Raw genomic sequence first — 57,671 nt, 5'->3', positions numbered from 1 at the left:
TTCTTTTTACTGCGGTAGCTCTTGATTCTGCTTCTTCTGAAGAAATCGCATCACGTTTACTTAATCGCACAGCACGAGCGGCTTCACTTTGTGCTTGTTTGTAATCAGCATAAGCGCTCATCACTTGAGCCTGCAAACGCTCAACTTCTGCTTCAAATGGGCGTGGATCAAGAGTAAACAATAAGTCACCTTGTTTGACCTGCTGTCCTTCAACAAACTCAATACTGTTAACCACACCAGAAACACGAGGTTTTAGTGCCACTTGTTGTGGAGATTCTAAACGTGTGGTGTAGGTAAACCAAGCTTGTACAGGCTTAGAAAGTACTTGCGCCACATCAATTGGGGTTAATGGTCTTTGTGAAGGTGTTTGAGCTTGCTCTGGTACTTCGCTACAAGCAATCAGAGTGGTGAATACTGCACCTATAATAAAAGTTGTTGTGTATTTGTTAAATGACATAGTTAATCCCTGCAAATTTAATTGCGTCCATAATAAAGGTTTAACCTATGACCAAATAGACCCCATTTATCATTTTATTAGTGCTATAATGGCACCAATGATGATTTATAGAGAGAAAATGTGGACACAACAAGCCGCTTATTGATGTTTTTAGATGTAGTTGAGTTTGGTAACTTTGCTAAAGTAGCGGATTCTCGGCATATAGATCGTTCAGTCATATCTAAACAAATGAATAAGTTGGAGGAAGATTTAGGAGTTAGGTTATTAAACCGCTCAACTCGAACGTTTTCGTTAACAGCTGCTGGGGCAGAAATGGTAAAAAAAGCCACAGAAATACGTTTTTTACTCAGCGAAACCTTACAAATTGCCGAAAACTACCATACCGAACCTAGAGGTTTATTAAAAATAACTAGCTCATCTATCATCGGTCGTCGTTACTTGCAGCCAGTGATTAATGATTTTCAACAACGTTTTCCGCAAGTAGAAATAGAATTACTGTTAGAAGATCGTATGGTAGATATAGTGGGTGAAGGCTTTGATTTAGCCTTTCGTGTGGGTGAGCCTAAAGTATCGAATTTAATTTCTCGTTCTATTGCCCGTAATCGACTAATTATTTTAGCTAGTCCTGCTTTTATTAATACTTATGGCGAGCCACAAACAATTGAAGAATTGGCTAAACTACCAGCGGCTAGTTATTCAAGCAGTAGTTTACATGTTGATGAGATCTCTTATATTGATCAGCAAGGTAAAGAAATCAGTGTTCCCTTTCATAGTATTTACCGAGCCAATGATGGAGATTTACTGATGTTGAAAATATTGACTGGTAACGCGTATTTTGTCTCGCCGGCATTTTTAGTGGCAGATGAAATTAAACAAGGTTTATTAAAACCCATTTTAACCCATATAAAACTACCTGAATTTCGGCACTTATACGCCATCTATCCACATAGGGACTTACCAGTACGCACACGATTATTTTTTGATGCCGTGCGCGAATATATTGGCAAAGACGTACCTATTTGGGAAAAAAATATTCCAGGTTTTGATCATATGTATCAGTAATCACCCGATAACTGTAGGCAATAATAAACCGCCAACTGGCGGTTTATTAATTCAAGATTCTTGTAGCTCGACGTTCGAGACTCGTATCTAAAGAGTCTACATTTTTTCCATCGTTTCTATGCCAAGTAAATCCAAGCCTGATTTTAAAGTTTTGGCAGTTAATTGGGCCAACATTAAACGACTGTTTTTGGTTTCTTCGGCTATCCCCTCTTTTAATATTGGGCAGGCTTCGTAAAAGGTCATGAACAAACTGGCTAACTCATAAATATAAGTACAAAGTACATGAGGTGTGGCTTCAATCGATACTTGTTTAATCGCTTCAACATATTGCATTAATTTGACAGCCAGTAATTCTTCTTGGCTTTCTTGCAATATAATTTCAGCTTGAAGGTTTGCATCACCGGCTTGGGCTTTTCTGAAAATACTTTGTACCCGAGTATAAGCATACTGCAAATACGGAGCGGTATTTCCTTCAAAGCTGAGCATAGTGTCCCAATTAAAAATATAATCAGTGGTACGATTTTTACTTAAATCAGCATATTTTACCGCACCAATACCGACTTTATTCGCAATCACTTTACGCTCTTCATCAGACAAATCTGACTCACGTTTATTAATTAATATTTCGGCACGTTCAATCGCTTCATCTAATAATGCCGCTAGTTTAACGGTGCCGCCAGTACGAGTTTTAAAAGGTTTGCCATCATTGCCTAACATCATGCCAAATGGGCAATGTTCGTAACTTTGGTTTTCTTTGATAAAACCAGCTTTACGGGCGACTATTTCGGTTTGTTTAAAGTGTAGCGCTTGACGTGCATCGGTAAAGATCAATGTACGATCAGCACCTAATACGCCATTACGATAACGTATAGCCGCTAAATCAGTGGTGGCATATAAGTAACCACCACCAGATTTTTGCACTATATATGCAGCTGGATTGCCATCTTTGTCAGCCATTTCAGGTATAAACGCTACTTGCGCACCTTGGCTCTCAACGACTATGCCACTGTTTTGTAGTTCTGCCACTGTAGGCGCTAAATCATCGTTATAAGCACTTTCACCTCTAATGTCTTCAGGCTTCAGTGTGACATTCAGTTTTTCATACACTTCTTCACTGTGTTTAATAGATACATCAATAAAGTTTTGCCAAAGCTGCATACATTCAGCGTCGCCACCTTGTAGCTTGACTACATAGTCACGAGCGCGGTCAGCAAACCCCTCTTCATTATCAAAACGTACTTTTGCTGCACGATAGAAATCCTCTAAATCAGATAAGGCTGTTTCAGCCACTTCATTTGCTGCCAATTTGTCATTCAGATGAGCCAACAACATACCAAACTGAGTGCCCCAATCGCCCATGTGATTTTGGCGGATAACCTTGTGTCCCAAAAACTCTAAGGTTTTAGTCACTGCGTCACCAATGATAGTGCTACGTAAGTGACCAACATGCATTTCTTTAGCAAGATTAGGTGCAGAATAATCTACGACTATGTTTTGGCTTACTTCTTTAGCAATAGATAAACGTGGATCAGCATTGGTTGCGGTTAACTGTTTAGCCAACCATTCAGGTTTTAAATGAATATTAATAAAACCAGGACCAGCTATTTCGAGTTTTTCTGTTTCTTCGGCTAAATCCACCGCATCAACAATTTTTTGGGCTATCTCTCTTGGGTTCTGCTTTAACACTTTCGACAATGCCATAGCGCCATTAAACTGATAATGACCAAATCCCACTCGGGTGCTACGACTTAAGGGTGCAGGACTATCTTCTGGCGCACCGACTGCAGTTAATGCTGCTTTAAATTTTGCTAATAAAAATGTTTGTAAGTTCATATTTAATTTTATCCAACAAGCCTAATCAGACTTAATGCTCTCTAGTAGTATGGAATGTAATGTCTGGGTAACGCTCTTGTGCCAAAGATAAGTTCACCCGAGTTGGCGCAATATAAGCTAAATTATCGCCACCATCTAAGGCTAAGTTAGCTTCAGCTTTACGTCTAAAGTCGTCTAATTTAGCAGGTGTTTCGGCCGTAACCCATTGTGCGGTATAAACATTAATATGTTCATACATAGCATCCACATTGTATTCACCTTTTAATCTGGCTACGACTACATCAAACTGCAGTACACCTACTGCACCGACAATTAAGTCGTTATTTTGTAAAGGTCTAAAAACTTGTACCGCACCTTCTTCAGAAAGTTGGATCAAACCTTTTTGTAATTGTTTTTGTTTCAACGGATCTTTCAAACGAATACGTTTGAATAATTCAGGGGCAAAGTTAGGAATACCGGCAAAGCGAAATTTTTCACCTGCGGTAAAAGTATCGCCGATTTGAATCGAACCATGATTATGCAAGCCAATAATATCGCCAGCATAAGCTTCTTCTAGTAGGGCCCTATCACCAGCCAAAAAGGTTAATGCATCAGAAATACGCACGTCTTTGCCAATTCGGCTATGGTGCATTTTCATGCCTTTTTCGTACTTACCAGAAACAATACGACAAAATGCAATACGATCTCTGTGCTTAGGATCCATATTGGCTTGAATTTTAAATACAAAACCACTGAATTTTTGTTCGTTTGACTCAACTTTTCTTTCGCTAGTTTCTCGCCCCTGCGGCAAAGGAGCCCACTCAATCAAGCCGTCCAACATATGGTCAACACCAAAGTTGCCCATTGCAGTACCAAAAAATACTGGGGTCAATTCGCCAGCTAAAAACTCTTCTCTATTAAATTCATGAGAGGCACCTTGAACGAGTTCAAGCATATCTCTTAACTCTTCAGCATAACTGCCGATTGCTTCATCTAGTTCAGGGTTATCTAACCCTTTCACTACACGTACCTCTTGGATAGTGTGACCTAAACCGGTTTTATACAGAACGGTTTCGTCTCTTAATAAATGATAGACACCTTTAAATTCTTTACCCATACCAATAGGCCAAGTGATAGGCGCACATTTAATATTTAGTACATTTTCAACTTCGTCTAATAAATCAATCGGGTCACGAGTGTCCCTGTCTAATTTATTCATGAAGGTAATAATAGGCGTATCACGCAGACGTGTGACATCCATCAATTTAATTGTTCGGGCTTCTACCCCTTTAGCTGCATCAATTACCATTAGACATGAATCGACCGCTGTTAAGGTCCGATAGGTATCCTCTGAGAAATCTTCGTGTCCTGGGGTATCTAATAAATTGACCAAGTGATCGCGGTAAGGAAACTGCATTACAGAAGTGGTTACTGATATGCCCCGCTCCTTCTCCATTTCCATCCAGTCAGACTTAGCATGCTGTCCTGACTTTTTACCTTTGACTGTACCCGCTTTTTGCAAGGCATTACCAAACAAAAGTACTTTTTCGGTAATAGTGGTTTTACCCGCATCAGGGTGAGAAATAATTGCGAAAGTGCGGCGTTTATCAACTTCTTGTTGAAAGGACATGGAATACTCTTACGTGAACGGGTTACAGGATAATTTGGCCGCGCATTGTATACGAATAAGCTAAAAAAGTCCCTTGTGCTTTGTATTTTTTTCAGAAGTCAAAACTATTTGAGCTTAGATAACTCAAACTTATAGACTAAAGTTTTTTATATAACCTATTTACTAAAAGAGTAGATTAATTTATATTCACCTAACAAGGTAATTATTTTACCTATTTCACTAATTTAAGGTATTGTTTATGTCGCGTAGAAAGATGTTTAGTGGCGCACAATTAAAGGCATTACGTAAAGAGTCTGGGTATACCCAAGAGGAACTCGCATTACGTGTTGGTATAAGTAGAGAAACTGTTTCAGCTATCGAAAATGAAAAACCAGAAACAATGAATAGTATTGGTGTCGAAGTGATCAGTAAATGGTGGTCAGTTTGTCGTCAAAAAGCTTCCGAACAAACCAGAGAATCTTTTTTCTCAACAGTAATGGATTATTTCGGCTTTAGTTCATAGTCTAGATACATTATCCTAAGGCAATGTTAATACGTGCCTATCTTCCAAAATTCATAACAGCCCTTTTCGGAGGGCTTTTTATCGCCTTAGGTATTTACTCTTTTGGTAATGCACAAATTTTCGATCGTGTATTTTTAGCCATTTTAATATTTACCGCAATTGTTTGCCGTGAAAATATTAATGTGGTTTCTGTCATAGTGATTATCACAATTCAATTAATGATTGATGAGCTAGCCTGGCCATTAATAAACCATCTTCCCTACTTTAAATTAATACTATATTTATTTTCCTTTTGGGCTATTTATTATTTATCTCACGATAAGCTCATCAATCTTATTTTACCAGTACTGGTATTAGCTAGTGCAGCTGAAGTTTATTGGCAAATTACAGATTACCCCGCACCACAAATAACTTGGTACATTTGGCTAATGTTATCTAATCTATTACTTAGGCATCTTATAATGATTAGAGTGGGCCTGATAGATGAATATTTTTCATCTAAAGGGCTGTCAATTAATTTAGATTGGCTGATGTACAAAATGGCTTTATTCACATCTATTGTTCATGCAGCTATGTTAATTGAATATTTGATAAGACATATCGCCAATATGCCAAATATATTGGTTGTATACACAGTGTTTCCCTATATTTTACAAGGTATCAGCACCCTTTATATTTGGGTTATTTTTCATGAAAGTTACAAGCTTTTGCTACCTAAATTAATGAAGGTGTAAATACTTCCCTCCACATCTGTATAAAAAACCGACATAATCCTTTAGTGGGAATTTTCTCCCCTAAACTAAGGAAAAATTATGAAAGGTTTAACATTCGCTTTATCAATATTCACAGTCGCATTGATGTCAACACAGCAAAATTCTTATGCTAGCTTTCAACATCAAAATAATAGAGCAACTGAAGTCATTACATACTCAGATCTTGCTGCTACTTCTCGACGTACTCCACCTGTTATCGAAACGGCCGCTACCTCTAGACGCACTCCGCCTGTAATCGAAACGACCGCTACCTCTAGACGCACTCCGCCTGTAATCGAAATTGCGGCAACTTCTAGACGCACACCACCAGTAATCGAAACTGCAGCCACATCTAGACGTACTCCACCTGTTATCGAAACGGCCGCTACCTCTAGACGCACTCCGCCTGTAATCGAAACGGCCGCTACCTCTAGACGCACTCCGCCTGTAATCGAAATTGCGGCAACTTCTAGACGCACACCACCAGTAATCGAAACTGCAGCAACATCTAGACGTACTCCACCAGTAATCGAAACTGCAGCCACATCTAGACGTACTCCGCCTGTAATCGAAATTGCGGCGACTTCTAGACGTACACCACCTGTTATCGAAACGGCCGCTACTTTTAGACGTACACCACCTATTATCGAAATTGCGGCAACTTCTAGACGTACACCACCAGTAATCGAAACTGCAGCCACATCTAGACGTACTCCACCTGTTATCGAAACTGCAGCCACATCTAGACGTACTCCGCCTGTAATCGAAATTGCGGCGACTTCTAGACGTACACCACCTGTTATCGAAACGGCCGCTACTTCTAGACGTACACCACCTATTATCGAAATTGCGGCAACTTCTAGACGTACTCCACCAGTAATCGAAACTGCAGCCACATCTAGACGTACTCCACCTGTTATCGAAACTGCAGCCACATCTAGACGTACTCCACCTGTTATCGAAACTGCAGCCACATCTAGACGTACTCCGCCTGTAATCGAAATTGCGGCGACTTCTAGACGTACACCACCTGTTATCGAAACGGCCGCTACTTCTAGACGTACACCACCTATTATCGAAATTGCGGCAACTTCTAGACGTACACCACCTGTAATCGAAATTGCGGCAACTTCTAGACGCACACCACCAGTAATCGAAACTGCAGCAACATCTAGACGTACTCCACCAGTAATCGAAACTGCAGCCACATCTAGACGTACTCCACCAGTAATCGAAACTGCAGCCACATCTAGACGTACTCCGCCTGTAATCGAAATTGCGGCGACTTCTAGACGTACTCCGCCTGTAATCGAAACTGCAGCCACATCTAGACGTACTCCACCAGTAATCGAAACTGCAGCCACATTTAGACGTACTCCACCTTTATCTACTTTTATCGCTTAATATTGCGATAATTCTTAATTTTCGCCCTTAATTTCAACCTCTAGTGTAGAGGTTGAAATTATTTATCATTAAGAATCATAAGCTTATCTAAAAATGACCATTAATTTTCCCATGTGGAACTGAATCCACATTTTGTTGCATACAATACTTCCCGTGATAGAAAGATTGGATAAGACTATAAAAATAAAACTTATCCCTGCTGTTATTTCAATAATCGAATGAGGAAATTTTTATGTATATTTGTGGAACTGATTTAAGAAAAATGCGTTTAGATGCCGGTTTAACTACAGTTAAAATGGCTAAACTAGCAAATGTAAAAACTCGTAAAACTTACGAAAATTGGGAAAAAAATATTGGCGCACCTAGCATGAATCAATTTATTGCTATGTGTGTAGGTTGTAACTATAACCCATCAAAATTTGTAAAATTAGCAACTGAACGTACAAATGACACTGAAGTATTAAACGTCACGACTGCACGTAAGTAAATCTACAGGGGAAGATTTACTTCCCCGTATATTTCTATTAATTAAAAAAACTGAGACACATAATTAATGCGTCTTCCTTACCTTTTTCTGACAAATAATAATCATGACGGGTTTCAATTACATTAAACCCCACAGATTCATATAAGGTTATTGCAGCTAAGTTTGACTGCCTCACTTCTAACCATATTTGTTGCACCTTAGCGACTTCGCTCAGTTGCATACAATATTCTAATAATACTCGCCCATACCCCTTACCGCGATATCCTGCTGCAACAACTAGATCCATTAATGTCACTTCATCAGCGACCTTCATAGCGATAAAATAACCGACAATGTCTGAACTAACAGTTAAATAATAAGCAAAATATGGTGGTGACAGACAATCGTCAAATATTTTTCTCGACCATGGACTAGGCTGTCCTTGCAGGTGCAGGGTAAACCCCAAATCGCTGTTGTTGGATGTGATTGCTATAAATTTTGGATTCATTTTTTATTTTTTATTTTTTATTTTTTATTTTTTATTTTTTATCAATACTTGCAGCACATGCCACAATTGTTTTTTACTGTTTGCATTATTTATTTTTGAAAGTGCAGGAGTTGATAATAAATTTTCTATTAGGCTAATACTCTCTGCTTGTTTCCAAGCCAAAGGGTAATCCACATAATCAGAGACCTGTTCTGTAGTAACGGGAATTTGTTCCCTTGCTTCTAGTTCAAGAGCCAACAATATATCTTTACTAAAGTTTGGTAATTCATTTGTTATCGCCAATATAACTTTATCAGTCGATTTAGCAGAAGTTAGCTCTTGAGTTACCTGTTTTAAAGCAGCTAATTTTGCTAAAGCTGAATCTTTAGATACGGGGGAAGAAGGCATAGATACTGATATGGGGTTATCACTAGCCACTGGCGGAGCCGTTTTTAATTCAACCTTACTGTCACTTTTTTGCTCATTTAAAAGCACCCAGCAAGACGTTTCCATTTCGTTCAAAATGGCTCGTTGATAATCTGATAATTGAAATGTAGGACTTGTTTGCATGGCTAAATATTAACATGAAAACCTTTTAACCATGAATTATTTTATAAATAATCATTGATAATGAAATGAGGGCAAACTATCGAAAATCTATAAATAAGTTAGCGGTTAAACGGCCTGTTTTAGGATCAGAACTCAAGTCACGTTCACAATTATCAATATAACCGCTATGTAATAAACTACCCGGATAGATGACTAAACGATTTTGTTTATATTCAAGTTTATCTATTAACTCATAGTGGGCGGTAGATTGAGTGAAATACTTAAACTCAACAGTTTCTTGTTTATCGATAACTTCTTGAGCTGATTTAATGTATCTGTCAGCTCTAGATCTCGTAATGTTTTCATAGCCGGTTGGATTATGTCGATAAAAGCCCGTGCCACCGAAAACACCAGGATTCAAATAATGCATCACCGCATAATAATGAGTTTCAGTACTATCAAAATGCGGTAGAGTTTGTAAAAAGTCCAACTCATTCTCAGCTTTATTGATCAAGGAATAATAACCTGCATGAGGAATTAAAGTATTGGGATGGGCTATTTTATATACAGTTCGAACCAAGTCGGCTATGGTCTGCAGTACAGAGTTACCATATTCGTCATCTACCAAAGCTCTTATGCCTGGGTAGTAGACTCCATTGGTTAATTCTTTTGAAAAAGTTTTTTGAATTGCTAAACCGATACATCTTTGTGGTTCTGGAGAGAAGTCATCTATTACAATAACGGGTGTGTTTTCCTTGCCAATACTAACAACATGTACCTTTCCCCGTATATCAATATGCCTCAAAACTAATTTCCCCTTATAAATACTTGAAAAAATTTACGTAAATTTATTTGTACAACACTGCATGATGCAAATATATAACATTTAGCATCATTATTGATAGTAACCAGCGCCATTTAGTAAACATTTAACAATTAGACACAACTAACACTTTAAACACTTATCTACCCATGGCCTGTACTTCGTTTTATATATAATAGAAATGAATAATGACTATCTGTAAATAAATTTTATCTATTTTTTGAGTAGTACATAAGGTTTGTGATTTCATCCAGCAGCTTTTTTATTTCAACTTACCAGAACACTTTCACTCACCAATGTCTAGAAACCTAATTAAGAAGGTGTAGGGAAACTAAGCATTTATTATATCCCGTATTTATCAAGCAAGGTGCAGAAACTACTGCATAACAATTATCAAACGATAGACGATTACCTAGTTAAATAGTGGATTGGACAATCATTTGCATTTCACTTTATCGTGAAGCCTCGGTAGAGCATTGTCAGTAAACTAGGCTTAGTATTATTCGAAGAGAGAGTTTACCCTAGATATGTAAAACACAAACTTAAGGAACGTTAACAAAAAACGAGGTAAGACTTTTTTCATTAGTCATCCAACCTCGTACATGATTACAATTAGAACCTATACTCGTCTTCTACGAGAATAATACAGCCCCATTAATAATGGTAAGATTAAAAACATAACACTAGGCTCTGACACACTCACATTAGGCGCTCTTACTACTTGTCCACGAATTTCACCAGTAGGAAAATCGAGTGTATGAATATTGATATACCACAAGCCAGCAAGTAAATCGGTAGCTTGTGCATCGCTGAGTGTGCTGCTGCCATTCGCAGAATCAACAACTACAGATAAAGGTACTTGTACACCCGCATTTTGGTCAAACAGTGCAGCTCCGTGAAAATGTGCAGCAGTGACATCTCCTATTAAGCCCGACCAACTTATATCCCAAGAAAACACTTTCGTTACATCATCAAATATCATTGACGCCAATCCAGTACCCGGACTCAACGTTCCAGCTCCTGCATTAGCTTGTGCTCCGTCAAGATTGGATGAGAGGGATATCATTGTAGCTTGAGTCGACAGTGACATGGTGAGGGATATAATAACAATAAAAACGCTTAGTAATTTAATTTTCATTTTCGGTTTCCTAACTAGCATTATAATCGTACCCAGAATTGGGTATAACGTTTCAGAGATTACTGCTTTTATTTTGGAGAATTCGACACAAAAAGTGCTTAGAATTTCTAAATTAGAAGACACTTCTGACTTTCAATTGTTCAGATGCAAGAATCCCTCCAGGCAATAATATTGCATAATTACAATGACTTACTTTTACAAAAAAAAATTTGAATTTAAATCTGTAAAAAAATACGACACAAAGCTGAACTCTGCTTAACAGCAATCTATATTAACCTAACCTCGGGTTATATTTAATAAGTGCCCCCTGAGAATAAATCCTGCGGTTTTTGAATAAGGTGTCAGTATGCTACTCGGCGATTGACGGATAAATTGTGTTTGGGCGGGCAAACAAAAAGGCCGCGTAAACATAGTTCAGCGGCCTTCTATTTAGCTATGTAATAACTTAGTTAGTTAAGTCATCAAAAAACTTTTTCACTCCATCGAAAAAACCACTTTCTTTAGGACGGTTTTTAGCGACATCTTTACCTGTACCCATAGAAGTTTCTAGTTCATCTAGTAACTCTTTTTGGCGTTTGCTTAAGTTGACCGGTGTTTCAATAACAACCTTACAAATTAAGTCACCGACACTGCCACTACGTACAGACTTTACGCCTTTATTACGTAAACGGAACATTTTACCCGTTTGGGTTTCAGGTGTGACTTTAAGCTTAACTTTACCTTCTAAGGTAGGGACTTCGATTTCCCCTCCTAATGCAGCCCGAGTGAAGCTTAGTGGTACTTCACAATATAGGTTATTGCCATCACGGGTAAAGATACTGTGATCTCGCACATGAATTTGTACATACAAATCACCTGATGGAGCGCCATTCTCCCCTGCTTCACCACCACCAGTTGAACGAATACGATCACCAGTATCGACTCCTGGAGGTACCTTCACTGATAAGGTTTTGGTTTTCTCAACACGGCCTTGACCATGACAAGACTTACAAGGGTCAGCAATAATTTTGCCTTTACCTGAACATGTAGGACAAGTTTGTTGAACAGCAAAGAAACCTTGGCGCATCTGTACTTGGCCTTGGCCATGACAGGTAGTACAGGTTTTAGCACTTGAACCTTTCTTAGCTCCAGAACCATCACACGTCTCACATCCGGCTAAGGTTGGCACCCGAATTTCGACAGTTTTACCTCTTACTGCTTCTTCTAGAGATAGCTCAAGGTTGTATTGTAAATCTGAGCCTGAACGAGCACGGGATTGACCACGGCCCCCTCTGCCACCACCAAAAATATCACCGAACACGTCACCAAAAATATCACCAAAATCACCACCGTGCCCATGACCGCCGCCACGATTAGGATCAACACCAGCATGACCATATTGGTCGTATGCAGCGCGTTTTTGTGAATCAGTTAAAATTTCATGTGCTTCTTGCGCTTCTTTAAACTTTTCTTCTAGGGCTTTATCACCTTGAGTTCTATCTGGGTGATACTTCATCGCCAGGCGTTTATAAGCCTTTTTTATTTCGCGTTCAGTGGCACTTTTATCCAGCCCCAACACTTCATAATAATCTCGCTTCGACATCTTGCTTGGTTATCCTGCGGTATTTTAAATCTATTTTTAATAACAACTAATTTGACTAGTGCTAAATACAAACAAGGCGCAGTCAGAGTGAACTGCTGCGCCAAGTTAGGTCAATTAAAAGATTATTGACCATTTACGTGAGTAAGATTACTTTTTATCGTCTTCTTTCACTTCTTCAAACTCAGCGTCTACTACATCATCATCTTGAGGAGCAGCGCCTGCATCAGTTGCTTCTGGACCAGCAGCACCTTCGGCAGCAGCTTTAGCTTGAGCCACTTCCATCAACTTAGCTGAGGCTTGGATTAACTCTTGAGTTTTAGTTTCAATCGCTTCTTTATCACCTGATTTAACCGCTTCTTCAAGGGCGACTACAGCAGTTTCAATTTCAGCTTTATCTTCTTCACTCAATGCATCGCCAGCTTCTTCAACTTGTTTGCGAGTACCGTGGATCATGCCGTCAGCTTGGTTACGAGCTTGAACAAGTTCTTCAAATTTTGCATCAGCATCTTTATTCGCTTCAGCATCTTGTACCATTTGTTCCACTTCTTCTTCACTCAAACCAGAAGAGGCTTTAATCGTAATTTTTTGCTCTTTACCTGTATCTTTATCTTTAGCAGATACATGTAAAATACCATCAGCATCAATATCGAAAGTCACTTCAATTTGCGGTGCGCCACGTTGTGCAGCACGAATTCCTTCTAGGTTAAATTGACCTAGAGATTTATTGCCAGTAGCTTGCTTACGTTCACCTTGTAAAACATGAATAGTTACCGCAGATTGATTGTCTTCAGCAGTAGAGAAAGTCTGAGATTTCTTGGTTGGTACTGTGGTATTTTTCTCAATAAGAGCAGTCATCACACCACCCATAGTTTCGATACCTAAAGAAAGAGGTGTTACGTCAAGTAACAATACATCTTTCACATCACCAGATAACACACCACCTTGAATCGCAGCACCTACAGCAACCGCTTCATCAGGATTCACATCTTTACGTGGCTCTTTACCAAAGAATTCAGTTACGTGTTTCTGCACTAATGGCATACGAGTCTGACCACCAACTAAAATGATATCGTTGATATCACTTACTGATAAATCAGCATCTGCTAGTGCTTGTTTAAGAGGCTCAAGGGTGGCTTTAACCATATCTTCAACAAGAGACTCAAGTTTGGCACGAGTCAATTTAATTGTAAGGTGTTTAGGACCTGAGGCATCAGCTGTAATATACGGTAAGTTCACTTCAGTCTGTTGAGCAGAAGAAAGTTCTATTTTCGCTTTTTCGCCAGCTTCTTTTAAACGTTGCATAGCTAATGGATCTTTACGTAAATCCATGCCTGAGTCTTTCTTAAACTCTTCAACTAGATAATTGATAACTTTGTTATCAAAATCTTCACCACCTAAGTGAGTATCACCGTTAGTCGCTAATACTTCAAAAGTATGTTCGCCATCAGCTTCGTCGATTTCGATGATAGAGATATCAAATGTACCACCACCTAAGTCATATACAGCAACAACACTGTCGCCTTTTTTCTTGTCCATGCCGTAAGCAAGAGCAGCAGCAGTTGGCTCGTTGATAATACGTTTAACTTCTAGACCAGCAATACGACCAGCATCTTTAGTAGCTTGACGTTGTGAATCGTTAAAGTATGCAGGTACAGTAATAACTGCAGCTGTTACTTCTTCGCCTAAGTAGTCTTCGGCTGTTTTTTTCATTTTTTTCAATACTTCAGCAGAAATTTGCGGTGGCGCCATTTTTTCGCCTTTCGCTTCTACCCAAGCATCGCCATTATCCGCTTTAACAATTTTAAACGGCATAATGTCGATATCACGTTGTACTTCTTTATCTTCAAAACGACGACCAATTAAACGCTTGATAGCGAATAATGTATTTTGAGGATTAGTCACAGCCTGACGTTTAGCTGGTTGGCCAACTAAAATTTCGCCGTCTTGGCTATAAGCAATAATGGAAGGAGTAGTACGATCCCCTTCTGCATTTTCAATAACTTTGGCTTTGTCGCCGTCTAGTACTGCCACACAAGAGTTGGTAGTACCCAAATCGATTCCAATGATTCTACCCATTAGTTTTTCTCCAAAAAAAATTTCTTAAAAGCTTGTACACTTTGTGGGGTTATTATTTTGTTTTTCAACATTTAATCTAAAAAAAACCACACAAAATTGTAATTATTTGTGCTTATCATTCCTTATCGGAATAATTAAGCTTCAACGTCTACACCACCTTCTGGCGCGCGTGTCACCATCACCATAGCTGGGCGTAATAATCGACCATTGATCTCGTAACCTTTCTGCATAACAGCTAAAACCGTATTCGGTGGTAACTCTGCATTTTCTTGCATAGACATAGCTTGGTGCTGATCTGGATTAAAAGGTTGTCCTTGTGGATCAATCACCTTCATACCAAATTTTTCAATAGTATTGATAAAAGACTTAAGCGTTAAATCAACTCCATCAAGAATAGGTTTAATCGTCTCATCTTCTGGATTTGCCACTTGTAATGCACGTTCCAAATTATCTGCTACGGGTAATAATTCACCGGCAAATTTTTCTAATGCATATTTGCGCGCTTTATCAATTTCACCTTCCGCACGTTTGCGGGAGTTGTCGGCATCAGCAATGGCACGCATCACAGAATCTTTTTGCTCAGCAAGTTTTGTTTCAGCGGCAATAACAGCTACTTCTAACTCAACTATTCGTTGTTGATCTTCAGATAACTCTTCTGCTACTTCTTCAACATTCTGTTCTACATCTTGTTGTTCAACTATCTCTTCAGGAGATTGTTTTTCATCACTCATGAATTCCTCCGCCTTATCCGGCTAATAACAATATAAATTACTGATTGCTGGGTAGAATGGGGATGGAAAAATGCAATTCAAGCACTAATTGTGTGGATTTATCAGTTTATTGAAAATAATACTGATTAGAGTCTGTTTGAAGGGAAAAATGATTAAAATAATAGTTAAGAATCTATTGAAAACAGCAAAAATCGAGAATCAACGCTCAATTTGTCAACAGACTAAATTGAGCGTTGAGTGGATGATAGTGTTAAGAGAATAGTAGTGCTAATTGTTTATCATTTTTGAGAATTCAATAATACGACTAATTCACTGAGATCTTCCACTATATAATCAGGCTTAGCAGCAAGAGGGTACAAAGCTTTCCTGGGCCTTGCTACAAATGCAGTTTGCATCCCTGCGGCTTTGGCTCCAGCAACATCCCAACCATGTGCTGCTACCATTAAGGCCTCTTCTGGTTTTACCCCTAATTTAGCCAGTGCCCACTCATATGACCGTAAGTCAGGTTTATATACTTTTATATCTTCAATACTTAACCTCTGATCAAAATAATCAGTCAATCCGGCATGAGAGAATTGCATTTTCACTCCCTGATTGGACGAGTTAGTTAAGCTTACAATTTTATATCCTTTAGCTTTTAATGCCTTCAAAGCGGCTTTTACATTGGGGTGAGGAGGTAATGATAATAAAGGGGTTTTAATTGCTTTGATGGCCTGTTCTTCACTAATGACTATGCCTTCATTTTGCGCGACCATCATTAGTGCTGCTACACCAATTTTGCCAAAATCTTGATAATCACCTGTGACAGTTGTGACTAAAGAATGATGTAACATTGTAGAAAACCATAATGTGGTCAGTTCTTTTTTGTCGCCAAGAAGCTCTCCGATAGAGGTGCGCATGGTATCTAGGTCAAGTAAAGTTTCGTTCACATCAAAAATAATAACTTTAGGCTTGTTTGCCCCTTGAGCCATAAAATTCACTCCACTTAAAAGTATGATAAAACAACATAATTTTATAAATTGAACAGGTTTAGTTAACAACATATTTTCCTTGGTAATGTTTAAATTTAGCACTTAGTAAAGTATAAAATTAGCATCAATAAATGTTCACTTGAATGAATTTAAATTGATTAAAAGGCTAAACATAGTATAGATATCTCAACAGACCGGAATAATTCAAAATGATTACAACTTTTTATTAAATCAGTCTATGAATAATAATGAATGTTGGGATATAGAGAACAATGGTTAAAAATGGCACAAGATTATGCAACAGATTAGAAGGACAGTGAGTGGCTAATTGAGCTCGATAATCCATGCTTAATTAGACATGGACGATTAGAGATATTCATCTAATGAACATCACTTTCTTCGTTCTCAACTTTAATCCATTGCTGATTACGTTTTATTACTTCAAATCTAGCCCATAGATGAAATTCACTACGTAAACATATATTGGTTTCATAACCTCCGTCACCAGCCAATACTTTATAGATAACTTTATCGCGGTGAGGTTTACTGCCAACTGGCGCAGCATCAACAATTTGTCGAATGCTCCATAAGCTGCCAATTTTACCATTACTATAAATATGCCCTGCAAGGATTTCTGTAGGGTGAGTGATGTTTTTCTCGGCATGTTGTTTGGCCAGCTCTAGCAAATCAGCTAAGCCTTCTGGGGTAATATCCACATAGGAATCTAGTTCTTGCATTGCTGCAGCAAAATCTTCGTGAGTTAATTCAAACTGCCTATCTTTGGGTTTGGTCACTAGCGTTTTTTTTAGCCTGTGAGCTAAGTGTGCTGGATAACGACGCCAATTAAACAGGCTATTATAAGCTATGGCGAACAATAGAATCACCACCACATTAATAGCGACTGGCACCAATAAATATTGATACCCCATATCAGTAATGGACGAACCGCCCATGACAACTGTCAACGCAGTCGCCCCTCCTGGCGGGTGAATACAATGTAAATAATACATGGCACCAATTGCCAGTCCCACAGCTAAACCAGCAACAATAAAAGTATTTCCAAATAATTTAAAACAGCTGATCCCAATCAAACCAGAAATAATATGGCCACCCACTACAGCCCATGGTTGAGATAATGCACCATGCGGTACAGCAAAAAGTAATACAGCACTTGCCCCCATAGAGGCAATCACCAACACACCACCAGTAGGGTCTAATAATCCTAGTTCTATTAAAACATGAGTCGACCAAAGAATAGCGCTAATACTAAATAAACCGCCAATTGCTGAAATGACTTTTTCTAGATGACTAGTTGAGTTAGACGTATAGCCGATTAATAATCGTAATTCGTTTAGGTAATATTTCAATGTGATTTTCTTGAGGATGAGCGCACCAAATAAGTGCTTAACTCTAAAGGATCAGCGACTAACTTGGCAAACAATTTCTGTGAAATGCGCACAAGATCGGTGCAACGATTGGCTATGTAAAAGATGACAAAAATATAAAGGCCGTGGATTAAACGGCCTTTAATTTTGGTCATAACTGATACGCCATTAAGTTAACGGTATTTATTCAGAAAAGTGGGCGGCATCAAACCATGGATGAAAACCCACTTGTGGTGTGGCTATATCTTTGGCGCAGTTTTCTCTATTTTCCCGATAAGCGACAACTCTGTCTAATTTGAAGTTATCAGACAAAGGTGCTATTTGAACTCGATTGGCACCTGCTACAAACTGAGTACTAATAATAGTGGACTGATCTTGACTGATAGCAAATTCCCACCCCGTGGACTTTGTATTGTTAGCCGAGCTGTAGATTTCCCATGGACCAGAACCTATCTTCATCCAAAAACTATTCTGTTTATTCAAATCAGCATTATCATGACGATGACGCACATCAACAAACCATTGGCCTGCCGATGAAATATTCATATTAAAAGAGATAATACCTTTTTCAGGTTTATCAGTTTGCTCACGTAACGAACGCAAATACCCTGCCCCTGTAAATCCTGGAATTAAATTTTGTATAATCCAAGATTCATCCAAATCAAAACCAACACTTTCTGCTTCCATCACCACACAGCCAGTAAAATCTTCGAACATATAATGTTTCAGAAACTCAAATCGTTTAGCTTCTCTGGGCATGGTTTTAGGATCGTAAATCTCATAAGTTTTCATTGAATCCAGCACAAATTGTAATGCTTTGCGTACTTTTTTAGTTTTACGAGTATCGTCTTCAGGCATGATTACACGTTCTTCATACAAGTCTTTGGCGGGTTGATACATGCGACCGTCTTGATACAATTTATAATCTTTATCGCGGGCAAAACGTTGTAAATAGAATCGGTCTTTGGCTTTACCAGGGCGTGGATCGTGATGTACATATACCCAATCACGGGGCACTCCTTTTTCACCCTTTATCTGCGGTAAAAAACTCATACCATCCATTTTTTGCTGTTTAGCGACTTCGGGCTCACCTGCGATATCAAGTAATGTCGGTAAAAAATCAGTGGATTCGATTAAGTCGTTATTGATTTGGCCTTCGGGGGTTTTGCCTTTCCAACTGACATACATAGGTACCCTAGTGCCTAAATCTGTCATTAATGCTTTACCACCTTGAACTATTTGGCCATTTAAGTCAGACAAAATATTCCACTGAGTACCATTATCACTATAAAAAATAATAATAGTTTCTTCACGAATACCTAATTGATTAACCTTATCAATTAACTTACCTAACACTTTATCGGCATATTCCACCATATCAGCAAAGTACTTGTCACTCTCATCAAAGTGTTTGCTTCTCTCAGACCATTCTTCACTATCTGGGGTAGGGTTAAAAGGTGAATGAGGCAATGACATGGCGTAATAAGCAAAAAATGGTTTTTCATCATCTTTTTTTCGAGTCATAAAATCAGATAAAAACTCTAGCCAAATGTCAGGACCGTATTTACCTGCAGTTTGTTTAAGAAATTGACCATTTTGATTAATTAAAGGATCGGGGTAACGTGAACCTTTATCTTCTGTGTGAGCTGTATGCCATAAGCTGTATTCATCAAATCCAGCATTTTCGACTTTCATGCCCTTACCTCGACGAGATCCGGCACCAGGAAAACCAACAGGATCATAACTTTGTAATTGCCACTTACCGGCTATAGCTGTGTTATAGCCAGCTTCTTGCATATAGTGGCCAAAGGTTTTTTCTGTAGGATCGAATAAGCCAAAACCTAACCAAGTACGAAAATTATATTTACCTGTCATCAACTGCACGCGAGTTGGTGAACATAAAGGAGTGGCATAGGCTTGATTAAACTGCACACCTTCTTTAGCTAAACGTGTCATATTAGGGGTTTTGTAACTACGCCCACCATAACTTTGTACAGTTTCAAAACCAAGATCGTCAGCCATGATCAATAATACATTTGGCTTTTTCCCATAAGACAGCGCACTAAAAAGGCACAACAGCAGAGAAACAGAGATATAAAATATTCTTTTCATAATTAATTGTCACTTCAGGTAAAGATTGAACAAATAAAAACAAAAATAACACACAATATCATTAAAACCATACGCAACAACAAAAAATTTACATTCACAAAATTAACCATGAACTATTGAATAAATATTGTAGACTGAGGTCAGAGCCCTCAACAATATTAAAAAAATTGATTATCACTATGACAAAAAAGGGTTAAATACGCAGCGGGAGTTTTCGACACTTTTTAGTCAAACACCTTGAAATGACTGGATCTTATAACAATTCAAAACAACCCAAAGGCATGACATGGCCATTTATCACAACTTCTACTTTGTGAGTTCCACACTATAGAGTACGAGTGGTCATGGGTTTCAAAGACACTTTTTTACTGAAAACATTGTGTTTGGTTCGCGGCTAGTTCAATTGCTTTGAGCTTAAATACTTTAGGATTTGCACTACCATTCGCTTTAACAAAATGCACCTTAAAAACCACCATTAAAGCCGCGACTCCAGCCGCCTTTTTTTCTATTTCAAAGGAAATATTAATACTTTCTCCTACTTTTGCTTTTCTGGCGTTATGCAAATCCCCTTAAGATTAACCTTAGGTTTTTGACCCTAACCAAGAGCAGTTAGCGCTCCTTTATCACCACGTTTAATTGCACTACGTAAAGCATGTTTAACCACCCACTGCCTATTGGTATCTGCACCTTTTAGCCAGTTAGTCGCAAGTTCGGCAATTAACTGCGGATGATCTTTACCTAGATCATTTAGATTATTAACCACTGAGCGCCTGACATACAATTCAGGATCATCTTTAAGTAACTCTAATAATGTAATCACAGGAGAAGGATCTCTAATAAACACAGGTAAACGAGATGCCTACGGCAAACGAGTACAAGTGCCTTCTGACACAAGCCTACGAACATGATAATTAGCATCCTTTGCCCATTCTGTGAATTGTACTAATGATTGTTCTAGATACTTCTGAATAAATGCGCGTATTCCATATACAGTTTGGATCATATAGGCAATTTTTATAGGGACTTCCATGCCATAATAAGTTTTAAGTGATTCGGCCATTATTTTGAATTGTCCTTAATAATGTTTTATAGAAATAGAGCAAGAAGAAGGAGATTCTTGACTACATACTGCATCCAGTGTCCGCTATCATTTGACCGATATTTAAAGTCATAAAATATATCCATTCAAGTTAACATGTATTTTCATACTGCTACCTTAGGGATACAATGTTTTTTCAACCTTAACTATGGGTTTTAAAATTACACCTAAATTATATTTTCACGGGAAGTTATGAAAATACCATTACTCGCTTTCAGTTTACTACTCTGTCTGAGTCATTGTGCTTCTGAAAAATATTTCACCCCATCCGATTCAGTCAACAAAATAGCTAATAAAAATATGAAAATACAGTATCCAAAAAGTCAACAACAGCAAGTGATTAATAACTATTTTGGCACAGAAATTAGTGATCCATATCGTTGGTTAGAAAATGATTTAAGCCCAGAAACGGCAGAATGGGTGTCAGCACAAAATAAGGTGACATTTGATTATCTTGACAAAATTCCTTTTCGAGAAAAAATAAAAAACCGACTCGCACAATTGTTAGATTACGAAAGAATTTCAGCCCCCTTTCAAGAAGGTAATTATACCTATTTTTATAAAAATGATGGATTACAAAACCAAGCTGTTTTATATCGTCAAAAAGAAGATGAAAGCCCCGAATTATTTCTTGATCCCAATACATTAAGTGACGATGGCAGCAGCTCATTAGACGGCACTTATTTTTCAGAAAATGGTTTATTAATGACTTATCTGATCTCAGAAGGTGGCAGCGATTGGCGCACAGCAGTGACAATTAATACTGATACGCAACAAGAAGTCACAAGTCGATTAGTTAATATAAAATTTTCTGATATTGCTTGGCTAGGCAATCAAGGTTTCTATTACTCCAGTTATGACAAGCCCGAAGGCAGTGAACTTTCTGCAAAAACCGAGCAACATAAAATATATTTTCACACTATAGGCAGTACTCAGACTGATGACAAACTGATATTCGGCGGGACCGAAAATGAAAAAAATCGTTATGTGGGAGCTCAGGTTTCAGAGGATAACCGATATCTAATAATTAGTGCGGCTAATTCAACCTCTGGCAATAAATTATATATAAAAGACTTATCTAAAGCTGATAACCCTTTGATCACAGTTTTAGATAATGTTAATTCGGATACGTATTTCCTCGATAATGAAGGCACTCGTTTATTATTAGAAACCAATCTAGATGCCCCAAATAAAAGAGTCATTCAAGTCGATGCTAACATGCCTACCCCAAACTATTGGCAAGACCTAATACCTGAAACTGATAAGGTTTTAGACGCCGTGACTGGTGGTGGTTATATATTTGCGCAATATATGGTGGACGCAGTATCTCAAGTAAAACAATTAGATAAAACAGGCAAAATAATCAGGGAGATAAGCTTACCTGATGTGGGCAAAGCCAGTGGTTTTAGTGGTAAAGCTGGGCAAAGAGAACTGTATTTTAGTTTTACCAATTACAAAACGCCTAACACTATTTATAGCCTTATTGCGGATAGCGGAGAGTCAAAATTATATCGTAAACCCAAGGTCGATTTCGATGCTGACGGTTATACATCTAAACAAATATTTTACCCATCAAAAGACGGTACTAAAATCCCAATGATTTTAACCTTCAAAAAGGGCATACAATTAAATGGTAAAAATCCCACTATTTTGTATGGCTATGGAGGATTTAACATTAGCCTTCAGCCAAGCTTTAGTGCAGTTAATGCCGTATGGTTAGAACAAGGCGGTATCTACGCAGTGGCTAATTTACGAGGGGGTGGTGAATATGGTAAACAATGGCATAAAGCAGGAATAACTCAAAACAAACAAAATGTATTTGATGACTTTATTGCCGCCGCGGAATATTTAATTAAAGAACAATATACCTCAAGCGATTACCTTGCCATCCGAGGCGGCTCTAACGGTGGTTTGTTAGTGGGTGCAGTGATGTTACAGCGACCTGAACTATTTAAAGTGGCTTTACCCGCAGTAGGCGTATTAGACATGCTTAGATATCATACATTCACAGCAGGCGCAGGCTGGGCTTATGATTATGGAACAGCCGAACAAAGCAAAGAAATGTTTGAATATTTACTAGGTTATTCACCCGTACACAATGTGAAATCTGGCGTAAACTACCCTGCCACACTCATCACTACCGGTGACCATGACGATCGAGTGGTTCCTGCTCATTCATTTAAGTTTGCCGCCCATTTACAACAAAAACACACTGGTCCTAACCCCACCTTAATTCGGATTGAGACTAATGCAGGTCATGGTGCTGGCACTCCTATCAGTAAAACCATTGAACAATACGCAGATATCTTTGGCTTTACATTATATAACATGGGATTAGCAGCTAAATAACAGCCTATATCATCAATAATAATGGCACTAATTGGTGCCATTATTATTGCAAATGTCAACAATCCGAGTGCAGCTTAAGTCTGCTCTAAAGCTCTAATCTTCTTGCCCAGCATGATTCCAAAGGTTTTGATAACCTTCCACAAAAAAGTAATTAAACGCTTCCCAATAAGCAGGAATCAAATCATCTGCATTTTTTGGATCAAACTTATAAGTTAAAGATTGACGTATTTTCAGTAATCGGTTGGGATCAATCCTATCGAGTTTTTTCCGAGCGATTTCGAAGTGAGTATTACGTGATTTTTCGATAACTTCATTTTTTCCATAATCAGCAAACATTAAATTTCTACTCACTAAGCGACAACTCGGCTCATCAATCTTGAGGGGATTTAACCCAGTCACTATGGCGTATTCATAACAATTTAATTCAATACCTTTGGTATTTTTTGGAATATAAATAATCCCATAGCCCAAAGGAAATCTACCAACAATACTGATAAAAGCATCCACGACTTGAAGGCTAAGCTTATTATTGTTAGCAAGCTGTGAAATTAATAACGATGCCATAGGTAAGGTACTTTTAGAGAAATCACGTTTTGTTGAAAAGACAATAGAAGCATAAATTTGAGGAATTTTAATAACTTCACTTATACCAAATTTTATTGCACTAGCATCTGTCATCAGAGTAGATTGGAAACTCAACCTTTGTGATTCGGCTTCAGCAAATAATGCTTTTTGTTGCCCTATGCTTTCTATACCTTGCTGACAACCTAAGCCTTTTTCCAAATATTCAATGGTATATTGATGATTAAGTGCAGCGACTTGAGCTTTCTCATTTTTATCTAGTAAACGAAATCGATCTTTTTCGCCCTCTTCGCCATCCAATATGACGGTTACATCTGGATGATGCCAACCAACATCTTGAAAAATGGCAGCTAACATAACAGGTAAAAGCACAGCTTGGGTATAGCCTATTTGATTGGGCTTCTCTGATGAAAAACGATTATGCTCCTCGAAGTGAGTTAAAATGTAATTATTTTTTAACCCACCATTAGAGATTAATTTATCTAATAATCTTAAACTTAAAACCGCTTTATATGCAGGTTTGAGTCGTTGATGTAATTCAGCTAATGCTTTTCCCTCTCCAGGAGAGAAAAGTAACATAGTCGCTAAGAACTTAGCACTTTTTAACTGAGTTTCTTGATGATTACTTCCCTCAGTTAAATATAATATTTTTAGGCATACATTAATGGCATCATTTAGTCTGCTAACACGTCTTTTTTCTTGAGCCGCTTGTTCTTCTGCTAATTCGGTTTCTAACGTTTCGAGTTCAATTAATTTAACTTTAGGTTTAAATTTAAATAACGGCGTATTATCTATTTCTTCTTTTAATTCAATTATTTGATTTGATAATTCGGCTAATTTCAGTGCATCTATTGGGACATTATTAAAATACTCTTCTGCCTGCTGCATTAAAGATAGCTTTCCCCTACTTTTGCTGCTCACAGATTTAACCAACTGATCAACAGCTATAGTATAGGTAGAGTTATATTTCTTATCTAACATGAATCATTTCCAGTTTAGATGCTCAGATATATGCCCTTTACAAACTTGTAGAAAGGTTCAAGCAGGCTACGTAAAGATATTTAATCATTAAGTCTACAGAATAGGAAGAGAGAGGAAAGTGCCTAATGCTAGTGATGGCAGAAAAAAGTTGACTATAAAGTGCACAAAACAGTTGACGAAGCATACAGACTCAAACACACTATTGTTAATTAGATGTAAAAACTATGTAATCAACATAAACATGGATGTCATCAGCGGAGTAGTAATATGATATTGAATCACTTATTTGGCCTTTACACACACCCTAAAGAAGAATGGCATACAATTGATGTGCGCCACGAAAGTTACTTTTACAGTTTAAGCCACATCGCCATTATCGCCTTAATCCCCTCTTTAATGAGTTATTATTCTTCAGCACATTTGGGTTGGAGTATTGGCGTAGGCGATATAATTAAATTAACCGAAAGCAGTGCATTAATGATGAGTTTAGGCATGTACTTCGGCCTTGTAGTCGGAGTAATCGCACTCGCCATTTTAATCAATGAATTGGCTAAAGCATTTGATGCCACTCCCACCTTTACTCAATCACTAGAATTGGCCGCATATACTGCAACCCCTCTATTTATGGTAGGTTTTGCTGCATTTTATCCAACACTTTGGTTTGTAATGGCAGTAGGCTTAGTAGGTTTGTCTTATTCTGTTTACTTGTTATATTCCGGCACACCGATATTAATGCATATTCCAGAAGAAAAGGGCTTTATCTATGCTAGTTCAGTAGTCACATGTGGATTAGTTCTATTAGCAATTTTGATGGCATCCTCTATTATTCTGTGGAGCATGGGAATGGGGCCTGTTTATACAATTTAATACTACTAACAATAGCCACAAAAAAACCGCAATTTATGCGGCTTTTTTGTAACTAAATTTTTTCTTTTCTATCGACTAGAGCCTTGACTCATATTATGCATTTCTAAATTACTTAATTCTGTCTGTGTACCCTCATTTTTGGCCCCTTCATTACGCATGCTATCAATACGTTCTAAATAGGAATGATCAACATCACCAGTTATATAATTGCCATCAAAAACAGACGTTTCAAAACGGGTGATTTCAGGATTAAGTTCACTCACTGCATCAACCAAATCTTGGATATCTTGAAAAATTAACCCATCAGCTCTAATTAACTCGCTAATTTGATCAATTTCACGGCCATAAGCGATTAACTCATTAGCTGAAGGCATATCAATACCATATACATTCGGGAAACGTATTTCTGGCGCAGCTGAAGCGAAATACACTTTATTCGCCCCTGATTCTCTGGCCATCTCAATAATTTGTTCTGACGTTGTGCCACGCACAATAGAATCATCTACCAACAATACATTTTTACCTTTGAACTCTGAAGGTATAGCATTTAATTTACGGCGTACCGATTTACGACGTAACGTTTGACCTGGCATGATAAACGTACGGCCTATATAGCGGTTTTTTACAAACCCTTGTCTGTAAGGTTTATCTAATTCGATTGCTATCTGTAATGCCACATCTGATGACGTTTCAGGGATAGGAATAACCACATCTATGTCTAAGTCAGCCCATTCTTTAGCTATTTTTTGACCTAACTTACGGCCCATATTGACCCGTGAGGCGTAGACAGAAATTCCATCAATAAAAGAATCTGGGCGAGCAAAATAAACAAACTCAAAAATACATGGCGCATTGATTGGGCTTTCAGCACATTGTTGAGAATGTAAAACGCCTGCTTCTGTTACATAAATTGCTTCACCAGGTGCAACATCACGCACAAAAGTAAAACCTACAGCATCTAGGGCGACACTTTCAGAGGCAACCATATACTCGTCGCCAAATTCGGTTTTGCGTTTACCTAGGGCTAGTGGACGTATGCCAAAGGGGTCTCTGAATGCCAACATGCCATTGCCAATGATTGCCGCAACAACAGCGTAAGCACCACGAATTTTTTTATGCACATTAGATACAGCTTTAAACACTTCGCTTGGAGTTAATTCTAACCCTTCACAAATCTGTAATTCATGAGCGATAATATTTAATAATAATTCAGAATCTGAAGTGGTATTAATATGACGACGAGATATTTTTACTACCTCATCTTTTAATTCATGGGCGTTGGTTAAATTACCATTATGGGCAAACGCAATACCATAAGGTGAATTAACATAAAAAGGTTGAGCTTCTGCTGAACTTGAACTGCCTGCCGTAGGATAACGAACATGGCCAATACCTAATTGCCCTGTTAATTTTTTCATATGGCGAGTATGAAAAACATCTCGGACTAAACCATTGTCTTTGCGTAAATTAAAAACACCATTATTGATAGTCACAATACCAGCAGCGTCTTGACCTCTATGTTGGAGAACAGTTAATCCATCATATAAAGCTTGACTAACTGGCACTTTCCCCACAATTCCAACAATACCACACATGTAAATTACCTTTTTAAACGGGTTTTATAAAACTCGAGTTGTTTTGTACATACTCGAAAAACCACTCTATGACTAAGCTGAATTCGGGAATCAAAATAGATGTTTCCCATAAATTTGATTTTGAAAAGGGTGTAAATGTATCTAAGAAGAACAATAGAGCACTAACAATAAGAACCCCACGTAACGCACCAAAAACTAAACCTAAGGCTCTATCGGTGCCAGACAATCCGGTAAATTCTACCAGTTGCGCAATTAAATAATTAATTAAGCCACCCAAGATTAAAGTGGCGACAAATAAAATGGCAATGGCGACACCATTGCGGATCATCAAGTCTTCAATCTGTGTGATGTAAGTGGCCAGTTCTACATAAAATTGGCTGGCAATAAAAAACGCACTAAACCATATAGCTAAAGAAATTGCTTCTTTAACAAAACCACGGATTAAACTAATCACTGCGGAAAGTATAATCACACCAATTATGGTGTAGTCTATCCAATTCATAAGGTTCGTTTCAAACTGCTCAAGAGGTTTGGCGCTATAAAATTATCAGCAGCAAACAATTAAAATCGCGCGCATTCTACCAAAACACTTAAGGAAAATCCCACTAATTTTCATCACTTTATTTATGTTAGTTAAATTAAATTTATCTAACAGTGAATGGTGTGACTTTGCCCTGCAATTGGGTTAATTCTTTTAGGTGAGATAATGCATCTTGTAATTTTTTCTTATCTAAATCGGGACCAACAAATACTTTGGTTAAATTCCCCGTCTGGGTCTTAACCGGTCGACTAAAAGCCCGGTAACCGGCCTTTTCTAATTTACCAAGCAGGTCATTGACATTTTTTTGATGGCGAAAACTGCCTAGCTGAACAACCCAACCAGAATTTAATAATAATTTATCTGGATCTTGTTCGACAACAGTTTGTTCGCCAAGAGAAGTATTGGGTTTATCTGCAATTTTCACATCAACCCCGGGTTTAGGGGTTATTTCTGCATCAGGCAAGTCTTTCTCGACCGCTGCTGTTATTGGCTCATTAGTTTCTGTCAGTTTTGGATCATCGACTGCTTGTTCAGTCACTATTTCTATTTTACGAGATGCGGAGGCTTGAATATTACTGGTATCAAACTCACTTGGAGCTTTAACTTCTTTCATTTTTGGTTTAGTGGGCAAATCAACAAACAAAGCTCGTTTCGATTCCTTTTTGCCATCTAATAAATCAGGCAGAAAAATTACGGCAATAGCCACAACTATAATTGTTCCAACTAAACGATTTTTTAATGCTGGTGACAATCTATTAATCCTCAGATAACAAATATTTAGAGTGTAAACTCAATATATCAGTAATAGTAAAAAATGATCCAAACACTATTACACAATCTTCTTTATCAGCTTGTTGTAATGCTTCAGAGTAAGCATTTTCGACAGTGGTAAATTCTAATACTTTTTCTGTAGTGGCTAATACCGAAACAAGAGCCTTTGCTTTAGCACCTCTGGGCACATTTAAATCTGCACAATACCAGCTATCAACCAAATCTAACATTGGCGCTAAAGTTTCGCTAATATCTTTATCCGCCAACATGCCGACTACCGCAATAAGTCGCTTAAATTTTTTCTGACGCAAATCTGCAGCAAGTAACCTTGTAGCCTGTGGGTTATGGGCTACATCCAAAATGACAGTTGGATTACTTTGAATGATCTGTCTACGTCCAGGTAATCTGGTGTGTTTAAACACACTAGCTATAGCTTGTTGATCTAACTCAAGCTTTAATAGTTCAATCACTTGTAAAGCAGTTGAGGCATTTTGTAACGGTATATGAGGACTAGGCAAAGAGTCAAACTTAGATTCCTTCCCCTGCCAATGAAAACCTTGCTCGTTGACACTATAACAAAAGGTACTACCTTGCCATTTGGCATCTACTTGATAATCAAGCACAGCTTGTCGTAAAGATTCAGTTGGCTCTGGCTCCCCTATCACAGCAGGAATATTAGCACGAAAAATACCGGCCTTTTCTTTAGCAATAAGTTCCTTGCTATTACCTAACCAATCTTGGTGATCTAAATCAATGCCAGTAATCACTGCTATATTTGGATCAATAATATTAACTGCATCCAAACGTCCGCCTAAACCGACTTCTAACAACAAATAATCAACACCTGCATCAAACAATAATTGCATTGCTGCCAAGGTACCAAATTCAAAATAAGTTAACGAAGTATTACCACGAGCTTTTTCCACTTGCAAAAATGCCGAGCAGTGAGCCGCTTCGCTTAACATTTCACCGTTTATTCTGACTCTTTCACGATAATCAACTAAATGGGGAGAACTAAAAACCCCAACTGTTTTGTTTGCCGCTAACACAGCCTGTTCGATAAGTGCACAGGTAGTGCCTTTACCATTAGTACCAGCAACAGTTACCACGGTTTTTTCTAGAAAAGAGATATTTAGGGTTTTAAATACAGAGGAAACTCTTTCAAGTCCGAGTTCAATATTAGTTGGATGTATCTCGTTAAGATAAGTTAACCAGTCTTGAAGAGACCAAGCCTCTTTTAAAGAGGCTTGGTTTAAAGGTACTTGTGCCATCAGTTAATGATGATGTTGATGATGTAGTTTAGATAATAAACTATATAACTTATCGCGCATTTCTCTGCGGTCAACAATCACGTCAATCGCACCTTTTTCTAATAAAAACTCACTACGCTGGAAACCTTCAGGTAACGTTTCACGTACAGTCTGTTCAATAACGCGAGGTCCAGCAAAACCGATCAAAGCTTTAGGTTCTGCCACATTTACATCACCTAACATGGCCAAACTAGCAGATACACCACCCATAGTAGGATCAGTTAAGACAGAAATATATGGTAAACCTTTTTCACTCATTTTAGCTAAGGCAGCACTAGTTTTAGCCATTTGCATTAATGACATCAATGCTTCCTGCATACGCGCTCCACCACTGGTAGAAAAACAAATTAATGGCATGTTATGTTCTAAACATGCTTCCACTGCTTTAACAAACCTAGCGCCAACTACAGATGCCATTGAGCCACCCATAAATGAAAATTCAAATGCAGCAACCGCTACCGGCATACCTTTTAATTTTCCTTTGATAACAATCAGTGCATCTTTCTCATTTGTTGCTTTTTGCGCAGCACTGAGTCTATCTTTATATTTTTTAGAATCTTTAAACTTAAGTAAGTCTTGTGGTTCTAGTTCTGCACCAATCTCTTGACGATCACCTTGATCTAAGAAGTTATTCACTCGAACTCGTGCACTAATACGCATATGGTGATCACACTTTGGGCAAACACCAAGCTGTTTTTCTAGCTCTGATTTATATAAAACCGCAGCACATTCTTTACATTTAGTCCAAATGCCTTCAGGTACGTTACTTTTAGTTAACGACTTAGTACGCGGTAGTATTTTTTCAATCCAACTCATAACAAATCCTGTAATTTAGTTTGCGAATAATTAATCAAAACAAACTAACAATTTTCAACGACAACTCTAATCATAGTTTATCGTAGTAAGCCTAGTGGCAAATAAGAGCGCTATTAAAGCACATTCACTAGCTAAACACGAAAATAAAACTGGTCTTAGAAGTGCTAATTAGGCAAAAATAAAGGGCCTAAGGGATTTTTAGGTAATTCAAACTGCTCTGGGTAAGTGACATGCACTAAATACAAGCCATGTGGCTTGGCTGTTGCGGCAGCTTTGGTTCTGTCTTTACCTTGTAATAATGCCTTCATCCATTCTGGTTTTTGTACTTTATTACCTATCACTAACAATGAACCTGTAATGTTTCTCACCATATGATGTAAAAATGCATTAGCTTGCACATCAATCACAATATAGTCAGAAAAACGGGTCACACTGATTTTTTGTAAATCACGTACTGGGGTATTGGCTTGGCAATTTACCGCACGAAAGGCACTAAAATCATGTCTTCCCACTAAATGCTGCGCGGCTTGGTGCATTAACTCATGGTCTAAGTCAACATGCACATGTGTGACACCTTTAGCCAAAATACTATTTCGCAAACGGTTATTGTAAATCACATATCGATAACGACGAGCGGTAGCAGAAAATCTAGCGTGAAACTCTTCATCAACCCGAGACACCCATTTTACAGCGATTGAATCAGGCAAAAATCGATTAAGACCAATTGACCAAGCTCTATCAGGACGTTGGCAGTCAGTATCAAAGTGCACAACCTGACAGGTTGCATGCACACCCGCATCGGTTCTGCCGGCACACACTACTTTAATAGGTGCATTAGCAATTTCAGACAATGCTTCTTCAACATGTTGCTGAACACTTGCCACTGATTGTTGACGTTGCCAGCCATGATAACTCGCCCCATCATATTCAATACCTAAAGCCAATCGCATTAAAACACTATTACCCCATAAAATTTCGCCGTATTGTAAGCAAGTTAACAACAATTAACAGCGATTTTTATTAAGTCTTTTATTATTATTTAAAGTCCGACGACTGCAAATTGTGTTTTTTCATCAATTTATGCATATCGGTCCGATTACGACCTGCTAGTTCTGCGGCTCTGGTCACATTTCCGTCTGTCATTTTTAATAATTTTAATAAATATTGATGTTCAAATGCATCCCTAGCTTCAGTAAGTGTTGGCCACTTTTGCTCAGAAGCTGATAGCGCTTGCTCTACCAAATGTGATGCAATCACAGGAGTTTGAGTTAACGCAACACACTGTTCAACTACATTCACTAACTGCCTAACATTACCTGGCCATAAACAGGTAGTTAACAATTGCATAGCATCATCAGAAAAGCGACTGACATTAACATCATGTTTTTTACCGCTGCAGCTTAACAAGTGCCTGGCTAGCAAAGGAATATCTTCAGAACGTTCACGTAATGTTGGCAAAGTAAGATTAACCACATTCAGACGATAATATAAATCTTCACGAAAGTTTCCCTCTTGCATTTCTTTGTTCAAGTCTTTATGAGTAGCAGATAATAATCGTACATTTACCTCTATCTGCTTGCTGCTACCCACAGGTCGAATAGTTTGCTCTTGAATGGCTCTCAATAATTTAACTTGTAGCGGAACGGGCATGTCGCCTATTTCATCTAAAAATAGTGTGCCACCATCAGCCTCTCTAAATAAACCTTGATGTTCTTGCACCGCGCCAGTGAAAGCCCCTTTACTATGCCCAAACAATTCAGACTCAAGCAGGTTCTCGGGTAAAGCACCACAATTGATGGCGACAAAAGCTTTGTCAGCTCGTTTACTTGCTTGGTGAATAGCCTTAGCAAATAACTCTTTACCGGTACCACTTGCACCACTAATCAGGACGCTAACATCACGCTGAGCAACCCGATAAGCTTGATCAAGTAATTGTTCCATTTGTACTGATTGAGTAATAATATTTTCGCACCACTTAGGGCTTCTAGTGCCTTGGCTTTGGGCCACGGCTTTGGTCATTAACTGTCTGAGCTCATCATGATCAACGGGTTTAGTTAAAAATCCAAACACCCCTCTCTGTGTTGCTTCTACTGCGTCTTGAATAGTGCCATGTGCTGTCATTAAAATAACTGGCACATCCCTTTTTAATGCCATAATTTCTTCAAATAAACTTAAGCCATCTAAACCAGGCATACGCAAATCACTCAGCACTAAATCAAAATTTTTAGTACTTAACAATTTTAAAGCTTCTTTTCCTCCAGCGGCACTATGAACTTGATAACCTTCACCTCTTAACCTAATTGTCATTAACCTTAATAAACTTTCATCATCGTCTACTAATAAGACACTGGGTTCGGTAGTTATTGTTTCTTTCATTAATTATTCCTTTGGCCACTACTCATGATCGAGGTTTCGATTTTAAGTAACTGGTCAATTTGATTATTTTGTTTATTAATTTGTTGTTGTTGTTGCTCTACCAACTTTTGATTTCGACTGTTGGTTTTACTTAAGGTTACTAAAGCAGATTCCATTTCTAACATTTCTAAACTGGGTTGATAGAGAGCAACCTTTAAAAACATACGCATATCTGGACTTAACTTAGGCATAATAGTTTCCGCCCAGATTTGTGCTCTTAAACGACTTTGATATGGAGTGCCTTTGCCTTGGCACAATATAATTTTTCTGAGTAAATCCTCATCACTTTCTGATAAGTTTTCAATTTGTTTTTTTCGTTGCAGCCAGCTTATAGTTTCAATATTTGCCCAATATCTCAGCCAATATTCTACCTGACAATCACCAGCTTCTTCTGCAGCCCAGATACAGATGGGTTGACTCAATAACTCTTTATGTGGATTGCTTGGGAGATCAGCTTTTGCTTTAGGTAATAATTCACAACCGCTAAAGATTGGTAATAAACAACAAAAAAAATATTTTATTTTCATATATTTGCTTCTTTTATAGGGATGATGACTCTAATACAAATATCAGCATAATCCACATCAACAATTTTTGCTGAGCCCATCATCATTCGAGCACAATCTGCGACTATAGATAAACCTAAACCTGTACCTATCACTCTATCATTTCGCTTGCCTTCACCACGATAAAAAGGTTGAAACAAAGTATGACGCTGCTGTTGTGGGATCTTTTGTCCTCGATTAGCAAAATCTAACACATACATATTATCTTGTTGGTATAAGTGTATGGTAATAGGACGTCCCTTAGTACCATGTGCAATGGCGTTTGACATAAGATTATCTAAAATACGACGGTATAATTGGGGATCGGCATAGATTGACTGCACTTCTACTTTCATATTCAATTTATGGTCATGTTGCTTCAAAGCAAGACTATTTTCTGTAACAAACTCGTCAAACAATGTTTTGCTTTCTATCAATTGGCACTTAGGATTGCCCTGTTGCAACAACAAATTATAATCAAGTAACTGAATAATAAGCTGGTTTAATCTATCGGTACTACTGTTCAATAAAGACAGAACCTCTTGTTGATCCTCATTTAGCGAACCAACAACCTGTTCAGTCAGAAGTGAACATCCTTCTTTAATACTGGCTAAAGGTGTTTTTAATTCATGAGAAGCATGTCGCAGCAAAGCCGTTCTTAAATTTTCTAATTGGGTTAAACGAGATGCCAAATTATGTAACTGGTGCTCTAATACTATTATTTCTTTTGGGCCTGAGTTTGATATCACAGGCAATACACTATCCTGGCGTGCTATGGCGCCAATAACTTGTTCAATTTTTTCTATGGGTTTTAAAATAGCCTTAGAACCAAAAACAATCAGTAAAATTGAAGCGGACAATAATAAACCTGTAAACCAAAATTGATTTTGTTGAACAGAGCCAACATAATTTTGTTGATCTTGAATACGTAGATCTAAATACACATTCACTTGATTGGTTAAATCTCTTAAGTTTTGTGAAAATTCAGCTAATTGAGCATCTAATAATAAAGAATCCACTTGTGGAGTGACTTGCCTGATCCAATTAATCCGACTGGTTAAATTTGTACAACTTTGTTGTTCTGCAATAGATTGGCAAATATAATTTTGATGAGTGGTAAAACGTTGGGTAGATTCATTAATTAAATCAACTAATGCTTGTTTTTTTACAATAGAAAATTGACGAACTAACCTTTCTATATCAAAAGCTAAACTCTCCATTTTGCTCAATTTTCTGACAATGTCGATCGATTGTTCTGTTTCACTAGAAGTCACTTTAGCTATAGTACTTAGGGTTAGTTGGCTATAACCAACTAATGCAGCTAAAGGTACAAGAACTACGACAAAACTCACTAACGTTAATTGTCGTAACGAATTTAGCTGCATATTACTTCCATTAAATTTTCTCGGATTGATGAAGGGAACCATTCATCCGTATTGAATCATCTACTCAGTCAGTGTTCAATTAGATTAAATTTACTTTTTGCTAATTCTTCCCGAGTGAGTAAACCGTTGCCATCGATATCAATTTTACCAAAGGCTGCTAATAATTGAGGTTCAGCCACCGCCTCTTTGATACTAATTTGACCATCTTGATCCAAATCTAACTTCTCAATTAAATCTGTTTTTGCGTTGGATGAATTTGAAAAAAGTAAAAAGGTTGTCAGAACTGCATATAATAAGGGGCTAATAATTGTTAGATTCTTCATACGTATATCCTTAAATGATAAATCAGAAATTAAATAGGCTTCCATGCCAAATGTTCAAATGAGCATATTGAACAAGGAAATATCCACCATTGAATACAAACGCCATTGGACTCAAGTACAGTGCAATAATTCCTTCACCACATAACTTCCATGAAAATACTTGAGGAACCAGTCAAGTAAAATGTGATTACATGCGGCCTATTACACACTTCATGCCAATATAATATTTATTATTAATTTCAATTACTTATGAGAAAGTTTTAAACTTAAGACAATCAATCAATATTAACTCAATAAATAATGTTACTTATCCAATACATATTATAACAAAAACAACTTTTTCATTACTAATCAAAAGCTTAAGGTGTAACCAATAAAAGACACAGGACATTATTGATGATTATTAGTCAATTTACTCTGAATAAATTGTGTATGGGGAATATATAATAAGTCAGCTATTTTACGGATGGTATACTCCTCATCCGGTGATAATTGATTATCAGCAAATGCTATTGACCAAAGTGAATCTAATATTGTACGTTTCTGTTCGGCCTTATATACACTATTTATTACCCGGGTAAACTGCTGATAATCAACAGCATGTTCGGCTTGTTTTCTCGACAAATCACACAAAGTACTAAGCTGTTCTTGGCTTAAGTTGAAATGTTTTTCTAATTGTTGGCGAAACATAACCTGTTCCACATTTTCAAATTTATTATCTGCACGCATCACTTCATAAAATAACACGGCAGTAGCTAGTTCCAAGGTATGTTCACTGTCACGTTCTTCAATTTGTAATTGTTTTTTGAACCAGTTTTCAATACTCGTAATCATCAATTTTACCTTTATAATAAATCCATAAGGAGTAGATGTTGTTCTCGCTCAAATTTAAGCAGAGAAAACGATCAAATGTTCAAGATCTAATCTAATACCTATGTTTTCACCTACCTTATGGTCATGGTGACTTGGTGCTAAACATAACACTCTTTCATGTTGAGTATTTTGTAACTCTAATTCATATAAAATATGCGCGCCTTGAAAGGCTCGATTCATGACTCTGGCGCAATTATCAGCATTGTCATCATGCACAATATCATCTGGCCGAACTAGAAACTCCACACTGTCGCCTGCATTAAAACCATATGAAGGATCAATAGAAAAATTGCCTAAATGGCTTCTAAGCATCATGTTTTCATCAACTTGAGCCTGCATAAATACTCCATCACCAATAAAATTTGCGACAAATCTATCTACAGGTCTATGATACAAAGCATAAGCATTCGACCATTGTAATAACTGGCCATTATTCACCACTCCAATGACGTCTGCCATAGCGAAGGCTTCAGATTGATCGTGAGTCACCATGACTGCTGTTGCGTTGGCATATTTCAGAATAGCCCGTAACTCACGAGCTAAACCTTCGCGTAGTTCACTGTCTAAACTTGAAAAAGGTTCATCTAATAATAACAACTCTGGACCACTTGCCATCGCTCGAACTAAAGCGACTCTCTGTTGTTGGCCGCCGGATAATTCATGGGGATATCGATGCTCAAACCCTGACAAGCCAACTAAACTGAGTAATTCTGTAATACGCTCTTGCTGACGCTTCTTGGTCCATGAATGCAAACCAAAAGCAATATTTTGCGCTACGGTAAAGTGAGGAAAAAGTGCGTAATCTTGAAAAACCACCGCTACTTTTCGCTTTTGTGGTGCCACAAAAATTTGTTCATCAGAGACAATTTGACCACGAATTATCACCTCACCTTTAGATATATTTTCGAAGCCTGCAATCGCTCTTAACAAGGATGTTTTACCGCAACCAGAAGGGCCTAACAAACAGCCAATTTGACCACTTTTTAATTCAAAGCTGACATCTCTAACAACCGTTTTATTCTGGTAAGCAATTGACACATGGTTAAGACGTAACATATTACCCTTATTTTTTATTTGACAGATTGGCTATGTTTATCGGTCAGCTTAGTTAATAAAACTACCGGCAAGATACCCACTAAGACGATAGCTAATGCTGGCAAAGACGCTTCTAATAAACGTTCATCGGAAGCAAGTTCAAATGTTTTCACTGCTAAGGTATTAAAATTAAATGGACGTAAAATTAACGTAGCGGGTAACTCTTTTAAAACATCGACAAAAACTAATAACAAAGCACTGAATACACTGGTTTTTAATAATGGGATATGAATACGCCTGAGAATGGTCATAGGATTATGTCCAAGTGACTTAGCTGCATCATCTAAACTAGGTTTAATTCGTGCCATGCCTGTATCTATATTGTGCATAGCCACGGCCAAAAAACGAATACAATAGACCAGTATTAAAGCGAACAATGTACCAGAAAACAGCAAACCAACACTCATATCAAACCAAGCCTCAGTGAGGCCATTAAGTGTAATGTCTAGCCAACTTAAGCTTAATAAAACCCCAATCGCAATCACAGTACCAGGTACGGCATAGCCAAGGTTTACAACAGCAACTAGCAAATGAATGGGTTTAAAACGGTTTAAACGTTTACCATAAGAAAAAATTAATGCCAGTGCCACCGCCGATATAGCAGCAAAAAACGCTAAATAAAAGCTATTCCAGATCAGTTGCATAAAATCTTGATTAAATTGTTTCGCAAAAGAATGGATTGCCCAGTTAAGTAATTGTACCGTAGGAATGATAAACCCTAAAATCACAGGTAATAAACATAACAAAGCGGTCGCGATAGACTTACCAGTTGATAATTTTTTTCGTTGTACAGGTGCCGATGTCTGCCCCTGAAAGTAATATTTAATTTTCCGTCGAGAGAAAAACTCTAACAGTAATAACAACACTACAAAACTAGTTAACATTGCGGCCAGTTGCGCAGCAGCAATACCATTGCCTAGGCCAAACCAGGTTCTAAATATACCGGTAGTAAAGGTACTTAAACCAAAATACTGTACGGTTCCATAATCAGCAAAAGCCTCCATCATTGCTAGGGCTGTGCCCATTAAAATTGCAGGCCTAGCTAATGGCAACACCACTTTGGCTACGTAACGTCTTGGAGAAACTCCTAAACTTTTGGCGACGTCTTCTAAGCTACTGGGTATATCAGAGAACGCCGTTCTAGTTAACATATAAACATAGGGGTATAACACCAAAGCTAACATAACAATCGCCCCGCCAAGGGAACGAATTTCAGGAAAATAGTAATCGTTATAACCCCAACCAAACACATCTCTTAAATAGGTTTGTAATGGTCCAGAAAAATCTAATAATCCTGTATAAGAATAAGCAATGATATAAGCTGGCATTGCCATAGGCAGCAAAATTAACCACTGGATTTGTTTGCGGCCGACAAAATCGTAACGGGCAATACACCAAGCTAAAGGGGTACCAATCAGCATCACTAAAATACCCACACCAAAAGCCAATAATAGTGAATTAATCACATAATCAGCCAGTACTGTTTGGTACAAGTGTTGCCATATCTCTGTTTCAGGAAAACCTAAACTAGCAAAGATAAGTACAATAGGTGCAACTAAAATACAGCAGCTAAAGCATATCCCTAAAAACCAAGGATTTAACCAAGTGTATTGCTTCATGCAATAGAACCATAAGTATTGATATTATATAAAAAACCTATTTCCACCCAGCGCGATCCATTAATTTTACCGCTTTGCTATTCAATTCGCCCAATTTACTTAGCGCAACTTTCTCAGACTTAAATTTACCAAATGATTGTAATACTTCGCTCCATTCTACATTTGTCAATATAGGGTATTCATGATTAGTATTGGCATACCACTGCTGAGACTCCTCAGTTAACATAAAATCTATTAATTGACTGGCCGCATTTTTATTCGGCGCATTTTTCGCCATTGCTACACCAGAAATATTAATATGAGCACCACGATCACTTTGGTTTGGCCAAACCACTTTTACTTTTTTTGCCTGCGCCACTTGCTCTTGATCATCTGAGGTCAACATGCCAGCTAAATAATAAGTATTAGCAATCGCCACATCACATTGACCTGCCGCGACAGCTTTAATTTGATCTCGATCTCCACCTTGTGGAGGACGGGCAAAGTTTTTCACAAAACCATCAAGCCATTTTTGAGTTTTCACCTCGCCTAATTGCTCAATCAAAGAGGCCACCATAGACTGATTATAAATATTGCTAGAACTACGAATACAAATTCGTCCTTTCCACTTAGGATCCGTTAAATCTTCTAAATTTGCCACGCTATTAGCCGCTACTCGTTCTGGAGAAATCATCAATGGACGAGCTCGAAGTGACAAACCGACCCAATGACCTTGCTCATCCCTAAGATTCACTGGTACTGAGTTGATATTATTTGAACTGCCAATAACTTGCGTCAAGTGCTGTTCTTTAGCACGGTATAAACGTCCAACATCAGTAGTGACTAATAAATCTGCAGGACTATATTTCCCTTCACTTTTTAACCGCGTAATTAAGTTATCAGCTTTACCAGTAACTAAATTAACAGTAATACCCGTTTGTTGAGTAAACTTATCTAGCAAAGGCTTAATCAAGGCTTCTTTACGTGCGGAATACACGTTCACTTCCTTAGCAAAGGTAATGGGAGACAATAAAACGCTGACCAGTAAAGTTGATCGAATGATATTTTTCAAAATGAAGTCCTAAAAGGCTAAATATTTTCAGATAACTGAATGTTATTCTAATTGAGAATAATTCTCAATACCATTTTAAATGATTTACTGGAAACTATCAGCTGAAGATAATTTAATGAAGTATTTTAAGGGAAACTTAACTAGGCTGTTTATAGTTCCCACGCCTCTCACCTTGCGAGTTATCTACACTTTAAATTAATCACTCAGTAGCCCTCGAACTCAAGCCATGCGGCGATCTAGGTTTTCCCATATTGATACTCATATCTAATACTTTTATATTGAAACCTTTATTTTAATTTTTGATTGGAAGATATAAACATGCTTAACTAGAGCAATATTTAGTAACACTTTTTATGCTACCTTGCAGTAAAGAATCTAATTTCTGTTGTATTTTCTGCAATTAATTTCAAAAAAACAGCCATGAGATTTAAACTAAAAATCTATCAGCAAAATATCATGCTCGACTTGTTTGTTTATTTTACTGCATTAAAATACTTCATTGCGCTATTTTTTTACTTGAAAATGAATGTTCGCCTAAATAACAGCAAGCAGTCTCATTCCAATAAATTTGATTCATACCCAAGAATATTACTCAAATATCACTAATTACATATGCCATTGAGTAACCATTTTTAATTAAAAACCTACAAAGCATGCCATTTATTTAATAGAATGATTTTTTAATGTAGCAGATTTAAAGATTATCCACGTTATGAGTGAAAACAGACTAGTCTATAGTACAGGAACAGGCCGAATTCAGCCTGAAAAATCCACCGCAGCAGTACCTAAAGGTGATGGAGTTGTACGAATACGAAGAGAAACCAAAGGGCGGAAGGGAAAAGGTGTAATCACTATTTCTGGTTTACCCTTAGCAGAGACTGAACTGAAACAGGTCTGCACAACACTAAAAAAACTATGTGGTACTGGCGGCTCACTTAAAAATGGGGTAATTGAAATTCAAGGTGATAATAGGGACAAAATAAAAGCGACTCTGGAAAAAATGGGCCATAATGTAAAACTTGCAGGCGGATAAATAACGCCACAGATTTAGGAGTGAACATGCCGAATTTAGCTTTATCGGAAATAAATATTGTCTTAATTGAACCCTCTGATACACAACGAAAAATCATCATTAAACAATTAGAACAAGCCAACGCTTTAAAAGTAGAAGCCGTCAGTAATGTACAAACCGCGGTTGAACTTATTACTAACTATGGCGCAGATTTAGTGGTCAGTGCTATGTACCTTGAAGACGGTACTGGCTTGGATATTATTACACAAATAAAAAATACTCCTAACCTCGCAGCGATCCCCTTTATGTTAATTTCTAGCGAAAACAGAACGGAAAAACTGGAAGAATTTAAACAAGCAGGAGTGGCCGCTATATTACCTAAACCATTTGCTCCTGAAAGCTTATCTAAAGCCCTTAATGCCTCTCTTGATTTAATCAATAGTGATGAAGTTGATTTAGAATTATTTGATATAGAAGAGGTACGAGTATTGTTAGTTGACGATAGTAAGTTAGCTAGAAATCATATAAATAGAGTGTTAAGCGGGCTTGGATTAGAGAAAATACTAGAAGCAGAAAATGGTGCAGAAGCGTTAACGTTACTGAAAGATAATACTTTTGATTTGGTAGTAACAGATTACAATATGCCAGAAATGGATGGTCGTGAACTCTCAGAATTTATTCGTTTTAATCCAGAAACCGCACACATCCCAATTATTATGGTTACCAGTGAATCCACTAACAGTTTACATATGGCCAATATACATCAAACAGGTGTAAATGCTTTGTGTGATAAACCCTTTGAAGTTGATGAAGTTAGGAAAATGTTAGTCTCTTTATTAGGTCAATAAAAAAGCCTACTGAAAGTAGGCTCTTTAAATATTATTTAGATTGGCATAATCTCAATCACAATCAATAGAACGGTCATCATCTGCTTTCAATAATAATTTCTTACTATTGACCAAACACTGTTTCGCATAATCACCAAACCAAGTTCCCACTTTCGAAAACTGCTGAATAAATTCAGCTTTATCACCACTTTCAACTAATTTAAGTGCTTCAGTAAAGTTAGTATTAAATTCAGTTAAGCGCGCAACACTATCTTTATTATCAAAAATAATATCAGCATATAAAGCAGGATCTTGTGCGAACAATCTTCCCACCATAGCTAATTCCAAACGATAAATAGGAGAACTTAGGGTAATCAGTCGTTGTAAATCTGGATTTTCACTGGCTAAATGTGAACCAAAAACAAAACTACAAAAATGCCGCATCACTTGAATAAAGACCATAGCATCATCATGTTCTTTAGCGTCACACTCTTGCAATATACCACCCCAAATTCGCATCTGCTCTAGCAACCATTGGTACTGTTCAGTATGCCTGCCATGACATACGACAATCACCTGTTTAACCAAACTTGGTACATCTGGCCCAAACATAGGGTGAAGTCCAAGTACTGGGCCTTGGTGTGCTTTCAACATAGCAGCTAAAGGTTTTTCTTTAGTACTGGTAATATCTGCTAAAACACAATCTTCAGGTAAGCCATTAAGACTAGCAATAATACTATCAGTCAACTTTATGGGAACAGCAACCAATACTAAACCTGCATCTTTTAGGATAGTTTGTGCATTTGACCAGTCGTCTTTTTCAAGTAGCTCTACTTGATAATCACTGCGTCTAAACATGTCCACAAAAATTCGTCCTAATGCCCCAGCGCCTCCTACTACCACAATTTTTTTGATAGTAGGGTTAGTGCAAAGATAACTGACATTTTGGGTATGATATGACTCACGCATAATTCGACGTAATAAGTCTTCCACCAAAACAGGAGACACACCTGAATCTTCAGCTTCAGCTCGACGTTTAGCAATGAGTTGCGCTTCTCTTTCAGGTACATAAATAGGCAGGCCGACTTGACTTTTATACTGGCCAACCTTAGTTGTGATTGCAGCCCGTTTTGCCAACAGCTTTACCAACTCACTATCAATTCCATCAATTTGTACTCTTAGTTTATCAAGATCGTTGGGCGATATAGACATAATACTTCCTATTAATTTGAATCTTTAAACTTGTTTAAACGCAAAGGCAAAACAGTAATCAATTTTTCTCGCATGTCATTAATCAAGGTTTCGGTTGATTGCCAATCAATACACCCATCAGTAATAGAAACACCGTAATCCAACTCAGCTGGTGTTTTTCCTGTGCTACTTTGATTCCCTGCATTCAAATGGCTTTCTAACATAATACCAATAACTGACTGATTACCATCCAAAATTTGATTAACCACATTCATTGCTACTAAAGGCTGACGACGATAGTCTTTACTCGAGTTAGCATGACTACAATCAACCACTAAACCGGCACTCAAGTTATTTTTTTCTAACTCAACTTCACAATCTGCAATACAAACAGAATCATAATTAGGTTGCTTGCCACCGCGTAAGATTATATGCCCATCAGGGTTACCTTGAGTCTGAATAACACTAACCTGCCCTTCACCGTTAATGCCCATAAAACTATGACCAGAGGCAGCAGACTGTAATGCATTAATAGCAATGCCTAATCCGCCATCTGTACCATTTTTAAATCCAACAGGCATAGAAAGACCACTGGCCATTTCTCTGTGAGTTTGAGATTCAGATGTACGAGCACCAATAGCCGACCAGCTGAATAACTCAGCTAAATATTGTGGGCTAATAGGATCTAATGCTTCAGTTGCAACCGGTAACTCTAATTCAGCTAGCCAAATAAGTAATTCACGAGCTTTACGCAAACCTGCTTCAATATCAAAAGTATCATTTAAATGAGGATCATTGATTAATCCTTTCCATCCTACTGTGGTGCGAGGTTTTTCAAAATAAACACGCATCACTATATATAAGGTATCTTTACAAGTTTCCTGCAATGCTTTCAATTTAAGGGCATATTCTTTTGCCGCTTCAATATCATGGATTGAACAAGGGCCACTTATCACCAAAAATCGATGATCTCTACGGTGTAAAATATCACTAATGACCTGACGTGAGTTTTGTACAATTTTTAGTGACTCATCACTAACTGGTAATTCTGTTTTTAAATCTTTTGGTGTAACTAATATTTGCTCTGAGGAAATATTAATATTGTTTATGCTATCCCGTAACATGGTTATTACTCTTCTAAATAAATTAAATCTGGCATGGAGTGCTCAATGATTCTGACTCTATACATGTGCATTTCTGACAATAAAACTACTGTAAACTTTTATGTACGGTGTGAAAAAATATTATTTCACGAAATGATATTGACTTTTTACCAGAAACTATAATTGACAACAAGCTATTATTCCTGTTCTGCACTATAATGTTCAATAAATGCACTATTATAAGGATTTAATAACCCTAGCTGGTACTCCTGCTACCACAGTATTAGCAGCAACATCTTTATTCACAACAGCACCGGCAGCTATCACGGCATTATCACCAATAGTGACAGCGTCTAATATTTTCGCCCCCATACCTATCCACACATTGTTTCCTATAGTAATAGGCAAAGCGGTTTCAATACCTTTACGGCGTTTAATTGGATCTAGGGGATGACTGGCAGTAGAAATAAGCACATGTGGGGCTAACATCACATCATCGCCAATTCTAACAGGAGCCGTATCTAAAATGACCACCCCATGATTAGCGTAAAAATTTTTGCCTAAATAAATGTTATAGCCATAATCACAATAAAAATCAGGTTCTATCCAAGCTCCAGCATAAGCACCAACTAAAGACGCTAAAATTTTTCTACTGCCTTTTCGATCATCAATATCATGTCGATTAAATTGTTGGCACAACCGTTTGGCTGTGGCTCTTTCTTGTTGTAATGTTTTATCACTAGGAAAATACTCTAAACCCTGTAACATTTTTTGTTTTTCGGTCAATTCTGTCATGGATAACCCTATTTCTGTTTAAAATCGCCAAGCTATAAAACGGCTGACTTTTTGTCCTTGTGCCATATCTACAGTTTTCATTTCTGTCACCCCAATATATTTAAGAGATTTTGTTAAAGGGACGATGTGTTTTTTATTCGATACTAGAGATGTGAACCATTTGACTTGCTGAGCATATTCGCGACTTTCGGTGATCATACGTTGAATAAAAGCCAACTCGCCACCAACGCACCACAGCTCATTTGACTGACCAGCAAAATTTAATCCTTTGCTACTTTTATCAACAATAGTGGATTGTCGCTTTTGCGCATGTTTTGCTAAGTTTTTTACTTTTCGTTGGGAGCCCGTTTGTGCTTCTGCAGCCGAACTATGAAAAGGTGGATTACACATACAAAAATCAAACTGTTCATCAGCATTTATCACGCCAGCAAAAATAGCCGTAATATTTGCTTGATGGCGTAATGTAATTCCATTTTTCAAGCCATTATTCGCTGCAACAATGGCTTTGGCTGACTTAATTGAAAGGCTATCTACATCTGTTCCCAGCATACTCCAACCATAACAACGATTGGCAATAATGGGATAAACTAGGTTTGCTCCAGTACCAATGTCTAAGCCTTTAATTTGTTTTCCTGTGGGAATTTCACCTTGATGATCCACGGCTAATAGATCTGCAATATAATGCACATAATCAGCCCTTCCAGGAATAGCTGGACACAAATATCCGGCTGGTATATCCCAAACTGACACTTGATAGTAATGGGCTAATAGCGCGGCATTTAAAGCTTTCACCGCCTTAGCATCAGCAAAATTAATGGTTAGGGAGTTATCTGGCTTAGAGACAATATGTGGCTGTAATTCAGGATAGCTCTGCAGCAGTTGATCCATAGGATAGCCATCAAGATGTAAGTTACGCTTGTGTAAGCTAGATGCTTTTTTAAGTTGAGTCATTAGCTAGCGGTACTGTCTTTAGAAACTAGGTTTTGGGTTTTAGCCAGCATATCTAGCGCTAAGGCTTCAGCGACTTTAATACCGTCTATACCCGCAGACCAAATACCACCGGCATAGCCAGCCCCTTCTCCAGCTGGATACAAACCTTTGGTATTGATACTTTGCAGATCTTTACCGCGTTTAATACAAACAGGTGATGAAGTGCGCGTTTCGACGCCCGTTAACAAACCATCAGTTTTGGCAAAACCTTTTATCTTACGATCAAAAGCAGGGATAGCTTCACGAATAGCAGCAACGACGTAATCTGGCACAACTTTAGCTAAATCAGTTAATGTCACGCCTGGTGTATAAGAGGGTTTGACTTCACCTAACTGTTCACTGGACTTACCCTTTAAAAAATCCCCAATCAATTGCGCAGGCGCATGGTAGTTTTCACCACCCACTTTAAAGGCTAATTCTTCCAATCTACGTTGTAATTCAATGCCAGCTAACGGGTGATCTGGGTAATCTTGCTCAGGAGTGATGCCCACCACAATAGCACTATTGGCGTTACGTTCATGACGTGAGTATTGACTCATACCATTGGTTACTACCCTGCCCGCTTCAGAAGCGGCTGCGACCACAGTGCCTCCTGGACACATACAAAAACTATATACAGAACGACCATTTTTACAGTGATGCACTAGCTTGTAATCTGCTGCGCCTAATATTGGGTTACCTGCGTTGTTACCAAAACGGCATTGATCAATCATCGATTGTTCATGCTCGATCCGAAAACCAATAGAAAAAGGTTTAGCTTCTACATACACTCCTATCTCATGCAGCATCTCAAAGGTATCACGCGCACTATGACCCACTGCTAGGATCACATGTTCAGTAGCCAAATATTCATCATTAGAAAGGCATAAACCTTTAATTTGATTATCTACAATATCTAATTTATCAACCCGAGTACTAAAACGGATTTCGCCGCCTAGCTTAATAATTTCGGCACGCATTTTCTCCACCATATTGACCAATTTAAAGGTACCAATATGAGGTTTACTCACATATAAAATTTCTTCTGGCGCACCAGCTGCCACAAACTCGTTTAATACTTTACGTCCGTAATGTTTGCGATCTTTAATTTGGCTATACAATTTTCCATCAGAAAACGTGCCCGCGCCACCTTCTCCAAACTGTACATTTGATTCTGTATTCAAAGGTTTTTTACGCCAAAAACCAAAGGTATCTTTCGTTCGTTCTCGCACTTCTTTGCCTCGCTCTAACACTATGGGTCTAAAACCCATTTGCGCTAAAATCAACGCAGCAAACAAACCACAAGGGCCGAGACCAATTACTACAGGGCGACTAGTTAATTCTTTAGGGGCTTGGGCGACAAACTGATAAGTCATATCAGGCGTTTCACGTACATGGGGATCAGCAGCAAAAGCATCTAACAATGCCTGCTGATTCTGCACCTCAACATCGAGGATATAAATCAATAAAATTTGGTTTTTATTACGAGCATCATAAGCACGCTTAAACACTTTAAATGACATCAGTTCAGTATTAGCAATTCCTAGCTTTTGCAAAATAGCTTGTGGCAAGGCATTTTCGTCATGGTTTAAGGGTAATTTGATTTCATTCAAGCGTAACATAGTGATTCCGAGAGTTTAGTATTGCTAGGTCGATAATTATTCGACAAGATAACAATTATTATATCAATTCCTATGGAGTTTTCTTGCCTTTTATATTTGCTACTTTATGATCTGTCACAAATAACCTAAAACAAGTATCACAAATACAATATGACCTTTGTAGTGGCCGACAACTGTATCAAATGCAAATTCACCGATTGTGTTCCTGTATGCCCAGTAGACGCATTTCATGAAGGGGATAACTTTTTAGTCATCAATCCTGAAATCTGCATAGATTGCGCTTTATGTGTGCCTGAGTGTCCAGCAGAAGCTATTTTCCAAGATACTGAATTACCCGAACAACAGCAGCACTACCTAAAAATCAACGCCGATCTAGCCGAAATCTGGCCAAATATCACCGAATTAAAACCCGCCCCAGCAGACGCCGATGAATGGTTAGGCATAGAAAATAAACTGCCGATGTTGGAGAGGTAAATAGCGTAAAGCTAAATGGAGCAAAGAGAACCAAGAGGAACAGAACATGCAATGAATAGGAGTTAACACCTTTCAAACCAACGCCTCATTAACCCATTGATTTATATTATATTTACTACTTACCGAGTCAACAACAACATAGTCTCTAAGTGGGCGGTTTGTGGAAACATATCCATCATACCTGCTTGTTGTACTTGATATCCGTGCGCAACTAAGTATTCAGTATCTCGTGCTAAGGTAGCCGCATCACAAGATACATATAGAATTTGCTTAGGTTTGAGTTTGACCAAAGTGGGGAGAAATTCAAACGCCCCCGCTCTTGGCGGATCGAGTAAAACTTTTGTCACTCCAAGCTGTGAGATTTCTTTGCTTGGCATATGGGTTAAATCAGCCCCAATAAAACTTAGGTTGTCTAAATGATTGGCTTTGGCATTAGCTTGACCTGCTTTAACCATACTGGCTTGTACTTCCACCCCCACCACTTTTTTTGCTCGTTTGGCTAATGGCAGTGAGAAATTTCCCACACCACAAAATAAATCAAGAATGACGTCATCTTTATTAGGCGCCAACCAATCTATTGCTTGTTTGACCATTTTTTTATTCATAGTCCCATTCACTTGAATAAAATCTTGGGGGTGATAGCTAAGGGATAGCTCATCCAGTTGATAATGGCGCATAGTGTCCTCTGTCACTAGGGCACGTTTTTCTTGGGGATACTGCCAATACAAATCCAACGATGCTTGATCTGCCCATTGCTGCCACTGCTGTTGAGTGGCGGGTTCAATCTCAGCGGTTAAACGCAATAAAACAGATGCACCTTTGTCATCTTCAAGTAATTCAATGTGCCCTAATTTGTCGTCAATAGCGTCATGCTTTAACGTGGCCTTTAATGAGGCAAAAACTTGCTGTAGTTTAGGTGTAAGTACCAAGCAGTTATCAATAGAGACGATATCTTGCGACGACGCACTACGAAACCCCAAGCGCAGCCCTTGCCCCTTCACTTTTACTGACAACCGAGCTCGTCGTCTATAACCTAAAGGCGAATCCGCAAGTAACGTTAAACCTTGAGCCGGCCACACTTTACGCAATTGGCCTTGTAACCATGTCATTTTGGCACTGCGTTGTTGTTCGAGGGCTAGATGTTGAAAACGACAGCCGCCACATTCATCGTAATGAGGACAAGCAGGGCTCACCCGGTGCTCGCTTTGTTGTTCGATATTAATTAATTTGGCTTCATCATAACGGCGATTCGATTTTACCACCTGCCCTTTCACTGACTCTCCCGGCAACGCCCCTTCAATAAACGTAACCTTGCCATGATTGCGAGCGACCCCCTTAGCTTCATGGGTCAGGCCATCAATCGTAAAACCTTGTACCGGACCAATAGGCTGAACAACCCCTGTACGTCTTTGCTTATTTCGCGAAGTTTTCCAAGATTTAGTACGGGAATGTTTTGCTGAGGTATTTCTCAAAAGCGTCACTTTTAACCATGAAGAATAATCCGTTATTGTACCAGTAGAAGGTCAGTAGGAAAAAGTACTAGATAGCCACAAGCAAAAAATTACAAGAATTTAAACCACAGAGGCTGCGCGACACAGAGGAAAAACAAAAAAGCAGACACAAGCAGTGAATAGCGGCTAGTAAATAGAAAATAGCCAGTTCTCCGTTTGTAGCCCTTTCCTATCCAAAACCTCAAAAATGTTTATTAACTATAATTTTTGAAAGCCATTTATTAGTGGACTGTCAATACGGTGGATCTCTAAATACTTTACTTTAAATCAACGTCTACGAGACCATTGATTTACTTGACCTGACGATCAGGGATATTCTCAAATTTACTGATTATGTCTGTCACAAACCTCTCAGAAAAACCTGCAATAAATGACCAGAACATCATTTTCGCATAGTCAACAGCTTCACCATGAACGTCAAATATAATGGAGAAACCTTTACTTTCTACAAGACCCGGGGCCACTTCATCTGGAACAAACATCGGAAATAGATCTCCACTTACAAGTGTTGAAATAAATAGCACATACAGAACGACTGCAAGCACACCACCAACAACAGGTGAAATCCACACGTACACCCATGAATGTGCGAGCAACATCAAGTCATCCGTTGACATGCTTTTCAACCTACGTTGCAGTCCCACAAAACCACCAATGATCCCGGCAAATAATGCAGCAATCGGAGCTGTGACAATATCGTCATACCAATACGCGACAAGAGCTCCTACAAAAATAATGACTATCAGCAAGCCAAGCGCAGTTGCAAGACGATTGCTTATTTTTCTAATATTTTCTAGATCTTCATTCATGATACAGTGAGCTCCCTAATGTCATATTACTTGCAGCACATCCATCGTAAAATAATTTTTATGCCAAAGCCATGTTAAGTATACGAAACGCATAAGTGGCGAAGCACATGTTTTTGATTTACCGCGACTAAAAATTACCCATCAAATTATGACTTGTTAGATAGATGTCTAAGTGAAGCAGATACAAGCAGTGAATAGGGCTAGTAAATAGCCAGTCCTCGTTTATAGCCCCTTCCTAACCCAAAACTTAAAAATATTTACTAACCATAATTTTAATAAGCCATTTATTAGTCTATTTTCAAAACGGTTGATTTTTAGATACTTTTTTTTAAATCAACGTCTACGACCACATTGATGGTTGTTACTTTGATTATGATCAAAGAATAACCTTTTCATACTGATTAGACTTCATTTGTTGGGATAGAGCCTAGTTTTTCTAGTGAGGCCTATAACCTCATTAAAAATCACACTTTCATATATAGAGGAAACTAATATGCGAACAGGTAATATTTTATGGCCTACTGATTTTTCTGATACTGCGTCACATGCTTTACGCTATGCCATAGAAATGGCGAATTTATATCAAGTAGGAATTCGTATTTTACACGTGGTAGATCAGCCAGTGGGGGATGAAAATTATATGATCCTTGCGATAACTCCCGAAGAGTTAGCTAAAGATATGGAAGACGCGGCGGCGAGTAAAATGCACGAGTTATTAGATCAGTTGAATACTAATTTAAAGATTGAAACGGTTATTCGTCGGGGTGATGCTATTAATGAGATTTTGGCCGAGACCCACAGCGGTGACATTGGTATGGTGGTTATTGCCAGCCATGGAAGAACCGGGATGTCTCATTTTCTGCATGAAAATGTTGCCGAAGCGATTATCAATAAAGCTAATTGCCCAGTATTAGTAGTAAAATAAAGTTATTGGCCAAATTAACTACGCCACTTCAAACAGTCCAGACATGGACGTCTGGGTGAAAGCTGATTCTTTAGGAGCGAAGCGCCGCCAACTTGAACAGCTCAACAAGGACGTTGACATTGGCTGCCGATCATCAGGGATGTGTGTTTTATCAATTCTAAGTTTATTTCGCCGCCTCAGAGACAAGCGTATCGCAGTTAAAAATAAGCTCCAAAGCTTGTCATAGAGAAGCACCGAAGAAAGCAATACAAGCAGAATGGGCCAGACTAAATCAGCATGAAGCTGAGTGAAGCAGGCACAAGCAGTAAATAGGAGCTAGTAAATAGAAAATAGCCACGTCATCGTTTATAGCCCTTTCCTACCCCAAAACTTAGAAATATTTAATTTGAAAAAGCCATTTATCAGTCGATTTTCAATACAGTTGATTTTTAAATAAGTAACCAATTGATTTAACTATATTTTATATAGCTGTATCACAATAGGATGACGTTAAAAATTTCTATCTTCCCTTATACTATCGCAAAGTCAATTTGATTCACTTTAGCTAGGTTAACATTATGTTTCGCTTGCCAAAGGTCATAATTGTCTTGCATCGACAGCCAACTCTCTGGTGTGCGACCTAAAGCTTTTGAAAGACGTAATGCCATTTCAGGCGTAACCGCACTTTTTGCTTTTAATATTCGACTCAAGGTAGAAGGAGAAACATTTAATTGTTTCGCAACAAAACGACAGCTATAACCAAAAGGTTGCATATAAACATCGGTAATAAACTCACCCGGATGCGGTGGATTATGCATATTCATTAGTGATAATCCTCATAATTTAAAATAAAAGCGTTGCCATCTCTAAATTCAAAAGTCACACGCCAATTTCCATTTACAGAAATAGACCAAATTCCATCACGTTTGCCTTTTAAAGGGTGCAAATTAAAACCAGGCAAATCAACATCATCAATAATGCCAGCAGTATCAATGGCCGCAAGCTGCATTCTAAGTCGTCGCTCATGCTTAGTTTGAATACCAGCCTTACTACCCGACTCAAAGAACTTTTTTAGCCCTTTATGTTTAAATGATTTGATCATAAATAAAGTGTAGCGTGTTGCGCAACACCTGTCTAGAGACTTACTTGGATATATAGAATTGTTACTACAGGTGTCAGGCTAAAATTTTAAACAAAAAAGAAAAGCCAAGAGCCAAAGTCTGTCACAGAGAAGCACCGAGAACAGCAAATATTTGTTAGAAGCAAAGATTAAAAGAATTTAAACCACAGAGGCTTCGCTACACAGAGAAAAAAATGCAGAATGGGGCAGACTAAATCAGAATGAAGCTGAGTGAAGCAGTGAATAGAAGAGAGTCGATAGAAAAGCGATATTGCCACTACTTCATTTATACCCCCTTTCCGACCCCAAAACTTAGAAATATTTATCAACCATAATTTTAAAAAGTCATATATTTGTCTATTTTCTATACGGTTGATTTTTAAATCAACGACTACGACGCTATTGATGTTTATCGCTAAGTATGCAATTTAAAGTGTATCTGGTACATTGAACTCAACTCAAAAGTATTTAAACGTTTCTGAAATGATTTAGACAGGGATTAGAAGTATTAAAAATGGATTCATCATTAAAAGAGCTTATAACCATTAAAAACATAGCATTTCTGCTAATCAGTGTATCCATGATAGTGATTACAATGTGTTACATGTGGAGTTTACACCTAGCGTCAGCCAGTGATATTTCTACTGGCGATTCAAGTTATACCCGTGCTGATTTAGGTACCATTGGCGACTTCATTGGTGGGTTGCTTAATCCGTTATTAACCTTTGCGACTGTGTGCTTATTAATTTGGTCAATCCGTATTCAACAAAAAGAGCTGTCAGCTGCAACTAAAGTATTGAAACAAACAAAAGATGTACATGATAAAAATATAAAAAATGAAGAAAAAAATTTTATTAGGAAAGCTATTTCTGAAGACATACATTTAATACGGTTAGACATAGATAAAACCTTTCAGAAAAAACAATTCAAAAGAACAATTAGTAATAATGAACTCCAAAGTTTCTCCTTGTCTGATTTGCAGTGTGGCGAAGATTTTTCAAATGAGTTTATTCTGAACAAAAAAAGTATTAATACGTCTGTCTCAACAAAAATTAAATTCAATCAACACTTATTACGTACAAATTTTTCAGAAATTCTTTATCTACTACTTCATATTGAATGGTTAATATTAAAAATAGACTCTGAAAAGTTAGGCATGGAACTTTTTGTAATAAAATTAAAGCTTCCGATTTTCGAACTTGGGCAAGTATTACGCAGTATTAGAGTACAGAAGGATACTACATTATTTACAGAGCTAAATGGGTTAGTAAAAAAATGTGGTGATATTGAAGACAAGCTTCTTGATATTTAATCTAGCTACATGACAAGTTTCCCCTAACCCAGACTAAACCTGAAATTACCTTATCAGGACATCTAACATAAAATAACTCTTATGATAAACCAATACTTATTTTGCGAAGCCATGCTTTTGACTTTATCGCGACTCCAAGTTCGCCGAGCAACGCGGGCTAATAGAGGGTAAATGACTTGGGTGAAAGCTGATTCTTTAGGAGCGAAGCTCCGTCAGCTTGAAAAGCTCAACAAGGACGTTGAGATTGGGTGCCGATCATCAGGGATGTGGATATGACTACTTTGGAATTTAGTTCTAAATTCTTTGCGACCTCTATTAGGCAAGTCGCGCAGGTAATAGAACTTGGTTGGAGACCGGCTTCTTTTGCTTACTTTTCTTAGCTGTTGACCATATTTACGGGATAAATATGGAACGCACTTTAGTGCGGCCCGGAGGGTGAAATACATGGATGTATTTCATAACATAAGTCAGTCGGGCCTCATGGATGAGGCTTGAAAAACGTCATGGATGACGGTAAGCGAAGCGCATGCTTTATGGCAAAGCCATGCTTTTGACTTTGTCGCGACTACAAATTCCCCATCAAATATTTGGCTTGTCGAATGCCCGAATAGGGACATTCGGGCAAGGCAATCTTTTATAGCAGGACGCGACTTATTGCCGTTTCGACATCAAAGCCAAGAATTTTATGGAATAGGAATTTGTTTGGAGCGCGGCCCTTTTTGTTTACTTTTTGCGGCTGTTGGGAAAAAGTAAATCGAGCAGCAAGGATGCTGTTTGAAAAACGTCATGGATGACGGTAAGCGAAGCGCATGCTTTAAGTGACGAAGTTATGCCCTGTGTGCGTAGCACATAAACAAAGCACATGTTTTGTGCACTAAAACAAAAAAGGCCTTGGTATCAACCAAGACCTTTTCAAAAATGGTGCGGATGGGGAGACTCGAACTCCCACGGCCTAAGCCACAGCCCCCTCAAGGCTGCGTGTCTACCAATTCCACCACATCCGCAATTGAGTACTAAATAAAACTAGTTGGGTACGTCGCTTTCTTCAGCAGGTTGTAGAACAGGTTCAGCAGGCACAGTTGCCGCAGGAACATCTGTATCGGGCTGAGCAACCACTGGCACTTCAATGTTTTGCCAATTATCTGCATCTTTTTCTTTATCAGCAGTTTGGTTACCAAGGATCAAACTGATAACAAAAAACAAAGTCGCTAATATAGCAGTTGTTCTGGTCAAAAAGTTACCAGAACCAGCAGAGCCAAAAACTGTGTTAGAACCACCACCACCGAAAGATGCGCCCATATCTGCGCCTTTACCTTGCTGGATCAATACAAAACCGATCAACATTATAGCGACGATCAAATAAACAATAATTAATACTTCGTAAAACATGTGTTGCCTCTATTGATTTGCAGCTAAGCAAATACTTAAAAAATCTTCTGGGTTTAAACTAGCGCCGCCAATTAAACCACCATCTACATCTGCCTGAGAAAATAATTCTTGGGCATTACTTCCTTTCACACTACCGCCGTATAAAATAACAGTACCAGCCGCAATGTTTGAATCTTGTTTTGCTAAATATTCACGAATAAAAGCATGTACTTCTTGTGCTTGCTCAGGACTGGCTGTTTTACCCGTCCCTATCGCCCATATGGGTTCATAAGCCAAGACTATATTAGCAAATGCTGATATGCCTAGTAACGTGACTACAGCATTCAACTGAGTAGTCAGGTAATCAAACACATTGCCCGCATCACGAATTGATTCTGGCTCACCAATACATAAAATAGGTGTTAATCCAGCATCTAATATTTTTTGTACTTTTAACGCAACAATTTCATTTGATTCAAAGTTGTCTTCACGTCTTTCAGAATGACCAACAATAACATATTGGCAACCGAGTTCTTTAACCATTGAAACGGATGTTTCACCAGTGTGAGCCCCTGAGTCAAATTGACTGACATTCTGTACACCCAGCCTAACTGAACTATCAAATAAACCTAAATAAGGAGCCGGAGGACAAATAGCCCAATCCATATTCCCTAAGTCCACTTGACTCAAGCATGATTGCATTTTACCAATCAACGATTTATCACCGTTCATCTTCCAATTACCAACCACTAAAGACCTACGAATGTTTGTCTGCAAAAGATATTCCTCTTAGCATCAATAAAAAAGCGCGCGAGATATTAACTAACCCAATGAAATTATACAAGTAATACTCGCCAAATATGCTTCGCCTTTTGTCTATTCGTTCACTTTACGAACAGCATCGGCAATATATTCAGCCCAAGTACTTGAATCTTGTGCATCATTGGCCTCAACCATCACTCGAATAAGTGGCTCAGTTCCACTTTTTCGCAACAAAACTCGGCCTTTATTACCTAATGCCGTTTCGGCGTCAATCACAGATTGTTTCACCTGTTTATCTTCAAGAGGTTGTTTGCCATTGGTAAATCTGACATTGATTAATGTCTGCGGATATTTAACCATACCTTGGCTTAATTCGTATAAAGTCATTTCCGCATGCAGCATGGCCGCCAAAACTTGTAATCCGGCCACAATGCCATCACCAGTAGAAGCAGCGGCCAAATTCAATACATGGCCTGAGCCTTCGCCGCCAATCGACCAATCTTTTTGTTTAAGTAATTCCATCACGTAGCGGTCACCCACCTTGCTGCGAGCAAACGGCACGCCTAAGGTCCCTAAGGCGACCTCTAAACCAAGGTTGCTCATCACAGTACCAACCACACCACCTTTTAACATACCAGATTTTAACGCGTCCCTAGCGATGATGTAGACAATCTGATCGCCATCAATCACATTTCCTTTGTGATCCACCAACATAATCCGGTCACCATCACCATCCAAGGCAAACCCTAGATCAGCATTATTTTTCAGAACACTATGTTTGATAGCTTTCATCGATGTGGCCCCGACATTACGATTGATATTCAAACCATCAGGTTCGGTACCAATTTCAATCACTTGTGCACCTAATTCACTCAATACGTTTGGTGCTATGTGATATGTGGCTCCATGGGCACAATCTACCACTATTTTTAAACCTTTGAGGGATAAATCTGAGGGGAAGTTACCTTTACAAAATTCGATATAACGACCGGCCGCATCAGCAATTCGTGTGGCTTTACCTAGTTTGTCTGAAGCCACACATTCCATAGGACGATCCATCTGACTTTCAATGGCAATTTCAATATCATCGTCAAGTTTCATACCATCAGCTGAAAAGAATTTGATACCGTTATCATAATAAGGATTATGAGAAGCACTGATCACTATGCCCGCTTCTGAACGGAAAGTTTTAGTCAAATAAGCAATAGCTGGAGTCGGCATAGGCCCTAATAAGCCAATATTAATACCCGCAGCAGATAACCCCGCTTCTAATGCTGATTCCAACATATAGCCAGATATACGGGTATCTTTACCAATAAGGACTTTATTGGTGCCAGTTCCCGCTAAAACTTTTCCAGCGGCCCAACCTAGTTTCATTACAAATTCAGGATTGATTTTGTCTTCGCCGACTTTGCCACGAATACCGTCTGTACCGAAGTATTTTCTATCACTCATTATAGTTTCCTGTAATCCTTAACTAATGTTGTTATTTTAACTGCATCCACTGTTTCTTTGACATCATGTACCCGTAATATTTTTGCCCCACTCAATGTGGCAAGGCTAGCAGTCACTATGCTGCCAGCTAGCCGCTCATCAATATTACGACCCAGTAAATTTCCTATCATTGACTTTCTTGAAGTACCAGACAAAATAGGCACAGCTAAACTTGACAATTTATCTAAGTTCGCAAGCAATTGATAATTATGCTGCAAACTTTTACCAAATCCAAAACCAGG

56 protein-coding genes and 1 tRNA gene (2 of these 57 running past the window's edge) are annotated in these 57,671 nt (G+C 38.2%); 11 read left to right on the top strand and 46 right to left on the bottom strand.

What is annotated here, in order from left to right:
- Positions 1 to 457, bottom strand: partial view of an efflux RND transporter periplasmic adaptor subunit gene (locus GQR87_RS08850; RefSeq protein WP_158968518.1) — the beginning only. The gene continues 728 nt to the left of window position 1, outside the view; only the first 457 of its 1,185 coding nucleotides appear in the window; it begins with the start codon at positions 455 to 457; its stop codon lies beyond the left edge, outside the window.
- 120 nt (positions 458 to 577) lie between these two features.
- On the opposite strand from GQR87_RS08850, the gene GQR87_RS08845 reads away from it, so the two are divergent.
- Positions 578 to 1,519 carry a LysR family transcriptional regulator gene (locus GQR87_RS08845; RefSeq protein WP_158968516.1) on the top strand — a complete coding sequence of 314 codons (942 nt, stop codon included), beginning with the start codon at positions 578 to 580 and terminating at the stop codon, positions 1,517 to 1,519.
- 96 nt (positions 1,520 to 1,615) lie between these two features.
- On the opposite strand, the gene argS is transcribed toward GQR87_RS08845, so the two are convergent.
- The gene (gene argS, locus GQR87_RS08840; protein WP_158968514.1) at positions 1,616 to 3,352 is read right to left on the bottom strand and encodes an arginine--tRNA ligase; all 1,737 of its coding nucleotides are present in this window, start codon (positions 3,350 to 3,352) and stop codon (positions 1,616 to 1,618) included.
- Between the two features lie 31 nt (positions 3,353 to 3,383).
- Positions 3,384 to 4,961, bottom strand: coding sequence for a peptide chain release factor 3 (prfC, locus tag GQR87_RS08835; RefSeq protein WP_158968512.1), 1,578 nt, complete (start codon positions 4,959 to 4,961; stop codon positions 3,384 to 3,386).
- 238 nt (positions 4,962 to 5,199) lie between these two features.
- Here prfC and GQR87_RS08830 point away from each other — a divergent pair, with 238 nt between their 5' ends.
- Both GQR87_RS08830 and GQR87_RS08825 read left to right on the top strand, forming a co-directional pair.
- On the top strand, positions 5,200 to 5,463 hold the full coding sequence (locus tag GQR87_RS08830) for a helix-turn-helix domain-containing protein (RefSeq protein ID WP_158968510.1): 264 nt from the start codon (positions 5,200 to 5,202) through the stop codon (positions 5,461 to 5,463).
- A gap of 23 nt (positions 5,464 to 5,486) precedes the next feature.
- Positions 5,487 to 6,197, top strand: coding sequence for a hypothetical protein (locus tag GQR87_RS08825; protein WP_158968508.1), 711 nt, complete (start codon positions 5,487 to 5,489; stop codon positions 6,195 to 6,197).
- Between the two features lie 161 nt (positions 6,198 to 6,358).
- Here the strand turns inward: GQR87_RS08825 and GQR87_RS08820 are convergent, their stop codons facing one another.
- Positions 6,359 to 7,579: a hypothetical protein gene (locus GQR87_RS08820; RefSeq protein ID WP_158968506.1), complete on the bottom strand. Its 1,221-nt coding sequence runs from the start codon at positions 7,577 to 7,579 to the stop codon at positions 6,359 to 6,361.
- 272 nt (positions 7,580 to 7,851) lie between these two features.
- On the opposite strand from GQR87_RS08820, the gene GQR87_RS08815 reads away from it, so the two are divergent.
- Positions 7,852 to 8,106, top strand: coding sequence for a helix-turn-helix transcriptional regulator (locus GQR87_RS08815; protein WP_158968504.1), 255 nt, complete (start codon positions 7,852 to 7,854; stop codon positions 8,104 to 8,106).
- A 37-nt stretch (positions 8,107 to 8,143) separates the two neighbouring features.
- Here the strand turns inward: GQR87_RS08815 and rimI are convergent, their stop codons facing one another.
- The 13 genes from rimI to GQR87_RS08750 all read right to left on the bottom strand — a co-directional run bounded on the left by rimI (position 8,144) and on the right by GQR87_RS08750 (position 20,999).
- Entirely contained in the window at positions 8,144 to 8,593 is a 450-nt protein-coding gene (rimI, locus tag GQR87_RS08810) for a ribosomal protein S18-alanine N-acetyltransferase (RefSeq protein WP_158968502.1), read from the bottom strand.
- A gap of 24 nt (positions 8,594 to 8,617) precedes the next feature.
- Positions 8,618 to 9,142 (bottom strand): hypothetical protein, encoded by a 525-nt coding sequence (locus GQR87_RS08805; RefSeq protein ID WP_158968500.1) that lies wholly within the window; start codon positions 9,140 to 9,142, stop codon positions 8,618 to 8,620.
- A gap of 76 nt (positions 9,143 to 9,218) precedes the next feature.
- Positions 9,219 to 9,926 carry a DUF6445 family protein gene (locus tag GQR87_RS08800; protein WP_158968498.1) on the bottom strand — a complete coding sequence of 236 codons (708 nt, stop codon included), beginning with the start codon at positions 9,924 to 9,926 and terminating at the stop codon, positions 9,219 to 9,221.
- Positions 9,927 to 10,563: 637 nt separating this feature from the next.
- Positions 10,564 to 11,082, bottom strand: a complete 519-nt coding sequence (locus GQR87_RS08795; RefSeq protein ID WP_199271710.1) for a CHRD domain-containing protein — start codon at positions 11,080 to 11,082, stop codon at positions 10,564 to 10,566.
- Positions 11,083 to 11,527: 445 nt separating this feature from the next.
- The gene (gene dnaJ, locus GQR87_RS08790; RefSeq protein WP_158968496.1) at positions 11,528 to 12,664 is read right to left on the bottom strand and encodes a molecular chaperone DnaJ; all 1,137 of its coding nucleotides are present in this window, start codon (positions 12,662 to 12,664) and stop codon (positions 11,528 to 11,530) included.
- Positions 12,665 to 12,811: 147 nt separating this feature from the next.
- Entirely contained in the window at positions 12,812 to 14,740 is a 1,929-nt protein-coding gene (gene dnaK / locus GQR87_RS08785; protein WP_158968494.1) for a molecular chaperone DnaK, read from the bottom strand.
- A gap of 134 nt (positions 14,741 to 14,874) precedes the next feature.
- Entirely contained in the window at positions 14,875 to 15,471 is a 597-nt protein-coding gene (gene grpE / locus GQR87_RS08780) for a nucleotide exchange factor GrpE (protein ID WP_158968492.1), read from the bottom strand.
- A gap of 278 nt (positions 15,472 to 15,749) precedes the next feature.
- The gene (locus GQR87_RS08775) at positions 15,750 to 16,442 is read right to left on the bottom strand and encodes a haloacid dehalogenase type II (RefSeq protein WP_158968490.1); all 693 of its coding nucleotides are present in this window, start codon (positions 16,440 to 16,442) and stop codon (positions 15,750 to 15,752) included.
- A 380-nt stretch (positions 16,443 to 16,822) separates the two neighbouring features.
- Entirely contained in the window at positions 16,823 to 17,809 is a 987-nt protein-coding gene (locus tag GQR87_RS08770; protein ID WP_233267436.1) for an HPP family protein, read from the bottom strand.
- A 201-nt stretch (positions 17,810 to 18,010) separates the two neighbouring features.
- On the bottom strand, positions 18,011 to 19,939 hold the full coding sequence (locus GQR87_RS08765; protein WP_158968488.1) for a sulfatase-like hydrolase/transferase: 1,929 nt from the start codon (positions 19,937 to 19,939) through the stop codon (positions 18,011 to 18,013).
- A 365-nt stretch (positions 19,940 to 20,304) separates the two neighbouring features.
- Positions 20,305 to 20,502 (bottom strand): hypothetical protein, encoded by a 198-nt coding sequence (locus tag GQR87_RS08760; RefSeq protein ID WP_158968486.1) that lies wholly within the window; start codon positions 20,500 to 20,502, stop codon positions 20,305 to 20,307.
- 32 nt (positions 20,503 to 20,534) lie between these two features.
- Entirely contained in the window at positions 20,535 to 20,759 is a 225-nt protein-coding gene (locus GQR87_RS08755) for a hypothetical protein (RefSeq protein ID WP_158968484.1), read from the bottom strand.
- Positions 20,760 to 20,798: 39 nt separating this feature from the next.
- Entirely contained in the window at positions 20,799 to 20,999 is a 201-nt protein-coding gene (locus GQR87_RS08750; protein WP_158968482.1) for a hypothetical protein, read from the bottom strand.
- Positions 21,000 to 21,230: 231 nt separating this feature from the next.
- Between GQR87_RS08750 and GQR87_RS08745 the strand changes: the two genes are divergently transcribed.
- On the top strand, positions 21,231 to 23,387 hold the full coding sequence (locus GQR87_RS08745) for a prolyl oligopeptidase family serine peptidase (RefSeq protein WP_158968480.1): 2,157 nt from the start codon (positions 21,231 to 21,233) through the stop codon (positions 23,385 to 23,387).
- Positions 23,388 to 23,480: 93 nt separating this feature from the next.
- On the opposite strand, the gene GQR87_RS08740 is transcribed toward GQR87_RS08745, so the two are convergent.
- Positions 23,481 to 24,950, bottom strand: coding sequence for a hypothetical protein (locus GQR87_RS08740; RefSeq protein ID WP_233267435.1), 1,470 nt, complete (start codon positions 24,948 to 24,950; stop codon positions 23,481 to 23,483).
- 267 nt (positions 24,951 to 25,217) lie between these two features.
- Here GQR87_RS08740 and GQR87_RS08735 point away from each other — a divergent pair, with 267 nt between their 5' ends.
- Positions 25,218 to 25,817: a Yip1 family protein gene (locus tag GQR87_RS08735; protein WP_158968478.1), complete on the top strand. Its 600-nt coding sequence runs from the start codon at positions 25,218 to 25,220 to the stop codon at positions 25,815 to 25,817.
- 68 nt (positions 25,818 to 25,885) lie between these two features.
- Here the strand turns inward: GQR87_RS08735 and purF are convergent, their stop codons facing one another.
- The 14 genes from purF to GQR87_RS08665 form a co-directional block, all read right to left on the bottom strand.
- On the bottom strand, positions 25,886 to 27,412 hold the full coding sequence (gene purF / locus GQR87_RS08730; RefSeq protein WP_158968476.1) for an amidophosphoribosyltransferase: 1,527 nt from the start codon (positions 27,410 to 27,412) through the stop codon (positions 25,886 to 25,888).
- 13 nt (positions 27,413 to 27,425) lie between these two features.
- Entirely contained in the window at positions 27,426 to 27,914 is a 489-nt protein-coding gene (locus tag GQR87_RS08725; protein WP_158968474.1) for a CvpA family protein, read from the bottom strand.
- Positions 27,915 to 28,056: 142 nt separating this feature from the next.
- Positions 28,057 to 28,704, bottom strand: a complete 648-nt coding sequence (locus tag GQR87_RS08720; protein WP_158968472.1) for an SPOR domain-containing protein — start codon at positions 28,702 to 28,704, stop codon at positions 28,057 to 28,059.
- 4 nt (positions 28,705 to 28,708) lie between these two features.
- Positions 28,709 to 29,995: a bifunctional tetrahydrofolate synthase/dihydrofolate synthase gene (folC, locus tag GQR87_RS08715; protein ID WP_158968470.1), complete on the bottom strand. Its 1,287-nt coding sequence runs from the start codon at positions 29,993 to 29,995 to the stop codon at positions 28,709 to 28,711.
- Positions 29,996 to 29,998: 3 nt separating this feature from the next.
- On the bottom strand, positions 29,999 to 30,850 hold the full coding sequence (gene accD, locus GQR87_RS08710) for an acetyl-CoA carboxylase, carboxyltransferase subunit beta (protein WP_158968468.1): 852 nt from the start codon (positions 30,848 to 30,850) through the stop codon (positions 29,999 to 30,001).
- Between the two features lie 164 nt (positions 30,851 to 31,014).
- Positions 31,015 to 31,800, bottom strand: a complete 786-nt coding sequence (gene truA, locus GQR87_RS08705) for a tRNA pseudouridine(38-40) synthase TruA (RefSeq protein WP_158968466.1) — start codon at positions 31,798 to 31,800, stop codon at positions 31,015 to 31,017.
- A gap of 85 nt (positions 31,801 to 31,885) precedes the next feature.
- Positions 31,886 to 33,226 (bottom strand): sigma 54-interacting transcriptional regulator, encoded by a 1,341-nt coding sequence (locus tag GQR87_RS08700; RefSeq protein WP_158968464.1) that lies wholly within the window; start codon positions 33,224 to 33,226, stop codon positions 31,886 to 31,888.
- Positions 33,226 to 33,792, bottom strand: coding sequence for a hypothetical protein (locus GQR87_RS08695; protein ID WP_158968462.1), 567 nt, complete (start codon positions 33,790 to 33,792; stop codon positions 33,226 to 33,228). Before GQR87_RS08695 ends, GQR87_RS08700 begins: the two co-directional genes overlap by 1 nt.
- Positions 33,789 to 35,195, bottom strand: coding sequence for a HAMP domain-containing sensor histidine kinase (locus GQR87_RS08690; RefSeq protein WP_158968460.1), 1,407 nt, complete (start codon positions 35,193 to 35,195; stop codon positions 33,789 to 33,791). The genes GQR87_RS08695 and GQR87_RS08690 overlap by 4 nt, the downstream gene beginning before the upstream one ends.
- A 68-nt stretch (positions 35,196 to 35,263) precedes the next feature.
- The gene (locus GQR87_RS08685) at positions 35,264 to 35,518 is read right to left on the bottom strand and encodes a hypothetical protein (RefSeq protein WP_158968458.1); all 255 of its coding nucleotides are present in this window, start codon (positions 35,516 to 35,518) and stop codon (positions 35,264 to 35,266) included.
- Between the two features lie 390 nt (positions 35,519 to 35,908).
- Complete coding sequence (locus GQR87_RS08680) at positions 35,909 to 36,352, bottom strand: TerB family tellurite resistance protein (RefSeq protein WP_158968456.1); 444 nt, start codon at positions 36,350 to 36,352, stop codon at positions 35,909 to 35,911.
- Between the two features lie 54 nt (positions 36,353 to 36,406).
- A complete protein-coding gene (locus GQR87_RS08675) occupies positions 36,407 to 37,447 on the bottom strand; it encodes an ABC transporter ATP-binding protein (protein ID WP_158968454.1) in 1,041 nt (346 codons plus the stop codon).
- A gap of 14 nt (positions 37,448 to 37,461) precedes the next feature.
- Entirely contained in the window at positions 37,462 to 39,105 is a 1,644-nt protein-coding gene (locus GQR87_RS08670; RefSeq protein WP_158968452.1) for an iron ABC transporter permease, read from the bottom strand.
- Positions 39,106 to 39,142: 37 nt separating this feature from the next.
- Entirely contained in the window at positions 39,143 to 40,156 is a 1,014-nt protein-coding gene (locus GQR87_RS08665; RefSeq protein WP_233267434.1) for a Fe(3+) ABC transporter substrate-binding protein, read from the bottom strand.
- Between the two features lie 712 nt (positions 40,157 to 40,868).
- On the opposite strand from GQR87_RS08665, the gene yciH reads away from it, so the two are divergent.
- Positions 40,869 to 41,189 (top strand): stress response translation initiation inhibitor YciH, encoded by a 321-nt coding sequence (yciH, locus tag GQR87_RS08660; RefSeq protein ID WP_158968450.1) that lies wholly within the window; start codon positions 40,869 to 40,871, stop codon positions 41,187 to 41,189.
- A gap of 26 nt (positions 41,190 to 41,215) precedes the next feature.
- Entirely contained in the window at positions 41,216 to 42,016 is an 801-nt protein-coding gene (locus GQR87_RS08655) for a response regulator (RefSeq protein ID WP_158968448.1), read from the top strand.
- Positions 42,017 to 42,067: 51 nt separating this feature from the next.
- Here GQR87_RS08655 and tyrA read toward each other — a convergent pair whose 3' ends face one another.
- From tyrA to GQR87_RS08630, 5 genes are all read right to left on the bottom strand, one after another.
- On the bottom strand, positions 42,068 to 43,207 hold the full coding sequence (tyrA, locus tag GQR87_RS08650; protein WP_158968446.1) for a bifunctional chorismate mutase/prephenate dehydrogenase: 1,140 nt from the start codon (positions 43,205 to 43,207) through the stop codon (positions 42,068 to 42,070).
- Between the two features lie 11 nt (positions 43,208 to 43,218).
- Complete coding sequence (locus GQR87_RS08645) at positions 43,219 to 44,310, bottom strand: 3-deoxy-7-phosphoheptulonate synthase (RefSeq protein WP_158968443.1); 1,092 nt, start codon at positions 44,308 to 44,310, stop codon at positions 43,219 to 43,221.
- A gap of 216 nt (positions 44,311 to 44,526) precedes the next feature.
- Positions 44,527 to 45,084, bottom strand: a complete 558-nt coding sequence (locus tag GQR87_RS08640; protein WP_158968441.1) for a sugar O-acetyltransferase — start codon at positions 45,082 to 45,084, stop codon at positions 44,527 to 44,529.
- A gap of 18 nt (positions 45,085 to 45,102) precedes the next feature.
- Complete coding sequence (gene rlmF, locus GQR87_RS08635) at positions 45,103 to 46,035, bottom strand: 23S rRNA (adenine(1618)-N(6))-methyltransferase RlmF (RefSeq protein WP_158968439.1); 933 nt, start codon at positions 46,033 to 46,035, stop codon at positions 45,103 to 45,105.
- A complete protein-coding gene (locus GQR87_RS08630; RefSeq protein ID WP_158968437.1) occupies positions 46,035 to 47,675 on the bottom strand; it encodes an NAD(P)/FAD-dependent oxidoreductase in 1,641 nt (546 codons plus the stop codon). The genes rlmF and GQR87_RS08630 overlap by 1 nt, the downstream gene beginning before the upstream one ends.
- 150 nt (positions 47,676 to 47,825) lie before the next feature.
- Here GQR87_RS08630 and fdxA point away from each other — a divergent pair, with 150 nt between their 5' ends.
- Positions 47,826 to 48,149, top strand: coding sequence for a ferredoxin FdxA (gene fdxA / locus GQR87_RS08625; RefSeq protein WP_158968435.1), 324 nt, complete (start codon positions 47,826 to 47,828; stop codon positions 48,147 to 48,149).
- 119 nt (positions 48,150 to 48,268) lie between these two features.
- Here fdxA and rlmD read toward each other — a convergent pair whose 3' ends face one another.
- Together rlmD and GQR87_RS08615 are read right to left on the bottom strand one after the other, a co-directional pair.
- Positions 48,269 to 49,621, bottom strand: a complete 1,353-nt coding sequence (gene rlmD, locus GQR87_RS08620; protein WP_158968433.1) for a 23S rRNA (uracil(1939)-C(5))-methyltransferase RlmD — start codon at positions 49,619 to 49,621, stop codon at positions 48,269 to 48,271.
- A 329-nt stretch (positions 49,622 to 49,950) separates the two neighbouring features.
- A complete protein-coding gene (locus GQR87_RS08615; RefSeq protein WP_158968431.1) occupies positions 49,951 to 50,469 on the bottom strand; it encodes a hypothetical protein in 519 nt (172 codons plus the stop codon).
- A gap of 493 nt (positions 50,470 to 50,962) precedes the next feature.
- Here GQR87_RS08615 and GQR87_RS08610 point away from each other — a divergent pair, with 493 nt between their 5' ends.
- On the top strand, positions 50,963 to 51,394 hold the full coding sequence (locus tag GQR87_RS08610; RefSeq protein WP_158968429.1) for a universal stress protein: 432 nt from the start codon (positions 50,963 to 50,965) through the stop codon (positions 51,392 to 51,394).
- Positions 51,395 to 51,903: 509 nt separating this feature from the next.
- Here the strand turns inward: GQR87_RS08610 and GQR87_RS08605 are convergent.
- Together GQR87_RS08605 and GQR87_RS08600 are read right to left on the bottom strand one after the other, a co-directional pair.
- Positions 51,904 to 52,197, bottom strand: a complete 294-nt coding sequence (locus GQR87_RS08605; RefSeq protein WP_158968427.1) for a HigA family addiction module antitoxin — start codon at positions 52,195 to 52,197, stop codon at positions 51,904 to 51,906.
- On the bottom strand, positions 52,197 to 52,475 hold the full coding sequence (locus GQR87_RS08600) for a type II toxin-antitoxin system RelE/ParE family toxin (RefSeq protein ID WP_158968425.1): 279 nt from the start codon (positions 52,473 to 52,475) through the stop codon (positions 52,197 to 52,199). The genes GQR87_RS08605 and GQR87_RS08600 overlap by 1 nt, the downstream gene beginning before the upstream one ends.
- Positions 52,476 to 53,007: 532 nt before the next feature.
- Here GQR87_RS08600 and GQR87_RS08595 point away from each other — a divergent pair.
- Positions 53,008 to 53,805: a hypothetical protein gene (locus GQR87_RS08595; protein ID WP_158968423.1), complete on the top strand. Its 798-nt coding sequence runs from the start codon at positions 53,008 to 53,010 to the stop codon at positions 53,803 to 53,805.
- A gap of 919 nt (positions 53,806 to 54,724) precedes the next feature.
- Here the strand turns inward: GQR87_RS08595 and GQR87_RS08590 are convergent.
- From GQR87_RS08590 to folP, 5 genes are all read right to left on the bottom strand, one after another.
- Positions 54,725 to 54,809 (bottom strand) — tRNA-Leu (locus GQR87_RS08590).
- A 19-nt stretch (positions 54,810 to 54,828) separates the two neighbouring features.
- Positions 54,829 to 55,194 carry a preprotein translocase subunit SecG gene (gene secG / locus GQR87_RS08585; protein ID WP_158968421.1) on the bottom strand — a complete coding sequence of 122 codons (366 nt, stop codon included), beginning with the start codon at positions 55,192 to 55,194 and terminating at the stop codon, positions 54,829 to 54,831.
- Between the two features lie 9 nt (positions 55,195 to 55,203).
- Positions 55,204 to 55,950, bottom strand: coding sequence for a triose-phosphate isomerase (tpiA, locus tag GQR87_RS08580; RefSeq protein ID WP_158968419.1), 747 nt, complete (start codon positions 55,948 to 55,950; stop codon positions 55,204 to 55,206).
- Positions 55,951 to 56,049: 99 nt separating this feature from the next.
- Complete coding sequence (gene glmM / locus GQR87_RS08575; protein WP_158968417.1) at positions 56,050 to 57,390, bottom strand: phosphoglucosamine mutase; 1,341 nt, start codon at positions 57,388 to 57,390, stop codon at positions 56,050 to 56,052.
- A protein-coding gene (folP, locus tag GQR87_RS08570) for a dihydropteroate synthase (RefSeq protein ID WP_158968415.1) crosses the window boundary here: on the bottom strand, positions 57,390 to 57,671 show its 3' portion. The gene runs 549 nt beyond the window's last position; 282 of the gene's 831 nt are visible here — the last part of the coding sequence; the start codon falls outside the window, past its right edge; the stop codon is at positions 57,390 to 57,392. Before folP ends, glmM begins: the two co-directional genes overlap by 1 nt.

Source organism: Paraglaciecola sp. L3A3, from assembly GCF_009796765.1.
Lineage (GTDB): Bacteria > Pseudomonadota > Gammaproteobacteria > Enterobacterales > Alteromonadaceae > Paraglaciecola.
Note: the sequence above shows the minus strand (reverse complement) of the source record. Positions and strands in the feature narration are given on the sequence as shown.

Excerpts from the sequence above, each read along its gene's own strand:
- GQR87_RS08830 (WP_158968510.1), top strand. The coding sequence starts at position 5,200 with ATGTCGCGTAGAAAGATGTTTAGTGGCGCACAATTAAAGGCATTACGT.
- GQR87_RS08775 (WP_158968490.1), bottom strand. The coding sequence starts at position 16,442 with ATGGCTCAAGGGGCAAACAAGCCTAAAGTTATTATTTTTGATGTGAAC.
- GQR87_RS08725 (WP_158968474.1), bottom strand. The coding sequence starts at position 27,914 with ATGAATTGGATAGACTACACCATAATTGGTGTGATTATACTTTCCGCA.
- GQR87_RS08645 (WP_158968443.1), bottom strand. The coding sequence starts at position 44,310 with ATGTTACGGGATAGCATAAACAATATTAATATTTCCTCAGAGCAAATA.
- GQR87_RS08655 (WP_158968448.1), top strand. The coding sequence starts at position 41,216 with ATGCCGAATTTAGCTTTATCGGAAATAAATATTGTCTTAATTGAACCC.
- GQR87_RS08605 (WP_158968427.1), bottom strand. The coding sequence starts at position 52,197 with ATGAATATGCATAATCCACCGCATCCGGGTGAGTTTATTACCGATGTT.
- GQR87_RS08615 (WP_158968431.1), bottom strand. The coding sequence starts at position 50,469 with ATGAATGAAGATCTAGAAAATATTAGAAAAATAAGCAATCGTCTTGCA.
- tyrA (WP_158968446.1), bottom strand. The coding sequence starts at position 43,207 with ATGTCTATATCGCCCAACGATCTTGATAAACTAAGAGTACAAATTGAT.
- purF (WP_158968476.1), bottom strand. The coding sequence starts at position 27,412 with ATGTGTGGTATTGTTGGAATTGTGGGGAAAGTGCCAGTTAGTCAAGCT.
- GQR87_RS08765 (WP_158968488.1), bottom strand. The coding sequence starts at position 19,939 with ATGAAAAGAATATTTTATATCTCTGTTTCTCTGCTGTTGTGCCTTTTT.
- GQR87_RS08670 (WP_158968452.1), bottom strand. The coding sequence starts at position 39,105 with ATGAAGCAATACACTTGGTTAAATCCTTGGTTTTTAGGGATATGCTTT.
- GQR87_RS08690 (WP_158968460.1), bottom strand. The coding sequence starts at position 35,195 with ATGCAGCTAAATTCGTTACGACAATTAACGTTAGTGAGTTTTGTCGTA.
- GQR87_RS08675 (WP_158968454.1), bottom strand. The coding sequence starts at position 37,447 with ATGTTACGTCTTAACCATGTGTCAATTGCTTACCAGAATAAAACGGTT.
- GQR87_RS08700 (WP_158968464.1), bottom strand. The coding sequence starts at position 33,226 with ATGAAAGAAACAATAACTACCGAACCCAGTGTCTTATTAGTAGACGAT.
- grpE (WP_158968492.1), bottom strand. The coding sequence starts at position 15,471 with ATGAGTGATGAAAAACAATCTCCTGAAGAGATAGTTGAACAACAAGAT.
- GQR87_RS08610 (WP_158968429.1), top strand. The coding sequence starts at position 50,963 with ATGCGAACAGGTAATATTTTATGGCCTACTGATTTTTCTGATACTGCG.
- fdxA (WP_158968435.1), top strand. The coding sequence starts at position 47,826 with ATGACCTTTGTAGTGGCCGACAACTGTATCAAATGCAAATTCACCGAT.
- GQR87_RS08630 (WP_158968437.1), bottom strand. The coding sequence starts at position 47,675 with ATGTTACGCTTGAATGAAATCAAATTACCCTTAAACCATGACGAAAAT.
- GQR87_RS08695 (WP_158968462.1), bottom strand. The coding sequence starts at position 33,792 with ATGAAAATAAAATATTTTTTTTGTTGTTTATTACCAATCTTTAGCGGT.
- GQR87_RS08740 (WP_233267435.1), bottom strand. The coding sequence starts at position 24,950 with ATGTTAGATAAGAAATATAACTCTACCTATACTATAGCTGTTGATCAG.
- rimI (WP_158968502.1), bottom strand. The coding sequence starts at position 8,593 with ATGAATCCAAAATTTATAGCAATCACATCCAACAACAGCGATTTGGGG.
- prfC (WP_158968512.1), bottom strand. The coding sequence starts at position 4,961 with ATGTCCTTTCAACAAGAAGTTGATAAACGCCGCACTTTCGCAATTATT.
- accD (WP_158968468.1), bottom strand. The coding sequence starts at position 30,850 with ATGAGTTGGATTGAAAAAATACTACCGCGTACTAAGTCGTTAACTAAA.
- GQR87_RS08815 (WP_158968504.1), top strand. The coding sequence starts at position 7,852 with ATGTATATTTGTGGAACTGATTTAAGAAAAATGCGTTTAGATGCCGGT.
- GQR87_RS08640 (WP_158968441.1), bottom strand. The coding sequence starts at position 45,084 with ATGACAGAATTGACCGAAAAACAAAAAATGTTACAGGGTTTAGAGTAT.
- dnaK (WP_158968494.1), bottom strand. The coding sequence starts at position 14,740 with ATGGGTAGAATCATTGGAATCGATTTGGGTACTACCAACTCTTGTGTG.
- truA (WP_158968466.1), bottom strand. The coding sequence starts at position 31,800 with ATGCGATTGGCTTTAGGTATTGAATATGATGGGGCGAGTTATCATGGC.
- GQR87_RS08595 (WP_158968423.1), top strand. The coding sequence starts at position 53,008 with ATGGATTCATCATTAAAAGAGCTTATAACCATTAAAAACATAGCATTT.
- GQR87_RS08745 (WP_158968480.1), top strand. The coding sequence starts at position 21,231 with ATGAAAATACCATTACTCGCTTTCAGTTTACTACTCTGTCTGAGTCAT.
- GQR87_RS08750 (WP_158968482.1), bottom strand. The coding sequence starts at position 20,999 with ATGGCCGAATCACTTAAAACTTATTATGGCATGGAAGTCCCTATAAAA.
- dnaJ (WP_158968496.1), bottom strand. The coding sequence starts at position 12,664 with ATGTCGAAGCGAGATTATTATGAAGTGTTGGGGCTGGATAAAAGTGCC.
- GQR87_RS08600 (WP_158968425.1), bottom strand. The coding sequence starts at position 52,475 with ATGATCAAATCATTTAAACATAAAGGGCTAAAAAAGTTCTTTGAGTCG.
- yciH (WP_158968450.1), top strand. The coding sequence starts at position 40,869 with ATGAGTGAAAACAGACTAGTCTATAGTACAGGAACAGGCCGAATTCAG.
- GQR87_RS08680 (WP_158968456.1), bottom strand. The coding sequence starts at position 36,352 with ATGATTACGAGTATTGAAAACTGGTTCAAAAAACAATTACAAATTGAA.
- GQR87_RS08805 (WP_158968500.1), bottom strand. The coding sequence starts at position 9,142 with ATGCAAACAAGTCCTACATTTCAATTATCAGATTATCAACGAGCCATT.
- GQR87_RS08795 (WP_199271710.1), bottom strand. The coding sequence starts at position 11,082 with ATGAAAATTAAATTACTAAGCGTTTTTATTGTTATTATATCCCTCACC.
- GQR87_RS08735 (WP_158968478.1), top strand. The coding sequence starts at position 25,218 with ATGATATTGAATCACTTATTTGGCCTTTACACACACCCTAAAGAAGAA.
- rlmF (WP_158968439.1), bottom strand. The coding sequence starts at position 46,035 with ATGACTCAACTTAAAAAAGCATCTAGCTTACACAAGCGTAACTTACAT.
- GQR87_RS08825 (WP_158968508.1), top strand. The coding sequence starts at position 5,487 with ATGTTAATACGTGCCTATCTTCCAAAATTCATAACAGCCCTTTTCGGA.
- GQR87_RS08685 (WP_158968458.1), bottom strand. The coding sequence starts at position 35,518 with ATGAAGAATCTAACAATTATTAGCCCCTTATTATATGCAGTTCTGACA.
- glmM (WP_158968417.1), bottom strand. The coding sequence starts at position 57,390 with ATGAGTGATAGAAAATACTTCGGTACAGACGGTATTCGTGGCAAAGTC.
- secG (WP_158968421.1), bottom strand. The coding sequence starts at position 55,194 with ATGTTTTACGAAGTATTAATTATTGTTTATTTGATCGTCGCTATAATG.
- argS (WP_158968514.1), bottom strand. The coding sequence starts at position 3,352 with ATGAACTTACAAACATTTTTATTAGCAAAATTTAAAGCAGCATTAACT.
- folC (WP_158968470.1), bottom strand. The coding sequence starts at position 29,995 with ATGGCACAAGTACCTTTAAACCAAGCCTCTTTAAAAGAGGCTTGGTCT.